General features: G+C 73.4%; 35 protein-coding genes and 1 pseudogene (2 of these 36 only partly in view). 23 read left to right on the top strand and 13 right to left on the bottom strand.

Translation table 11 applies throughout. The features are described from left to right. Window positions 1-1113, top strand: the 3' portion of a protein-coding gene (locus tag ACZ61C_RS37190) for a DUF7507 domain-containing protein (RefSeq protein WP_465312592.1). Its footprint begins 1893 nt before the window's first position; only the last 1113 of its 3006 coding nucleotides appear in the window; its start codon lies beyond the left edge, outside the window; the stop codon is at window positions 1111-1113. A gap of 18 nt (window positions 1114-1131) precedes the next feature. Here the strand turns inward: ACZ61C_RS37190 and ACZ61C_RS37185 are convergent, their stop codons facing one another. The 6 genes from ACZ61C_RS37185 to ACZ61C_RS37160 form a co-directional block, all read right to left on the bottom strand. Continuing rightward, the gene (locus ACZ61C_RS37185; protein ID WP_465312591.1) at window positions 1132-1992 is read right to left on the bottom strand and encodes an alpha/beta fold hydrolase; all 861 of its coding nucleotides are present in this window, start codon (window positions 1990-1992) and stop codon (window positions 1132-1134) included. An 18-nt stretch (window positions 1993-2010) separates the two neighbouring features. Beyond that, entirely contained in the window at window positions 2011-2334 is a 324-nt protein-coding gene (locus ACZ61C_RS37180; RefSeq protein WP_465312590.1) for a hypothetical protein, read from the bottom strand. Between the two features lie 82 nt (window positions 2335-2416). After that, window positions 2417-5308 carry a helix-turn-helix transcriptional regulator gene (locus ACZ61C_RS37175; protein WP_465312589.1) on the bottom strand — a complete coding sequence of 964 codons (2892 nt, stop codon included), beginning with the start codon at window positions 5306-5308 and terminating at the stop codon, window positions 2417-2419. Between the two features lie 64 nt (window positions 5309-5372). Beyond that, window positions 5373-5549: a hypothetical protein gene (locus ACZ61C_RS37170; protein WP_465312588.1), complete on the bottom strand. Its 177-nt coding sequence runs from the start codon at window positions 5547-5549 to the stop codon at window positions 5373-5375. Window positions 5550-5641: 92 nt separating this feature from the next. Beyond that, complete coding sequence (locus ACZ61C_RS37165) at window positions 5642-5821, bottom strand: hypothetical protein (RefSeq protein WP_465312587.1); 180 nt, start codon at window positions 5819-5821, stop codon at window positions 5642-5644. Window positions 5822-5857: 36 nt separating this feature from the next. Next, a complete protein-coding gene (locus tag ACZ61C_RS37160; RefSeq protein WP_465312586.1) occupies window positions 5858-8704 on the bottom strand; it encodes a type 2 lanthipeptide synthetase LanM family protein in 2847 nt (948 codons plus the stop codon). A 411-nt stretch (window positions 8705-9115) separates the two neighbouring features. Between ACZ61C_RS37160 and ACZ61C_RS37155 the strand changes: the two genes are divergently transcribed. The 14 genes and pseudogenes from ACZ61C_RS37155 (at window position 9116) to ACZ61C_RS37090 (ending at window position 44694) form a co-directional block, all read left to right on the top strand. After that, complete coding sequence (locus tag ACZ61C_RS37155; RefSeq protein WP_465312585.1) at window positions 9116-9601, top strand: cobalamin B12-binding domain-containing protein; 486 nt, start codon at window positions 9116-9118, stop codon at window positions 9599-9601. Then, on the top strand, window positions 9598-10857 hold the full coding sequence (locus tag ACZ61C_RS37150; protein WP_465312584.1) for a methylaspartate mutase: 1260 nt from the start codon (window positions 9598-9600) through the stop codon (window positions 10855-10857). The genes ACZ61C_RS37155 and ACZ61C_RS37150 overlap by 4 nt, the downstream gene beginning before the upstream one ends. A 29-nt stretch (window positions 10858-10886) precedes the next feature. Next, window positions 10887-11870 carry an asparagine synthetase A gene (locus ACZ61C_RS37145; protein ID WP_465312583.1) on the top strand — a complete coding sequence of 328 codons (984 nt, stop codon included), beginning with the start codon at window positions 10887-10889 and terminating at the stop codon, window positions 11868-11870. After that, entirely contained in the window at window positions 11867-13120 is a 1254-nt protein-coding gene (locus ACZ61C_RS37140; protein WP_465312582.1) for a glutamate synthase-related protein, read from the top strand. The genes ACZ61C_RS37145 and ACZ61C_RS37140 overlap by 4 nt, the downstream gene beginning before the upstream one ends. After that, window positions 13117-14421: an MFS transporter gene (locus ACZ61C_RS37135; RefSeq protein ID WP_465312581.1), complete on the top strand. Its 1305-nt coding sequence runs from the start codon at window positions 13117-13119 to the stop codon at window positions 14419-14421. The genes ACZ61C_RS37140 and ACZ61C_RS37135 overlap by 4 nt, the downstream gene beginning before the upstream one ends. Beyond that, window positions 14418-14624 (top strand): MbtH family protein, encoded by a 207-nt coding sequence (locus tag ACZ61C_RS37130; RefSeq protein WP_465312580.1) that lies wholly within the window; start codon window positions 14418-14420, stop codon window positions 14622-14624. The genes ACZ61C_RS37135 and ACZ61C_RS37130 overlap by 4 nt, the downstream gene beginning before the upstream one ends. 31 nt (window positions 14625-14655) lie before the next feature. Further along, window positions 14656-34662, top strand: a pseudogene (locus tag ACZ61C_RS37125) (non-ribosomal peptide synthetase); the annotation flags it as partial. Continuing rightward, the gene (locus ACZ61C_RS37120; protein ID WP_465312579.1) at window positions 34659-38630 is read left to right on the top strand and encodes a non-ribosomal peptide synthetase; all 3972 of its coding nucleotides are present in this window, start codon (window positions 34659-34661) and stop codon (window positions 38628-38630) included. The pseudogene ACZ61C_RS37125 and the gene ACZ61C_RS37120, both read left to right, overlap by 4 nt. A gap of 11 nt (window positions 38631-38641) precedes the next feature. Beyond that, window positions 38642-39565 (top strand): GHMP family kinase ATP-binding protein, encoded by a 924-nt coding sequence (locus tag ACZ61C_RS37115; RefSeq protein ID WP_465312578.1) that lies wholly within the window; start codon window positions 38642-38644, stop codon window positions 39563-39565. 5 nt (window positions 39566-39570) lie between these two features. Next, window positions 39571-40593 (top strand): pyridoxal-phosphate dependent enzyme, encoded by a 1023-nt coding sequence (locus ACZ61C_RS37110; RefSeq protein ID WP_465312577.1) that lies wholly within the window; start codon window positions 39571-39573, stop codon window positions 40591-40593. Next, a complete protein-coding gene (locus ACZ61C_RS37105) occupies window positions 40590-41783 on the top strand; it encodes an ATP-grasp domain-containing protein (protein ID WP_465312576.1) in 1194 nt (397 codons plus the stop codon). The genes ACZ61C_RS37110 and ACZ61C_RS37105 overlap by 4 nt, the downstream gene beginning before the upstream one ends. A gap of 106 nt (window positions 41784-41889) precedes the next feature. Continuing rightward, a complete protein-coding gene (locus ACZ61C_RS37100; RefSeq protein ID WP_465312575.1) occupies window positions 41890-43380 on the top strand; it encodes an argininosuccinate lyase in 1491 nt (496 codons plus the stop codon). Next, entirely contained in the window at window positions 43377-43562 is a 186-nt protein-coding gene (locus tag ACZ61C_RS37095) for an MbtH family protein (RefSeq protein ID WP_364522041.1), read from the top strand. Before ACZ61C_RS37100 ends, ACZ61C_RS37095 begins: the two co-directional genes overlap by 4 nt. Before the next feature lie 16 nt (window positions 43563-43578). Then, window positions 43579-44694: a GntG family PLP-dependent aldolase gene (locus ACZ61C_RS37090; protein WP_465312574.1), complete on the top strand. Its 1116-nt coding sequence runs from the start codon at window positions 43579-43581 to the stop codon at window positions 44692-44694. A 39-nt stretch (window positions 44695-44733) separates the two neighbouring features. Here the strand turns inward: ACZ61C_RS37090 and ACZ61C_RS37085 are convergent, their stop codons facing one another. Then, the gene (locus ACZ61C_RS37085; protein WP_465312573.1) at window positions 44734-45264 is read right to left on the bottom strand and encodes a winged helix-turn-helix transcriptional regulator; all 531 of its coding nucleotides are present in this window, start codon (window positions 45262-45264) and stop codon (window positions 44734-44736) included. Window positions 45265-45354: 90 nt separating this feature from the next. Between ACZ61C_RS37085 and ACZ61C_RS37080 the strand changes: the two genes are divergently transcribed. From ACZ61C_RS37080 to ACZ61C_RS37070, 3 genes are read left to right on the top strand one after another with little or no spacing between them, the layout of a single operon-like run. Further along, window positions 45355-45666: a putative quinol monooxygenase gene (locus ACZ61C_RS37080; RefSeq protein WP_465312572.1), complete on the top strand. Its 312-nt coding sequence runs from the start codon at window positions 45355-45357 to the stop codon at window positions 45664-45666. Then, on the top strand, window positions 45663-46562 hold the full coding sequence (locus ACZ61C_RS37075; RefSeq protein ID WP_465312571.1) for an NAD(P)H-binding protein: 900 nt from the start codon (window positions 45663-45665) through the stop codon (window positions 46560-46562). The genes ACZ61C_RS37080 and ACZ61C_RS37075 overlap by 4 nt, the downstream gene beginning before the upstream one ends. Then, a complete protein-coding gene (locus ACZ61C_RS37070) occupies window positions 46559-47452 on the top strand; it encodes an NmrA family NAD(P)-binding protein (protein WP_465312570.1) in 894 nt (297 codons plus the stop codon). The genes ACZ61C_RS37075 and ACZ61C_RS37070 overlap by 4 nt, the downstream gene beginning before the upstream one ends. Here the strand turns inward: ACZ61C_RS37070 and ACZ61C_RS37065 are convergent. Together ACZ61C_RS37065 and ACZ61C_RS37060 are read right to left on the bottom strand one after the other, a co-directional pair. After that, complete coding sequence (locus tag ACZ61C_RS37065; protein WP_465312569.1) at window positions 47428-48891, bottom strand: amidase; 1464 nt, start codon at window positions 48889-48891, stop codon at window positions 47428-47430. The genes ACZ61C_RS37070 and ACZ61C_RS37065 overlap by 25 nt on opposite strands. 69 nt (window positions 48892-48960) lie before the next feature. Further along, a complete protein-coding gene (locus ACZ61C_RS37060; RefSeq protein ID WP_465312568.1) occupies window positions 48961-49842 on the bottom strand; it encodes an SDR family oxidoreductase in 882 nt (293 codons plus the stop codon). A gap of 85 nt (window positions 49843-49927) precedes the next feature. Here ACZ61C_RS37060 and ACZ61C_RS37055 point away from each other — a divergent pair, with 85 nt between their 5' ends. Next, a complete protein-coding gene (locus tag ACZ61C_RS37055) occupies window positions 49928-50506 on the top strand; it encodes a TetR/AcrR family transcriptional regulator (RefSeq protein ID WP_465312567.1) in 579 nt (192 codons plus the stop codon). A gap of 160 nt (window positions 50507-50666) precedes the next feature. Continuing rightward, entirely contained in the window at window positions 50667-51443 is a 777-nt protein-coding gene (locus ACZ61C_RS37050) for a glycoside hydrolase family 75 protein (protein ID WP_465312566.1), read from the top strand. Between the two features lie 46 nt (window positions 51444-51489). On the opposite strand, the gene ACZ61C_RS37045 is transcribed toward ACZ61C_RS37050, so the two are convergent. Then, a complete protein-coding gene (locus ACZ61C_RS37045; RefSeq protein WP_465312565.1) occupies window positions 51490-51930 on the bottom strand; it encodes a hypothetical protein in 441 nt (146 codons plus the stop codon). Window positions 51931-52008: 78 nt separating this feature from the next. After that, window positions 52009-52788 (bottom strand): SDR family NAD(P)-dependent oxidoreductase, encoded by a 780-nt coding sequence (locus ACZ61C_RS37040; RefSeq protein ID WP_465312564.1) that lies wholly within the window; start codon window positions 52786-52788, stop codon window positions 52009-52011. An 85-nt stretch (window positions 52789-52873) separates the two neighbouring features. Here ACZ61C_RS37040 and ACZ61C_RS37035 point away from each other — a divergent pair, with 85 nt between their 5' ends. Further along, window positions 52874-53713 carry a helix-turn-helix transcriptional regulator gene (locus ACZ61C_RS37035; RefSeq protein WP_465312563.1) on the top strand — a complete coding sequence of 280 codons (840 nt, stop codon included), beginning with the start codon at window positions 52874-52876 and terminating at the stop codon, window positions 53711-53713. Between the two features lie 2 nt (window positions 53714-53715). Here the strand turns inward: ACZ61C_RS37035 and ACZ61C_RS37030 are convergent, their stop codons facing one another. Next, window positions 53716-54882, bottom strand: a complete 1167-nt coding sequence (locus tag ACZ61C_RS37030) for a hypothetical protein (protein WP_465312562.1) — start codon at window positions 54880-54882, stop codon at window positions 53716-53718. 148 nt (window positions 54883-55030) lie between these two features. On the opposite strand from ACZ61C_RS37030, the gene ACZ61C_RS37025 reads away from it, so the two are divergent. Next, window positions 55031-55834 (top strand): SDR family oxidoreductase, encoded by an 804-nt coding sequence (locus tag ACZ61C_RS37025; RefSeq protein ID WP_465312561.1) that lies wholly within the window; start codon window positions 55031-55033, stop codon window positions 55832-55834. Here ACZ61C_RS37025 and ACZ61C_RS37020 read toward each other — a convergent pair. After that, window positions 55831-56682, bottom strand: a complete 852-nt coding sequence (locus tag ACZ61C_RS37020) for a helix-turn-helix transcriptional regulator (RefSeq protein ID WP_465312560.1) — start codon at window positions 56680-56682, stop codon at window positions 55831-55833. The two genes, ACZ61C_RS37025 and ACZ61C_RS37020, sit on opposite strands and share 4 nt — an antisense overlap. Before the next feature lie 207 nt (window positions 56683-56889). On the opposite strand from ACZ61C_RS37020, the gene ACZ61C_RS37015 reads away from it, so the two are divergent. Continuing rightward, a protein-coding gene (locus ACZ61C_RS37015) for a PucR family transcriptional regulator (protein WP_465312559.1) crosses the window boundary here: on the top strand, window positions 56890-57671 show its 5' portion. 427 nt of this gene lie beyond the right edge of the window; the window shows 782 of its 1209 coding nt (coding positions 1-782); the start codon lies at window positions 56890-56892; its stop codon lies off the right edge, out of view.

The raw sequence follows: 57671 nt of genomic DNA, 5'->3' as shown, positions 1-57671 counted from the left end.
TTCGTGGTCACCAACACCGGGAACCGGACGCTGACCGCGGTCACGGTGCGCGAGACGGCGTTCTCGGGCACCGGCCGGCTGTCCGAGCCGTCCTGTCCGGGCGGTGGCGCGACGGTGGCCGCGCTGGCGCCGGGGGAGCAGGTGGTCTGCACCGCCGCCTACGTGCTCACGCAGTCCGATGTGGACGCCGGGAAGGTGGTCAACACGGCCGTCGCCACCGGTAACCCGCCCCAGGGCGAGCCGCCGGTTTCGGATCCGTCGACGGTCGTCGTGCCGGCCCCGCCGGACGCCGCGCTCACCCTGGCGAAGACGGTCTCGCCGGGAACGGTTTCCGCCGCCGGGCAGGAGGTCACCTACTCGTTCGTGGTCACCAACACCGGCAACGTCACGCTCACCGCGGTGTCGGTGCGCGAAACGCGCTTCACCGGCAGCGGGGAGCCACCGGCTCCGGTGTGCCCGGCCGGTTCGCTCGCGCCGGGCCGGCACGTGACGTGCACAGCGGCCTACCGCGTCACCCAGTCCGATGTGGACTCCGGGCGGATCGACAACACCGCCGTCGCGTCGGGAACTCCGCCGGCGGGCGGGCCACCGGTGGACTCGGCGCCCGCGAGCGCGACCGTGCGGGTCACCGCGGCCGCGGCACTCGCGATCACCAAGGCGGCGCACCCGGTCGACGTGGACGGCGACGGCGTGACCGGCGCCGGCGACCGGATCGAGTGGACCGTCACGGTCACCAACACCGGTGCGGTCACCGTCGGAGAGATCCGGGTCGACGACCCCGCCGCGGGCACCGTGACCTGCCCGGCGTCCGCGCTGGCGCCGGGGCAGGCGATGACGTGCACGGTGCCGGCGCACCCGGTCACCGCCACGGACGTGGCCGCCGGCCGGGTGCGCAACGTCGCCACGGCGACCGGCGTCGGACCCGACGGGTCGCCCGTCTCCGCCGGGCCTGCGGACGCCGAGGTTCCGGTCGTCGCCGCGCGGCCGGCGCCCGGCCGTCCGCACGAGCTGGCCGAGACCGGTGTGGACGTCGGCAGGCTGCTCGCCGAGTCGAGCGTGCTGCTCCTGGTCGGAGTGGCGCTGTGCGCGGCCGCCCGGCGCCGGGCCGCGTGAGCCGGGCGGGCCACCGCGTCACGCTGAGACGGCCCGGCGGATCTCGGCGGCCACCAGCGCCATCGTGGTGCGCGCCCGGACCGGGTCCTCGGTGAGGAAGTAGTGGTCCACACCGGGCGTCCGGTCGTGCACGACGTCGACGCCCGCCGCGCGCAGCCGGGCCGCGTACCGTTCGCCGTCCTCGCGCAGGACGTCGCGCTCGGCGGTGAGGACCACGGCCCTCGGCAGTCCGGTCAGGTCGGGCGCCAGCAACGGTGACGCGTACGGGTGCGACCGGGTCGCCGGGTCGGGGAAGTAGACCCGGCGAACCAGCTCGCGCAGGCCGGGCGAGATCATCCCGGCCGCCGCCGGGGCGGGGTCGGCCGCCAGGTCCAGCGCGGGCACCCCGAGCACCTGCAGCGCCGGCCGCCACGCTCCCGAGTCCCGGGCCTGCAGGCAGACCGCGGCGGCGAGCCCGCCCCCGGAGGAGAAGCCGCCCACCACCACGCGCTCGGCGGCCGCGTCGCCGGTGGCCACCCAGGTGGCGACGTCGGAACACTGGTGCTGCGCCACCGGGAACGCGACGTAGGGGCCGCACCGGAAGTCGACGTTGTACACCGTCACCCGCGCCTCGGCCGCGATGTAGCGGCACCACCAGTCGTCCATCGCCGGGTGCCGCATCAGCCAGGCGCCGCCGTGGAAGTGCACGTACGCGCCGCCGCGGACCGCGCCCGGCGGCCGGTAGACGTGGACCCGGACCGGCCCGTGCCGGGTGGGGACGCGGACGACCGCGGGGCCGGGCAGCTCACTGCCGGCGAAGCGCAGCCCCTCGCCGTAGCGCACGGTCCACCGCGCCGAGCCGTGCATAACCATCGCCGTGATCCGGTCCCGGAGCTTCATGACGCGGGTTCCGCCTCCTCAGGTGAGCGGTACCTCGGCCCAGACCGTGGTGCCGCGGGAGCGTGCCCGGCGACCCCAGCGCGAGCAGGCGAAGGACAGCACGGGCAGGACGTGGTCGTTCGGGGAGGTCCGGGGATCGGTCACTTCGAGCCGGACGCTTCCCGGCTGCAGGGTCAGCGCGACGTTCTCCGCCGCGCCGCCGCCGGCGAGGGCCTGGGAGAGGAGCTCGTCCAGCACCATGACGACGTCCACGACCCGGTGCCGCGGTGCGTGGGGCGCGTGCTCGGCGAGGAACCGCGTCAACCAGGCCCGGGTGCGGGAAAGGTCTTCCAGGTCGTCCATCGGGCAGCCCTCGGTGTCGGCGGTCGTCCCGGTGGTTCGGAGCGGGACGGCGGCCGGATGGGTGCCCCTTTCCCGCCCGGGGTCAGTGGGGTGTGTTGCGGGCGTACTCCGTCAGCTCGCCCCGGTTCTGCAGGTTCGCCTTCGCCAGCAGGCTCGCCACGTGCTTTTCCACCGTGCGCGGGGAGATGTGGAGCCGGCGGGCGATGTCCTTGTTGCCCATGTTGTCCGCCAGCAGCTGCAGCACCTCGTACTCGCGGACCGTCACGCCCACGGTCCGCAGGATGGCCGGGAGGCGCTCGGAGCCCGTGCGGCGCTGGCCCACCGGGGCGCCGATCTTGCGCAGCAGGCCGCGGCACGCGCTCGCCACCGCGCTCACCTCGGCCTGGTGGAAGTACTCTTCGGCCTCCTTGAGCCAGGTCACCGGGTCGCCCCAGCCGTCGGCCGACGCGGACTCGGCCACCATGCGCAGGCCCAGGTGGCGGCTCATCGGGAACGGCGCGGCCGCCTCGATCGCCTCGGCCACGGCGGAGTCGGCCAGCTCCGGCGCGCCCGCGCGGCCGTGGCGGACCGCGTCGCCGAGCAGGACGAACTGGCGGTTCCAGCGCATGCCGCTCACCGCCGCCGGGGGCCGGGCCGGGTCCGGCTCCGTCCCGTCGAGCGCTTCGACCAGCAGCCGCAGGCCGTGCTGGCCGGCCAGGTGGAACCGGCTCGGCTGCCGTTCCTCCAGGGCCAGGACCTGGTCCAGCTCGCGGCGGGCCCGTTCGGCGTCCTCTTCGAGCAGGGAGCAGAACACCTGCGCCAGCCCGACGCTCAGCACGAGCTCCTGCGCGCTCGCGCCGCCCGCCTCGCGGAAGTCCTCGAGCGCGCGCTCCATCCGCGGGCGGTCCGCCTGGTGCGCGGCCACCATCGCGCGGGTCATGTGCGTGTACTGCAGCAGCGCGACCAGGCCGAGCCGGCCGAGCACCGCGAGGTTCTCCTCCAGGATCTTGTCGGCCTGCGCGAACTCGCCGCGCATCGCCGCGTGCACCGCGCGGCTCGCGTCGACGGCGCAGGTGAGCGTGATCGCGCCGGTGCGCTGGGCTTCCGCGCGGGCCAGGTCGAACGTGCGGACGTCGCCCTCGGCCAGCATCCGGTGCCCGCCCAGGCGGACCAGCACCTGGGTGCGCAGGTGGGTCAGCTGGTGCTGCTCGGCCAGCCGCCGCGCCAGCTGCAGGAAGCGCTCGGCCTCGGCGAGGTCGGTCTCCAGCGCCACCATGCCGAGGACCTGCAGCGCCTGGCACGACACGAACGGCACCCCCGCGCGCTCGGCGACGTCCCACGCCTGCTCGGCGAGCTTGCGCGCCCGCTCGGTGTGGGACGGGCCGGGGATGTCCAGCCAGAGCGTCGCCTCGACGGCGTCCAGGCCCGCCTTCTGCTCTTCGGTGATCTCGCCGCCGAGCGGCGCGCGGGCCTGCTCGATCTGGTTGAGGCACTCGTCGTGGCGCCCGCCGATGTAGGCCGCCCACGCCAGCTGGATGTGCAGGTCGACCGCCCGTTCCAGCCGGCCGATCTCGGCGAAGCGGGCGGAGAACCCGACGGCCCGGTCGAACTGCCCGGTCTGCCCGAGCGCGTGCAGCAGGGTCTCGAGGGCGTCGGCCCGGTCGTCGGGGCTCGCCGTGGCCAGGAGCTCGACGGCGCGGGTCAGCATGGTCACCGCCGTGTCGGCCGCGCCGCCGTCCAGGGCGCGGCGGCCGGCCTCGGCGAACAGCCGGCCGGCGCCGGGATGGTCCATCGCCGTCAGCCGCAGCGCGGCGGCCAGCGCGCACAGCTCGCCCGGCAGGCCGGGGTGCAGCAGCTCGACGGCGTCGGCGGCCCGGCGCGCCAGGTTCGCCTTCGTCGAGGGCACGAGCCGGGCCAGCAGGGCTTCGGCGGTGAGCGGGTGCCGGAAGGCGTACCAGCCGGGTGTGGTCTCGTCGGTGGTGACCAGGTGCGCGGCGACGCTCGCGCTGATGTGGTTGTGCAGCATGCGGTCGTCCATGTCGGTGACCGCCTGCACCACCGAAAGCGGGAACCGCCGGCCCAGCACGGCAGCCACCGAAAGCAGCGTCTCGCCGTCGGGACCGAGTGCGTCGACGCGGGCGGCGATGCTGCTGATCAGCGCCTCGGGCACGCGGGCCTGCAGCTCGCCGACGACCTGCCAGCCGTTCGCCCCGCCGACGAGCAGGCCGTCGCCGAGCATGCCGTGCAACAGCTCCTCGACGACGAACGGCACGCCCTCGCTGTTCTGCCACAACAGGTTCGCGACGGCGGCCGGGACCGCGGCCGGTTCGGTCTCCAGGCAGGCGGCCGCGAACTCGCGGGTGCGCTCGGCGTCGAGCCGGGCCAGTTCGAAGGTGTGGCTGGACGAGCGCTGCGCCGCCGCGGTCGCCAGCCGCAGCGCCTCGCCCGGCTCGCCGCGCAGGGTGCCGATCAGCATGACCTGGCTGGAGGCCAGGTTGTCGACGAGGTACTCGACGATGAACAGCGTCTCGGCGTCGGCGTTGTGCAGGTCCTCCAGCACGATCAGGCAGCCGCCGTCGCGGCCGGCCACCGACAGCAGCCGGAACACGGCTTCGGCCAGCACGAGCAGGTTGCCGTTGTCGTGCGGCCGGTCGCCGCGGTACCAGTCGGGCACGAGCCGGGCGAGCACCGGCACGAGCGGGTCGAGCTCGGGCGCGGCGGGCGGCAGGCCGCCGCGGAAGTGCGAAAGCAGCGCTTCGGCCAAGGGCCGGAACGGCACCATCGGGCCGATCGAGCTGGCTCGTCCGCGTAGCACCGGGAGCCCGGTCGCCAGTGCCCGCGAGGCGATGTCGGCGGCGAGCCGGGACTTCCCGATCCCGCCTTCGCCGACAAGGAAGAAGGCCCCACCGTGGTCGGTGCGGGCCTTCTCCAGAGCCTCCGACAGTGCGCCGAGCTCCCTGTCGCGTCCGATGAGACGCGTCGACCGGATGCCCATCGCGGTCACTATAACCGGATGCGAGCCCTCCGGACGTAGGTCGAATTGCCGACGTCCGGGTGTCTCACTGTTCGGCGAAACCGCCCGTGACGACCGTGATGTCCATCGTGGTCAAGGAGTTCTGGCTCACCCGCGCCGCCTTGCCGGACAGCGCGTGGTTGCGGGCGCCGGTGCGGGAGGTGCGGGGGAGGGTCAAGTCGCCGATCGGGTTGTCCGTGGCGGCGAAGTCGTGCTCGGTCATGCGGGTGGCTCCACTCTCGGTAGTTCTCGGTGGTTCTCGGTCGTGCTGGGCGGAAACGGGGCTGATCGGCGAAGCCGACACTCAAGGTGACGTCAGAGGGCGAAGGTGCCGTTGGTGACGACGGTCGGGTCGCCGAGCGTCTCCAGGGTGATCCCGGACAACCGGGGCCGGGCGCCGGCCAGCGCCTGGTTGCGGGCCCCGCAGCGGTTCGCGCGGGGGAGCGCCAGGGCACCGATGGTGGCTTCGACGGTCTCGGCGGTGGGTTCGGGCATCGTGCGTTCTCTCCTCGTGAGTGGGGACGGTTGTGCTCAGCGGGTCGGGGGTTGCAGGAGCAGGGCGGACGGGACACGGCGGCCGAAGCCGAGGCGCAGCAGGCCGTAGCCGATGCCGGCCAGGCCGGTCAGCAGGCCGGGGGACGGGACGGCGTCCGGGGTGCCGCAGCGCGCGCCGTCCTGCTCGACGGCGGTGAGCAGCTGCCCGGTGCGGGTGGCGACCGCGGCGGCCGCGCCCTCGTGGCCGGCTTCGGCGAGGACGCCGAGCACGTCGGTGATGCCGGTTTCGCCGTGGCAGAGGCTCAGGTCGCGCAGCGGGTCCTGGGCGGCGAGCGCCGCGACCTGCTCGTCGAGGCCGAGCACCGCGGGCTGCCCGGCGTAGGCCAGCACCTGCCCGGCCAGGCCGGAGCACCAGCCGTGCCCGGTGGCGGCCTCGGCGGGTGGCAGGGTCGGGGTCTCCCGCGGGTACCCGGCCAGCGCCCAGTCGACGCCGGCCGCGCCGTGCGCGAAGCCGGGGTCGGCGAGGTCGGGGTCGAGCGAGCGGACGGCGAGCTCGGCCGCGTAGGCGTCGGCCAGCAGCGTGGCTTCGGCGAACCCGGTCTGGGTGGCCACCGAGCGCAGCGCCACCAGGCCGCCGGCCAGGCCGGTGGTGTACCGCGGCGAGGTCTCGGGGGTCGGGGCCGGCATGACGGCGACCGTGCGGGCGGTCAGGTCGAGCAGCTCGGGCCGGTCGAGCAGCCGGGACAGCCGGGCCGCCGCGTAGGCGACGCCGCCGAGCCCGAGCAGCCCGCCGGGACCGGCCGCGGCGGCGAGCTCCGGGTCGTCCTCCAGCGCCGACACCAGCCACGGCAGCCCGGAGACGGCCTTCGCGGCCAGGTCGCGGTAGCGGTCGATGCCGGTCAGCTCGGCCAGCTGCGCCAGGAACAGCGCCACGCCGGTGTACCCCTCGCCGAGCCCGGCGCCCATCGGCAGCACGGTCCAGTACTTTTCGTCGACGAGCTCCAGGCCGACCCAGTTCACGCGGCCACCGGCCGACGACGCGCGCGCGATGATCGCGTCGGCGACCCCGCACGCGGCCGAGAGCAGGTGCGCGGGTTCGGGGCTCTTGCTCGGCAGCACGGTGTCGGTGACGCCGGTGCCGGCGTGGGTCTCGGCGGCCGGCCGGGTGGCCAGCGCGGCGGAGATCAGCCACTCCTGGTCGCGCCGGTCGATCGTGGTCATCCCGGCGACCTTCGTGCGGACCGTCGTCAGCGGCGCTTCGCCGAGCAGCCCGGGCAGGCGGTTGCCGTCGGCGTCCCAGAGGTCCGTGGACCCGGGCCGGCCGGTGAACATCGGGACGTCGCCCGCCCACAGGTCGGTGAGCTCGGCGGCGACGAGCCCGCGGCGGACGTCGTCGGTGCTGTCGTCGTCCAGCAGCCCGAACGCCGCGTCGCGTTCGTCGGCTTCGGCCAGCAGCGACGGGTGGGTGGTCTCGTCGAGCAGCCGCGTGTAGAAGCTGGTCGGGCGGACCAGGACGCGGATCCCCGCGCCGGCGCAGCGGTCCAGCAGCGCGGTGAACTCCGCCGCGCCGGCGACGATCGTGTCGTAGCCCGCGCGGAACCCGGCGAGCAGCGCGGCGCCGTGCTCCGCCGGTTCGACGTCGACCCCGCCGAGGGTGGGCCGGTTGACGCCGGTGCCGACGCCGCCGGGCACCCGGGTCAGCCGCATCCGGTCGGTGCCGGCGTCGAGCCAGTCGACGCGGGTCAGCGCCGGGGCCGCCGCGCGGCCGCCGCCGAGGCCCGAGATGTCGACCGCGCCGTGCTCGCCGACGATCATCTGCGGCAGCAGCATGGTCCGGTGCACCGACCGGGCGAGCAGCTCGGAAGCCGGGTCGACGTCCGACTCTTCGGCGGGCAGCACCGGCTGGAACAGCGTCTCGATGTCGATGAGGACGGGCTGGTCGCCGGCGGCGATGATGTTCTCGAAGTGCACGTCGGTGCCGTCGAGGGCGTGCAGCAGGGCGAGCAGCACCCCTTGGCGGCGGTAGAACCGGTCGACCTCGGTGAGGTCGGCGCACGGCCGGTGCTCGACGAAGCGCAGCCAGCCGTAACCGGGGCGCACGAGGACGTCGACCGTGCGCAGCTCGAGACCGGGCACCCGCGGGTTGAGCCAGTCCACCAGGCCGGTGAACGCCGCGTGCAGGTCGAGCGGACGGGGCTTGTAGATGACGCGCGCGCCGTCGGCGAACCGCAGCTCGCGGACCGAACGGCCGCGCTGGTGGGCGTCGCCGGTGCCGCCGCTGATCTCGGTGAGGAGACCGGGGTCGGCGCCCAAGAACGCGGTCAGGGCGGCGCGGTCGGCGGTGAAGCGGCCGAGCAGCTCGGTGACCGCCGCGATCGTGTGCAGCGCCGTCTGCGCGGCCAGCCGGGCGAGCACCGGGTAGCGGTGCAGCAGGTCGGTGAGCCCCGCCTGCGTGCCGGTCCGCCGCACGAAGCCGGCGAAGCGCTCTTCCGGCGTTTCCCCCGGCAGGTCCTCCGCGCGGCGCGCCCGGCCCAGCTCCAGCACCAGGGTGCGGGCGGCGAGCCCGGCGAGCTGGTGACCCAGCCGCGCGGCGCACCCGTCGGCGACCGCGTCGGCGTCGACGGCGGGCGAAGCCGCTGCGGCACCGGCGATCGCGGCGCGGGCCGCGTCGGTGAAGGGGCGGAACACCGCGGCGAACGCGGTGCGCCAGTGCCCGGAGCTTTCACGTGAAAGCTCCGCCTGCAGGCGCGAAAGCGACGCTTCGGCGAAGGCGGCCCACTCGGGGAGCGGGGCGCCGGGACGGCGTTCCCGCGCGGTCAGCGCCGCCGCCCACCAGGTGGGCGGGAGCGTCGTGGTCGCCGGGTTCGGCTGCGGGGGAATCACGGGATCGAGCATGCCAGCGGGTGACGTGGGTTACATGGGGGTGCTACGCCCGCATTCCGGCGCGGCATGGGGGCGTCCTGGGGGCGCATGGGGGCGTCGGCGGCGAAACGCCTGGTCACCATCTACGTGGCTACGCTGGATGGACGCGGCGGTTGCTCCGTTCGGCGGGCGGGTGACGCCGGGCCCGGCGAAGGCCTGCGCGGCCCTGATCCCCCATGCGGGGCAGCTCCGGCACACCGGACTCCGCGATCGCGCGCGCGGCCGCGTCGCCCGCGCGCGAGGCGGACCCCGGCGCCGGAATGCGGGGCCGCCGCACCCATGTGCGCGAGCCCCGCGGCGATGACGATTCGTCGTGAGAAGTTCGCGGCTCGCCCCGCGGACGTTCCCCGAACGCACAGGGAGCGACGCACGATGACCACGTTCCAGATCGAGCAGACCCCCGACGGGCCCGGTGTGGCCGCCGGGCCCCTGCTCAAGTTCGTCCTGTCCAGCGTCCAGTCCGACTCGCACATGTGGAACCTCGTCGCCCTCCAGCTGATCATGGAGGAGATGGGGCACGAGGTGGTCAACCTCGGCGCCTGCGTCCCGGTCGAGCGGCTGCTGGCCGCGTGCCGCGCCGAGCGGCCGGACTGCCTGGTGATCAGCACCATCAACGGCCACGGCCACGTCGACGGCGCCCGGGTGATCTCCGCGCTGCGCGCCGACCCCGGCCTGGCCGGCCTGCCCGCCGTCATCGGCGGCAAGCTCGGCGTGCAGGGCGACGCCAACGCCGAGCTGGAGACCGAGCTGCTGGCGCTGGGCTACGACGCGGTGTTCCACGTCGGCGCCGGCGACTCCGGCCAGGCGATCGAGTCGTTCCGCGAGTTCGTCGCGGCGAACGTCCGGACCTTGCGGTGACCCCTGCCCGGTCGGTGTTCAGCAGCTTCGTGGCCGAGCACCGGCGTCGCCGGACGCTGCTCGTCCAGCCGCGCATGGGGTTCTCCGACCCCGCCGCGATGCGCCGCGGGCTGCGCGCGGTCGCCGGGGCCCGGGTGCCCGCCATCGGCACCGTGACCCTGGACAGCTACACCCGCACCGGGCAGCACGACCTCGCCGCCATGTCGATCGCCTCCGGCGTCCGGCTCAACGGCTACCCGCTGGTGGCGCTGGGCGCGGCCGTCACCGCCGAGCTGGTGGACGGCCTGTACGGCCCGCGGTTCCCGGTCCAGGTGCGGCACGGTTCGGCGCAGCCGGAAGACATCTTCGCCGTGATGCTCGAAGCCGGGCTCGACGCCTCCGAAGGCGGGCCGGTGTCCTACTGCCTGCCCTACAGCAGCGTGCCGCTGCGCACGGCGGCGAAGTCGTGGTCGCGCTCGGCGTCGCTGCTGGCCGGGCAGGCCGACCGGGGCGTGGACTGCCACCTGGAGAGCTTCGGCGGCTGCATGCTCGGCCAGCTGTGCCCGCCGGGCCTGCTCGTCGCGCTGTCGGTGCTGGAGTGCCTGTTCTTCGCCGAGCACGGCGTGCGCAGTGTGTCGGCCAGCTACGCGCAGCAGACCAGCCCGGAGCAGGACGCCGAAGCGCTGTGGGCGATGCGGCGGCTCTGCGCCGAGGAACTGGCAGGCGTGGACCACCACGTGGTGCTCTACACCTACATGGGCCTGTTCCCGGAGTCCGCGGCCGGGGCGCGGGAGCTGGTCGCCGAGAGCGTGCGGCTGGCCGTGCGCACCGGCACCGAGCGGCTGATCGTCAAGACCACCGCCGAAGCGCACCGGATCCCGACCGTCGAAGAGAACGTCGAGGCCCTGCGGCTGGCCCACGCCACCGCACTGGACGCTCCTTCACCCGGGCCGCCGCCCGCCGGGGACACCGAGGTCTACGCGCAGGCGCGGCGGCTCGTCGACGAGGTGCGCTCGCTCGCCCCGACGCTGACCGAGGCGCTGCCGGCGGCGTTCGAACGCGGGCTGCTCGACGTCCCGTACTGCCTGCACCCCGACAACGGCGGCGAAACCCGGTGCGTGCTCGACGACGAAGGCCGCCTGCAGTGGTGGCACACCGGCCGGATGCCGCTGCCGCCCGAGCTGGGCGGCCGCCGCGGTCACGACCGGGTCAGCGCGACCCGGCTGCTCGCCGACCTGTCCTACCACCGCCGAAGGCTCGACCCGGTCCTGTCCTGAACCGCCCGACCAGCTGGGAGTGAAACGCCATGGAGCACACCGATCCGCCGGACCCGCGCACGCACCTGACCTCGGAGACCACACGGCACGTGCTGGGCCTCCAGCACAAGCTGCTGACCGAGGCGCGCGCGTTCCTGGGCGCGCGCGGCTTCACCGAGCTGCTGCCGCCGGTGATCGGCCCGGTCACCGACCCGGGCGGCCGCGGCGCGAAGCAGGTGGACGTCGACTTCTACGGCCACCGCTACAAGCTGATGACCAGCGCGATCCTGTACAAGCAGGCGTCGCTGCTGGGCTTCTCGAAGATCTTCTACGTCGCGCCGAACGTGCGGCTGGAGCCCCTGGAGACGGCGAACACGAGCCGGCACCTGGCCGAGTTCCACCAGCTCGACGTCGAGGTCGCCGGGGCGTCCCGCGACGACGTGCTCGACCTGCTGCAGGACCTGGTGGCGCACGTGGTGCGCCGGGTCGTCGAGGACGCGGGCGACGTGCTGGAGGCGCTCGGCCGCGACTCGGGCGCGTTCACCGACCTGCTCGGCGGCGCGTTCGGCCGGCTGTCGCACGCCACCGCCGTCGAGACGCTGCGCGAGCTCGGGCACCCGCAGAGCGCGGACGCCGAGATCGACTGGGCGGGCGAGGCGATCCTGTCGGAGAAGCACGCGAGGCCGTTCTTCCTGGTCGACTACCCGAAGGGGTCGCGCGGGTTCTACGACCGCGAAAGCACTTCGGTCGCCGGTGTCCTGCGCAACTTCGACCTCATCGCGCCGGAGGGCTACGGCGAGCTGTGCAGCGGCAGCGAGCGCGAGCACGACTACGGCCGGATCGTCACGCGGATGCGCGAGACGGGGGAGAACCCGGCGAAGTACGCGTGGTACCTGGATCTCGTTCGTTCGGGCATTCCCGCGAGCGCCGGGTTCGGCCTGGGCGTGCAGCGGTTCACCCGGTACGTGGCCGGGCTGGACGCGGTGTGGCAGGCGACGGCGTTCCCGAAGCTGCCGGGGGTGGTCTCGCCGTGAGCGCTTTGGCGGCATTCGGTTTCCCTGCCGATGAGGTCCGGACGCGGGCGCTGCACGGTGCCGCGGCGGTGTTCCCTTCCGCTTCTTCCTATGGGACTTCCTTGTTCGGCGCATCTTCTTCGGCTTCGGGCGACGTCTTGGAGTCGGCACGGCTGGTCCCGCCGGTGTTCGTGCCGCGCCGGCTGGAGAAGCTGATCGAGCTGGGTCGCGAACCGTTGTACGGCGACGTCTCGCTGTCGGCGTCGATCGGCGGGTTCGAGTCTTCGCTGCCGCTGTACCTGTCGGCCTTCGGGTCGACGCAGGTGGCCGGGGCCGGGCTGGGCGCGGCGGCGTCGGCGCAGGCCGCGCGGCTCGGGATCCCGATGGTGATCGGCGAGAACGTCGTCCCGGTGCACGGTCACGGCCGGTCCGGCGGCGCGTCGGACGGGACATTGCTGGAGCGCATGCGGGCGTACGCGGACGCGGTGCCCGACGGGCTCGGCGGGGTGGTCGTCCAGCAGAGCACCGAGGACGCGGACGCGGAGGTCTGGAACCTCGTGTACTCGGACCCGTCGGCGGCCTCGCTGCTGGAGTCCGGGCGGCTGGCGTTCGAGCTGAAGGTCGGGCAGGGCGCGAAGCCCGGGCTCGGCGGGATGACGCTGGTTTCGCCTTCCGTTGCCGCTTCCCTGTCGGATCTGTACACAGTGGACGTTCCGCTGGGCTCTTCGGTGCTGCGGAGCAGTTCGCCGGGGACGTTCACCGACGAGATCCTCCGGCAGCAGATCCGCTTGATGCGCAACAACTTCCCGCGGGCCGGGGTGTGGGTGAAGCTCCCACCGGGCCGTGATGTCGCGGCCGCGGCTTCGGTGGCATGGGCGGCGGGAGCGTCGGCGGTGACGGTCGACGGCGCCGAGGGCGGATCGGGCTGGGCGCCCACCGCGTTCGCCTCGGTCGGGCTGCCGCTGGCGGAGTGCTTGTCCCGCATCGGATCACCGGCGGGGTGCCTGCTGGCGTCCGGCCGCATGTGGGAGGGCACGCGGGTGGCGAAGGTCCTGGCACTGGGCGCGTCGGCGGCGGGGTTGGGCCGGGCGGCGCTGCTGGCGGTGGACACGGACCCGGTCGACGGGCTGGTCCGGTTCGCCGAAGCGCTGGCGTTGGAGCTGCGGATGCTGCTGAGCGCGCTGGGCCAGTACCGGGCGGATGCGTTGACACCCGAGGACGTGTGGTTCCCGGGGACGCCGGAGCAGGTCCGCGAGCAGGTGCTGTCATGACGGCGGTCGAGGAGCCGGGCACGGTCGAGCCGGGTGGTCTGCCGCAGCCGCTCGTGAGTGGTAAGTCGGGTTCTAACCCTACTTTTCACTCACGACCGGTGCGGAAGGGCCTTCCCGCGCCTTTCCTCGGCCTGGTCCTCGCCATGGGCCTGTCCTCCCTCGGCGACGCGGTCTGGCTCATCGCCCTCTCCGTCACCCTCGTCGGCACGGCCGGACCGGCCCTCGCCGGCCTCGTCCTCGCCCTCGGCTCCCTCCCCAAGGTCCTCACCCTGCTCGTCGGCGGCGCCGTCGCCGATCGGAGCGGTCCGCGGCGCGTCCTCGTCACCACCGACCTCGTCCGGGCCGGGGCCATGCTCGCCGGGGCGGCGGCCGTCCTGCTCGTCGGGCCGGTGCTGCCTCTCCTCGGCGGGCTCATCGTCGTCATGGCCGTCGCCAGTGCCTTCTTCATCCCGGCCTCCGACGCTCTCCGGCCGAACCTCCTCCCGCCCGAACACCTCGTGCGGGGCAACGCCGTCTACCTCGCGGCCGTGCGGGGCGGGCAGGCCGCCGGTGGGGCACTCGGGTCCTGGCTGGCCGGGCTCGGCGGGCTGGTCACCGTCGCCGTCGTCAACGGGGTCAGCTTCGGGATCTCCGCGCTCGCCGCCGGGAACACCAAGACCCTGGCCGGCAAAGAGCCCCGGGAACGGGTCAAGCTCAAGCAGCTCGGCAGGGAAATCGGCGAGGGCTGCCGGTACGTCGCCCGACGGCCCGCCCTGCGGACGGCCATGATCGTCACCGGTCTCCTCGAGCTCAGCGGCGCCGGCCCGATCAACCTCGGCCTGGTCCTGCTCGGGGGCACCCAGGGCGCCGGCTGGCTGCTCACCGCCATGACGCTCGGGGCGTCCCTCGCCTTCGTCGTCTCGGTCAAGTGGCCGCCGCGTGAGAAGGCCGGGCGGCTGGCGACCGGCGGGCTCGCCGCGCAGGTCGGCTGCCTCGCCCTGCTGGCCACCGGAAACCTCGTTGTCGGCATCGCCGCCTTCTTCACCCTCGGGCTGGTCGCCGGGCTCACCGCGCTCGTGCTCGTCAGCCTCGCCCAGCGGTGGGCGACGCCGGAGATGCGCGGCCGGGTCATGTCGATCCTGGCGCTGTTCACCCTCGCCGCCACCCCCGTCGGGAACCTGCTGATCGGCGTCCTGACCGAGGCCATCGGCGTCCCGCTCACCATGTTCGCCCACGCCGCGGTCGCGCTCGTCGCGCTCGCCCTGCTCGTCGCCACCCCGGCACTCGGCCGGGCCGCACTCACAGAGGAGAAGCAGTCATGACCAACCCCTTCGAAGACGAGAACGGCACCTTCCTGGTCCTGGTGAACGCCGAGAACCAGCACTCGCTGTGGCCGTCCACTGTGGACGTCCCGGCCGGCTGGACGAAGGTCCACGGCGAGGACACCCGCGCCGCGTGCCTGGAGTACGTCGAGACGCACTGGACCGACCTGCGTCCGGCGAGCCTCGTCGCCTCGATGCGCTGACCACCCACCCGCCGGCAGAACCGAACTGGAGCTGATCTACGTGAACGACGACACCCGGCAGCTGCTGGCGGCCTGGAACGACACCACCACCGACGTCCCGGAGGCGGGCCGCACGCTCGCCCGGCTGCTCGCCGAGCAGGCGGCCCGCACCCCGGACACGACGGCGCTGGTGTTCGAAGGCGCGACCCTGACCTATCGCGCCCTGCACGAGCGAGCCGGCCGGCTCGCGCACCTCCTGGTCGAGCGGGGCGCGGGCCCCGGCGTCTTCACCGGCGTCTGTGCCGACCGCTCCCTTGAGCTCGTCATCGCCCTGCTGGGGGTGCTCAAGGCGGGCGGCGCCTACGTCCCGCTCGACCCGGACTACCCGGCCGACCGGCTGGCCTACATGGTCGCCGACAGCGCCGCGCCGGTCGTTCTCACCCAGACCCGCCACAGAGCCCTTTTCGACGCCGAGACGCTCTGCCTCGACGAGCTCGACCTGACGACCGGCCCGGCCAGCACCGTCGATACGTCCACAAAGGACCTCGCCTACGCCATCTACACCTCCGGCTCCACCGGCCGCCCCAAGGGTGTGCTGGTGCCGCACGAAGGCATCGTCAACCGGCTCGCCTGGACCCAGGCCGAGTACCGTCTCGACGAGACCGACCGCGTGCTGCAGAAGACGCCGTCCAGCTTCGACGTCTCGGTCTGGGAGTTCTTCTGGCCACTGCTGACCGGCGCCACGCTGGTCATCGCACGCCCCGGCGGCCACCGTGACCCCGCCTACCTGGCCGGGCTGATCCGCGCCGAGCGGATCACGACCGTCCACTTCGTCCCGTCGATGCTGCAGGCGTTCCTGCTCGACCCGGCCGCCGCGACCTGCACCGGCCTGCGCCGCGTGCTGTGCAGTGGTGAGGCGCTGCCCGCCGAGCTGCAGGCCCGGTTCTTCGAGACGCTCCCGGGTGTCGAGCTGCACAACCTCTACGGCCCGACCGAAGCCTCCGTCGACGTCACATACTGGGCTTGCGATCGAGCGCAACGGACTGTCCCCATCGGACGGCCGGTGTGGAACACCCGCACCTACGTCCTGGACGCCCGGTTGAACCCGGTCGCGCCCGGTGTCGCGGGAGAGCTGTACCTCGCCGGGATCCAGCTGGCCCGCGGTTACCACGGCCGACCCGGCCTGACGTCCGAACGGTTCGTGGCCAGCCCGTTCGAGCCGGGGGAGCGAATGTACCGCACCGGCGACCTCGCGCGCTGGACGGAAGACGGCGCCCTGGAGTACCTCGGCCGCACCGACCACCAGGTGAAGATCCGCGGCCTGCGCGTCGAGCTGGGCGAGATCGAGGCCGTCCTGGACCGGCAGCCCGGCGTCGGCGGCTCGTGCGTGCTGGCCCGTGAGGACCGCGCGGGTGACCAGCGCCTGGTCGGCTACGTCGTCTCGGACGGCACCCCGGACGTCGAAGCCCTGCGTGCGGCGCTGGCGGAGAACCTGCCGGAGTACATGGTGCCCGCGGCGTTCGTCGTCCTGGCCGAGCTGCCGCTGACCCCGAGCGGCAAGCTCGACCGCAAGGCCCTTCCCGCGCCGGACTGGTCCGCCGCCCGCACCGGCCGCGCCCCGCGTAACCCGCGTGAAGCGGCGCTCTGCGAGCTGTTCTCCGAGATCCTCGGTGTCGACGGCGTCGGCATCGACGACGGCTTCCTCACCCTCGGCGGCCACTCCCTCCTCGCCGCCAAGCTCGTCTCCCGCATCCGCACGACCCTCGGCGTCGAGGCCGGCATCGGTGACGTCTTCCGCGCGCCGACCCCGGCCGGCCTGGCCGAACTGCTCGAAGACGCCCCGGAAGCGCGCCCGGCCCTGACCCCGCGCCCGCGCCCCGAGCCGATGCCGCTGTCGTTCGCGCAGCGCCGGCTGTGGTTTCTCGACCAGGCCGACACGCGCAACGCGAGCTACCACATCCCGCAGGCCGTCCGCCTGACCGGCCCGATCGACGCCGACGCGCTGCGGAGCGCTGTCGAAGACGTCGTCGCCCGGCACGAAACCCTGCGCACGATCTTCACGAGCGACGGCGACGAGCCCGCGCAGCACATCCTGCCGGAAGGCGAAGTCCCGTGGGCTCTCGAAACGTCCACCGAGGACACTCTCGCCGCCGACCTGACCGCCGCCACCGAGGCCGCCTTCGACCTCGCCCGCGAACTCCCGATCCGCGCCACGCTCTTCAGCCTGAACGCCGAAGAAGTGGTGCTGCTGCTGGTCGTGCACCACATCGCGAGTGACGGCTGGTCCTTCGCCCCGCTCCTGCGCGACGTGTCGACCGCGTACGCGGCCCGTGTCGCAGGCCAGAGTCCGAAGTGGACTCCGATGCCGGTGCAGTACGCGGACTACACGCTGTGGCAACAGGAACTCCCCGTCGAGCGCGACCTCGCCTACTGGCGCGACGCTCTCGCCGGACTCCCCGAAGAGCTGCCGCTGCCCGCCGACCGCCCGCGCCCGGCCGTCGCGAGCCACCGCGGCGGCGTCGTCCCGGTGGACGTGCCCGCGGACGTCCACCGCAGCCTCGCGGACCTGGCCGCGGCCGAAGGCGCGACGCTGTTCATGGTCCTGCAGGCCGCGTTCGCCGCGCTGCTCACCCGCCTCGGCGCCGGCGACGACGTCCCGGTCGGCTCCCCGGTGGCCGGTCGCACCGACGCCGCGCTCGACGACCTCGTCGGGTTCTTCGTCAACACCGTCGTCTTGCGCACCGCCACCGGCGGCGACCCGACGTTCCGCGAGCTCCTCGACCGCGCCCGCGAGACGTGCCTGGCCGCGTTCGAGCACTCCGAGGTGCCGTTCGAGCGCGTCGTCGAAGAGCTGAACCCGGCCCGCTCGCTGGGCCGCCACCCGCTGTTCCAGGTGCTGCTCGTCCTGCAGAACAACGTCGCCGCCGAGCTCGGCATCAACGGCGTCCGGTCCACCGGAGAGCGCGTCGACATCGGGTACGCGAAGTTCGACCTGGCCGCGATCTTCGAAGAGCGCGACGGCGAGTTGACCGGCCTGCTGGAGTACGCGAGCGACCTGTTCGACCGCGCCACCGCCGCGACGCTGGCCGGCCGGCTGGTGCGCGTCCTCACCGCCGTCGCCGCGAACCCGGACACGCGCCTCGGCGACCTCGACCTCCTCGACGCCGCCGAGCGCGCCCAGGCCGTCACCGGCGGCAGGCCCGCCCCCGCCGCGCCGGCCGCCACCCTGCACGAGCTGGTCGAGAGCCACGCTCGCCGCACCCCGGACCGCACCGCGCTGCTGTTCGAGAACGAGGCCGTCACCTACGCCGAGCTGGACGCCCGCGCGAACGGCGTGGCCGCCCACCTGGCCGGCGTCCGGGCCGGGCGGATCGTCGCGATCTGCCTCGACCGCGGTCCCGAGCTGGTCGCCGCGATCCTCGGTGTGCTCAAGGCCGGCTGCGGCTACACGCTCTTGGACCCCTCGTTCCCGGCCGAGCGGCGGCAGCTGCTGGCCGACCAGGTGGGCACTCCGCTGGTCCTCGACGACTTGTCCACTGTGGACGCCGTCGCGCCTGCGCCGGTGCGGCACACCGACCCGGCCGGGCCCGCCTGCGTCATGTTCACCTCCGGCTCGACCGGCACGCCGAAGGGTGTTGTCGCCTCTCACGAAGCCGTCGTGACGACCATCCTCGGCCAGGGCTACACCGGCGACGTCTGGCTGCAGACCGCGCCGGTCTCCTGGGACGCGTTCGCGTTCGAGCTGTTCGGCGCGCTGCTCACCGGCGCGACCTGTGTCCTGCAGCCCGGCCCGAAGCCCGAGCCCGCGCTCATCGCCGACCTGGCCGAGCGGCACGGCGTCACGACGATGTTCGCCTCGGCCAGCCTGCTGAACTTCCTCCTCGACGAGTACCCGGCAGTGTTCTCGCAGGTCAGCGACGTCTACACCGGCGGTGAGGTCGCCTCGGTCGCGCACCTGGCGAAGGCTCTCGAAAACCACCCGGCGGTGGCGTTCCACAACGCTTACGGGCCGGTGGAGAACATGATCTTCGTCAGCTGCCACCGTGTCACGGCGGCCGACCTCACCGGCGCGCCCATCCCGATCGGCACGCCGCTCAACGGCAAGCGCGCGTACGTCCTGGACGAGCGGCTGCGGCCGGTCGCGCCCGGCGTGGTCGGCGAGCTGTATGCGGCGGGCGGCGGCATCGCGGACGGTTACGTCGGTCGTTCCGACCTGACCGCCGTCCGGTTCGTGGCCAGCCCGTTCGAGCCGGGGGAGCGGATGTACCGCACCGGCGACCTGGTGCGCCGCCGCGCCGACGGGGTCCTCGAGTACGCCGGCCGCGCCGACGACCAGGTCAAGATCCGCGGGTTCCGCGTCGAGCCGGGTGAGATCCGGACGGCGCTGGGCACGCACCCGGCCGTCACCGAGTCCGCCGTCGTCGTCCGCGAGGACCGGCCCGGCCAGAAGCTCCTGGTCGCCTACGTCGTGGGCGAGCCGGCCGACTTCCGTGCCCACCTCGCCGAGCGGCTGCCGGAGCACCTCGTGCCGAGCGCGTTCGTCCTGCTCGACGCGCTGCCGCTGACCCCCAACGGCAAGCTGGACCGCCGCGCGCTGCCCGCGCCCGACCGCACGACCACCAGCCGCGCGCCGCGCACCCCGCGTGAGGAGGTCCTTTGTGGACTTTTCGCCGACGTGCTCGGCGTCGCAAACGTCGGCGTCGACGACGGCTTCTTCACCCTCGGCGGGCACTCGCTGCTCGCCGCCCGGCTCGTCGCCCGCGTCGGCGCGATGCTCGGGGTCCGGATCGGCGTCGCGGACGTCTTCCGCGCCCCGACCGTCGCCGGGCTGGCCGCGGTGCTCGACACCGCCCGCGCGGCCCGCCCCGCCGTCGTGGCCCGGCCGCGCCCGGACGTCCTGCCGCTCTCGTCGGCGCAGCGCAGCCTGTGGTTCGTCGAGCAGCTCGACCAGGCCGGCGCCACCTACAACGTCCCGCGTGCGGTGCGGCTGACCGGCGCCCTCGACGTCGCCGCGCTGCGCCAGGCGTTCGCCGACGTCGTCGAGCGGCACGAGGCGCTGCGGACGGTCTTCCCGGACACCGACGGTGTGCCCCGCCAGGAGATCCGCCCGCTCACCGAGCTGCCGTGGACGGAGTCGGCCACCGACGTGTCCGAGTTCGCCGCGCGCGCGTTCGACCTGGCCGCCGACCTGCCGATCCGCGCCGCGCTGATCCCCGACGGTGACGAGCACGTCCTGGTGCTCGTCACCCACCACATCGCCGGCGACGGCTGGTCGTTCGGCCCGCTGCTGCGCGACCTGTCGACCGCGTACACATCCCGCGTCGTCGGCGAAGGTCCGAAATGGACGCCGTTGCCGGTGCAATACGCGGACTACGCGCTGTGGCAACAGGACCTCACCGACGACTCCCTCGACTACTGGGCCGACGCGCTCGCCGGTCTGCCCGACGAGATCTCGCTGCCCTTCGACCACCCGCGCCCGCCGGTCGCGAGCCACCGCGGCGCGACCGTCCCGGTGACCCTCGGCGCGGACCTGCACGCCCGGCTCCTGCAGCTCGCCCGCGGCGAGCACGCGACGCTGTTCATGGTGCTGCAGGCCGGGTTCGCGGCGCTGCTGTCCCGCCTCGGCGCAGGGGACGACGTCGCCGTCGGCACCCCGTCGGCGGGCCGGCCGGACGCCGCGCTCGACGACCTCGTCGGCTTCTTCGTCGAGACCCTGGTGCTGCGGACCGACCTCAGTGGCGACCCGAGCTTCACCGAGCTGGTGCGCCGGGTCCGGGAGAGCTCGCTCAAGGCGTTCGACCACGCCGACGTCCCGTTCGAGCGGGTCGTCGAGCGGCTCAACCCGGCCCGCTCGACCGCGCGGCACCCGTTGTTCCAGGTGATGCTGGCGCTGCAGAACAACGTCGCGGCGAACCTGGCCCTGCCCGGCGTGGCCGTGGCCGACGTGCCGGTGGCCACCGCGACGGCGAAGTTCGACCTGACGCTGAACCTGGAGGAGACCACCGCCGGGATCGGGGGGTACCTCGAGTACGCGACCGACCTCTTGGACCCGGGTACCGCGGCCGACCTGGCCGAGCGGTTCGTCCGCCTGCTCACCGCCGCGGTCGCCGCCCCGGACGTCGCGCTGTCCACTGTGGACCTGCTGTCGGACGGCGAGCGCAAGGCCATCGAGACGGCGAACAGCGAGACGGCCCGGCCACGGCCGGACACTTCGGTGATCGAGCTGTTCGAGACGCAGGCCGCGGCCACCCCGGACGCGCCCGCCCTGCAGTTCGGCGGCACAACCCTGACCTACGCCGAACTGAACGCCCGGGCCAACCAGCTCGCCCACCGCCTGGCCGCGCGCGGCGCCGGGCCGGAGAGGTACGTCGCCCTCGCCCTGCCCCGCGACGAACAGCTGATCATCGCGATGCTGGCCGTGCTCAAGACCGGCGCGGGCTACCTCGCGCTCGACCTGGAGTACCCGGAGGACCGGCTGGCGATGATGCTGGAGGACGCCGCCCCGGCCCTGGTCCTGAGCTGCGACGACCTCGTCTTCGACGGCCCGGCGGAGAACCTGCCGCACACCGCGTCGCCGGACAGCCCGGCCTACGTGATCTTCACCTCCGGCTCGACCGGCCGCCCCAAGGGCGTCGTCGTCCCGCGCCGGCCGCTGCTGAACTTCCTGCTGGACATGGTCGACCGCTTCGCGATGAGCCCGGGCGACCGGCTGCTGGCCGTCACGACCGTCGGCTTCGACATCGCCGGCCTGGAGATCTTCGCGCCGCTGCTGGCCGGGGCCACGGTCGTCCTCGCGAGCCGCGACGACGTCCGCGACACCCGCGCCCTGGCCGCCCTGGCCGAGGACGGCGTCACGCTCCTGCAGGCGACGCCGAGCCTCTTCCACGCGCTGCTGGCCGAGCCCGTCGACCTCACGAGCGTGCACGTCCTGGTCGGCGGCGAAGCCCTGCCGGACGACCTGGCCGTCGAGCTGCGGGCCCGGGCCGCGTCGGTGACCAACATGTACGGCCCGACCGAGACGACGATCTGGTCCACCACCGCCCGCGTCGGCGAAGGCGCGCCGACCATCGGCACGCCGATCGCGAACACCCAGGTCCACGTGCTGGACCGCGCGCTGCGGCCGGTCCCGGCGGGTGTGCCGGGTGAGCTGTACCTCGCCGGTGACGGCGTCGTGCGCGGTTACCTCGGCCGCCCGGACCTCACCGCGGACCGGTTCGTCGCGTCGCCGTTCGCGCCGGGGGAGCGGATGTACCGCACCGGCGACCTGGTCGCCCGCCGCCGCGACGGCGAGATCCGGTTCCTCGGCCGGGTCGACCACCAGGTCAAGATCCGCGGCTTCCGCATCGAGCTGGGCGAGATCGAGGCCGTGCTGGCCACGCACCCGGCCGTCGCACTGCGCGCGGTCGTCGTCCGCGAAGACCGGCCCGGCGACAAGCGCCTGGTCGCCTACGTCGTGCCCAGCGAGCCGGTCGAGGTCGAGGATCTGCGCCGGCACCTGGCCGCCGCGCTGCCCGGGTACATGGTGCCGTCGGCGTTCGTGCTGCTCGACGAGCTACCGCGGACGCCGAACGGCAAGCTCGACCGCAAGGCTCTCCCCGCGCCGGCGTTCGAAACCGCTGCGGGCCGGGTTCCGTGCACCGCTCGTGAGCACGCGCTGTGCGAACTGTTCGCCGAGGTCCTCGGCGCGCCCGAGGTCGGCATCGACGACGGCTTCTTCGACCTGGGCGGCCACTCGCTGCTGGCCACCCGGCTGGCCGGGCGGATCCGCGCGGTGCTGGGCCTCGACGTCACCGTGCGGGCGCTGTTCGCGAACCCGACGGTCGCCGGGCTGAGCGAAAGCCTCGGGGACGCCGTCGCGGCGCGCCCGGCGATCACCCGCCGCGAGCGGCCCGACCGGCTTCCGCTGGCTCCCGGTCAGGAACGGTTGTGGTTCCTGTCCCGGATGGACAGTGCGGACACCGCGTACCACATGCCGATCGCGCTGCGGCTGCGCGGCGACGTCGACGCTGCCGCGCTGGCGGCCGCACTGTCCGATGTGGCCGGTCGGCACGAAGCCCTGCGCACGTACTACGCCGAGGACGAATCCGGGCCGTACCAGGTAGTCCTCGACTCCTACGAGGTCCCGTTCGAGGTCGGCGCCGGCTCGGTCGCCGACGCCGCTCGGACGCCGTTCGACCTGGCCGCCGCGCCGCCGGTGCGGTCGTGGTTGTTCAGTGAGGGTGACGAGCACGTCCTGCTCGTGCTCACCCACCACATCGCCGGGGACGGCTGGTCGATCCCGGTCCTGCTGCGCGACCTGGCCGACGCCTACGCGGCCCGGCTCGACGGCCGCGCGCCGGAGTGGATGCCGCTGCCGGTCCAGTACGCGGACTACACGCTGTGGCAACGAGAACTCGACAGCGACGTCGCATATTGGACGGCCGCGCTCGCCGGGGTGCCCGAAGAACTCGCCCTGCCCTACGACCGCGTCCGGCCCGCCACCGCGGACCACACCGGCGGCTCGGCGGCGATCGAGATCCCGGCCGAGCTGCACGCGCGGCTCCTGGAGCTGGCCGCCGGGCAGCGCGCGACGCTGTTCATGGTCCTGCAGGCCGCGCTCGCCACCCTGCTCGCGCGGTTCGGCGCCGGTGACGACATCCCGATCGGCACCCCCGTCGCGGGTCGTCCGGACCCGGTTCTCGACGACCTGGTCGGCTTCTTCGTCAACACCCTTGTCCTGCGGACGGACCTCAGCGGCGCGCCGGCGTTCACCGAGCTGCTGGACCGCGTCCGGGAAGCCGACCTGAGCGCGTTCGAGCACGACGACGTCCCGTTCGAGCGCCTGGTCGAGGAGCTGAACCCGGCCCGCTCGGCGTCGCGGCACCCGCTGTTCCAGGTGATGCTGGTGCTGCAGCAGGAGAACCCGCCCGTCGCACTGTCCGGTGTGGACACCGAGCCGTACGAGGTGACCCGCTCGGTCGCCAAGTTCGACCTCACCGTCGCGCTGGAGGACCACGGCGACGGAATCACCGGTGCGTTCGAGTACGCGACCGCGCTGTTCGACGCCGCCACCGCCGAGCGCCTGGCCACCGCGTTCGTCCGGCTGCTGGGGCAGATCGCCGACGCGCCCGCGACGTCGGTCGCGGCGTTCGACGTGCTCACCGCGGCCGACCGCGACCTTGTGCTGACCTCGGGCCACGCGGTCCAGGTGAGCGCCGCGCCGGAGGAGTGCCTGCACACGATCGTCGAGCGCCAGGACCCCGAGGCCGTCGCGATCCTGTTCGAGGGCGAGACGCTGACCTACGGCGAGCTGAACGCCCGTGCCAACCGGGTCGCCCACCACCTGCTGGACGACGGCGTCCGCCGCGGCGAGGTCGTCGGTGTCCTGTTCGACCGCGGCTTCGACTTCGCTGCCGCAGTGCTGGGCGTGCTCAAGTCCGGCGCCGCGTACACCCTGCTGGACCCGAGCTACCCGGCCGAGCGCCTGGCCGCCGTCACCGAGCAGGCCGGCGTGCGGCGGGTCCTGACGGCGATCCCGGACCACCCGGACGCGGCCGACCCCCACGTCGAGCTGACCCCGGCCGACCTGGCCTGCGTCATGTTCACCTCGGGCTCCACCGGTGTGCCCAAGGGCGTTGCCACGTCGCACCGCGGGGTCGTCGCGACCATGGGCCAGGGCTACGCCACCTTCGACGCGGACCAGGTGTGGCTGCAGTGTGCGCCGGTGTCGTGGGACGGCTTCGCGCTGCAGCTGTTCGGCGCGCTGCTCTACGGCGGCCGGACGGTCCTGCAGCCCGGCCAGAACCCCGAGCCGGACCGCATCGCCGCGCTGGTCGTCGAGCACGGCGTCACCGTCCTGCACGCTTCGGCGAGCCTGTTCAACTACCTCCTGGACCAGGAACCGCAGGTCTTCTCGGTGCTGCGCCGCGCCATGACCGGCGGCGAGCCGGCGTCCGTCGAGCACGTCACGAAGGCGCTGCGCGAGTACCCGGACGTCGCGCTGATCAACGGCTACGGCCCGGCCGAAAGCATGGGCTACACGACGTTCCACCCGATCACCGTGGCCGACCTCGGCGGGACCGCGATCCCGATCGGCCGGCCGGTGGCGAGCAAGCGCGCCTACGTCCTCGACGCGCACCTCGCCCTCGCCGCGCCCGGTGTCACGGGTGAGCTGTACCTCGCGGGCCACGGCCTCGCCGACGGCTACCGCGGCCTGCCCGGCGCCACCGCCGAGCGGTTCGTCGCGTCGCCGTTCGTGGCGGGGGAGAGGATGTACCGCACCGGCGACCTCGTGCGCTGGCGTGCCGACGGCGTCCTCGAGTACGTCGGCCGCGCCGACGACCAGGTCAAGGTCCGTGGCTTCCGCGTCGAACCCGGTGAGGTCCGGGCCGTGCTGGCCCGCCACGACGGGGTCGAGCAGGCCGCGGTCGTCGTCCGCGACGGTCGGCTGATCGGCTACGTCGTCGGTGCGGCCGAACCGGCCGAGCTGCGGGCCTACCTGGCCGACCGGCTGCCGGACTACCTGGTGCCGTCGGCGATCGTGCCGCTGGCCGAGCTGCCCCGGACCGCGAACGGCAAGCTGGACCGCCGCGCGCTACCCGCCCCGGACTTCGCGGCCGGCTTGCGCCGCCGGCCGCGGACCGTGACCGAGAACGTCCTCTGTGGACTCTTCGCCGAGGTGCTCGGGCTGCCCGAGGTCGGTCTCGACGACGGCTTCTTCGACCTGGGCGGGCATTCGCTGCTGGCGGCCCGGCTGATCGGCCGCGTCCGCGCCGTGCTCGGGGTCGAGCTCGGCATCCGCGACCTGTTCCGCACCCCGGCTGTCGCCGGGCTCGCCGAAGTCCTCGGTGACGCCGCTCCGGCGCGGCCGCCGGTGACCCGCCGCGACCGGCCCGACCGGCTGCCGCTGTCGTTCGCGCAGCAGCGGCTGTGGTTCGTCGACCAGGCCGAGGAGGCCAACGCCGGGTACGACGTCCCGCGTGCGCTGCGCTTGCGCGGCTCCCTGGACGTGGCCGCCCTGCAAGCCGCGGTGGCCGATGTCGTGCAGCGGCACGAGTCGCTGCGGACGGTGTTCCCGTCCCATGAAGGCGAGCCGTGGCAGAAGATCCTGACCGCGCCCGCGGTGCCGTGGACGCTCACCCGGTCCACCGAGGACTCGTTGCCGGAGGTGCTCGCGGAAGCCGCCGCGCACGTGTTCGACCTGCGGACCGAGCTGCCGATCCGGGCGCACCTGGTCTCGGTGGCCGCCGAGGACCACGTGCTGCTGCTGGTGCTGCACCACATCGCCTCCGACGGCTGGTCGGCCGCACCGCTGTGGCGCGACCTGGCCACCGCCTACGCGGCCCGCCTCGACGGGGACGCTCCGAAGTGGACACCGTTGCCGGTGCAGTACGCGGACTACACGCTCTGGCAACGAGAAGTCCTCGACGAGCCGGAGATCGCCGGCCAGCTCGCGTTCTGGCGCGACGCTCTCGCCGGGGCGCCCGAGGAGCTGGCGTTGCCCGCCGACCGGGTCCGCCCGGCTGTGGCGAGCCACCGCGGCGGTTCGGTGGAGTTCGCGCTCAGCGCGGATGTCCACGCAGCGCTCGTCGACCTGGCCCGCTCCGGGGGTGCGACGCTGTTCATGGCGCTGCAGGCCGGGTTCGCGGCCCTGCTGTCGCGGCTCGGCGCGGGCGACGACGTCCCGCTCGGGACCGCCGTCGCCGGCCGCGGCGACACGGCGCTCGACGACCTCGCCGGGTTCTTCGTCAACACCCTCGTCCTGCGCACCGACGTCTCCGGGCAGCCGACGTTCCGGCAGCTCCTGGCCCGCGTCCGCGACGCCGGGCTGGCCGCGCTGGCGCACGCCGACGTCCCGTTCGAGCGGGTCGTCGAAGAGGTCAACCCGGCGCGGTCGGCCTCCCGGCACCCGTTGTTCCAGGTGATGCTGGTGCTGCAGAACAACGCCACCGCGCAGCTCAGCCTGCCCGGTCTGGTCACCGAGGGCGTGACGGTCCGCCGTGACGTCGCCAAGTTCGACCTGACCGCGGGCATCGAGGAGAACCACGGTTCGGACGGCACCCCGGCCGGGCTGACCGGGCAGCTGGAGTACGCCGCCGACCTGTTCGACGCGGCGACCGCGGAGTCGATCGCCGCGCGGTTCGCGCGGTTCCTCACCGCGGCTGTGTCTGCTCCGGACGTTCCGCTGGCCGAGCTGGACCTGCTCGCCACCGCGGAACGGGCCGAGCTGCTGGCCTTCGGGACCACGGAGGCCACGGCCCCGGCGATGCGGCTGCACGAGCTGGTCGAGCGGCAGGCGCAGTGGGCGCCGGACGCGACCGCGCTGGTCTTCGAGGGCTCGTCGCTCACCTACGGACAGCTCGACACCGAGGCCAACCGGCTCGCCCGGCACCTCGTCGCCGAGGGCGTCCGGCGCGGGGACCTGGTCGGAGTCCACATCGGACGGTCGCCGCGCCTGGCCGTCGCGCTGCTCGCCGTGCTCAAGGCCGGGGCCGCCTACACCGTGCTGGACACGGACTTCCCGGCCGAGCGTCTGGTCGGCGCGCTGCGGCGGACGTCGGCGGCGGTCGTCTTGACCGACGGACGCGAGCTGCCGTGGCGCCGGATCGACGTCGTCGCCGACGCGGCCGCGATCGCCGTCCGCGACGGTGGTGTCCTCGGTCTGCCCGGCAGCCCGGACGACCTCGCCGTCGTCATGTTCACCTCCGGGTCGACAGGCGTGCCGAAGGCGGTCGCGGCCCCGCACCGCGCGGTGGCCGGCACGCTGACCGGCCAGGACTACGCCGGGTTCGGCCCGGGCGACGTCTGGCTGCAGTGCGCGCCGGTGTCGTGGGACGCGTTCGGCACGCAGCTGCTCGGGCCGCTGCTGGCCGGGGGCACGGTCGTGCTCCAGCCCGGCCAGCGTCCGGAGCCCGCGCTGATCGAGGACCTGGTCGTGGCGCACGGCGTCACGGTCCTGGACGTCTCGGCCAGCCTGTTCGACTTCCTGGTCGACGAGCACCCGGCGGTGTTCGCGACGGTCCGCCGCGCGATGACCGGCGGCGAGGCGGCGTCCCCGGCGCACCTGGCGAAGGTGCTGCGGTCGTACCCGCACGTCGCGGTGGTCAACGGGTACGGGCCCGCCGAGACGATGGGCTTCAGCACGGTCCACACGGTGACGGCGGTCGACGGGCCGGTCCCGATCGGGCGGCCGGTGCTCGGGAAGCACGCGTACGTCCTCGACGCGCGGCTGCGGCCGGTGCCCGCCGGGGTGGTGGGCGAGCTGTACCTCTCGGGTGTCGGCACCGCCCACGGCTACCTCGGGCAGCCGGGGCTTTCCGCGGAGCGGTTCGTGGCGTCGCCGTTCGGGGCGGGGGAGCGGATGTACCGCACGGGCGACCTCGCCCGGTGGAACGCTCTCGGCGTCCTCGAGTACGCGGGCCGAGCCGACGACCAGGTCAAGATCCGCGGCTTCCGCGTCGAGCCCGGCGAGGTGCAGGCCGTCCTGGCCGGCTTCGAGGGGGTCACGCAAGCCGCTGTTGTGGTCCGGGACGGGCTGCTGGTCGCCTACGTCGTGGGCACGGCGGACCCGGCGGTGCTCACCGATCTCGCCGCCGCGCGGCTGCCGGAGCACCTGGTGCCGTCGGTGATCATGCCGCTGGCGGAACTGCCGCGGACCGCGAACGGCAAGCTCGACCGGGCCGCGTTGCCCGCGCCGCAGCGGGTCGTCACCGGGCACGTCGCGCCGCGGAACCCGGTGGAGGTCGCACTGGCCGCGATCTGGGCCGACGTCCTCGGCATTCCGGAGCCCGGGGTGGAGGACAACTTCTTCGCGCTGGGCGGCCACTCGCTGCTGGCGGCGAAGGTGACCGGCCGGATGCGCACGGAGCTCGGCGTGCGGCTCGGCGTCCGGGCGCTGTTCGAGGCTCCGACGATCGCCGCCCTGGCCCGGCTCGTGCCGGCGGCGTCCACTGTGGACGTCGAGCCGATCCCGGCTCGCGAGCACGGGGTCCGGACCCCGCTTTCGCCGGTGCAGCGTGGACTCTGGTTCGCCGAACGGCTGGCCCCGGGCTCGGCGGAGTACCTGGTGCCCCTCGCCCTGCGCATCAACGGCGACCTGGACGAGGGGGCCTTGGCCGGCGCGCTGTCGGCGGTGGTGGCCCGGCACGAAATCCTGCGCAGCCGGTTTGTCGAGGTGGACGGCGAGCCGGCCCAGGTGGTCGACCCGTTACGGCCGCTGCCGCTCCCGGTCACCGAGGTGAGTGACGTCGAGGCCTTCCTCCGGTCCCGGGTCGACACCCCGCTCGACCTCGAACACGGCCCCGTCTTCCGGGCCGCCCTGGGCCGGATCTCCGGCACCGAGCACGTTCTCGTCCTGCTCCTGCACCACATCGTCGCCGATGGGTGGTCCATGGGCATCCTGGCCGCCGAACTCCGCGACCACTACGCCGGGATCCGCCCCGCTGCGCTGCCCGTGCAGTTCGGCGACGTCGCCGCGTGGCAGAACGCCACCTCCGACGAAGCCGGGCTCGCCTTCTGGCAGGAGGCCCTCGACGGCATGCCGCACGTCGCGGAACTGCCCACCGACCGGCCTCGGCCGCTCACCCGGGACATCGCCGGGGCCAAGACCCCGGTGCACGTGCCCGCGGCAACAGCCGGCAAGCTGGCCGCGCTGGGCGCCGAGCACGACGCGAGCCTCTTCATGACCGTCCTCGCCGCCTTCGAGGTCCTGATCAGCCGCTACACCGCGATGCGGGACTTCGCGATCGGCACCCCCGTGTCCGGCCGCAGCCATCCGCAGACCGAGCCGCTCGTCGGCCACTTCGTCAACACCGTCCCCCTGCGCGCCGACCTCACCGGCGACCCGGCGTTCACCGAGCTGCTGCGCCGGGTCCGCGCGGGCACCCTCGCCGCGTTCGACCACGACGACGTCCCGTTCGACCGGATCGTGGAGCTCCTGCGCCCGCAGCGCGACCTCACCCGCACGCCGCTGGTGCAGATCGTGTTCGCCCTGCAGAACAACGAGAAGGCGGGCTGGGCGCTGCCGGGCCTCGACGTCGAACAGCTCGCCGTCGACACCCGGGTGAGCAAGTTCGACCTCGAGCTCGCCCTCGCCCAGGACGCCGACGGCGCCCTGACCGGCATCTTCGAGTACCCGACCGCGCTGTTCGACACCACCACGATCGAGCGGCTGGCCGGCCACTTCACCACCCTGCTCAGGAGGATCGCCGACGCCCCCGAAACCCCGGTCGGCGAGCTGGACCTGCTCGGCGACGCCGAGCGCACGCACCTGGTGCAGGGCGTCAACAGCACCGACGTCGCCTACGACGAGAGCGTCTGCCTGCACCACCTCATCACCCGGCAGGCGGCGAAGACCCCGCACGCCGTCGCCGTCGAGTACCTGGACGACCACCTCGACTACGCCGGGCTGGAACGCCGGGCCGGCGTCCTCGCCGCCCGGCTGGCCGAGCACGGCGTCGGCCCGGACGTCCCGGTCGGCCTGCGGATGGACCGCTCGATCGACCTGATCGTCGGCCTCGTCGCGATCCTCAAGGCCGGCGGCGCGTTCGTCCCGATCGAGACCGACGCCCCCGAACCCCGGGTCCTCGGCATCCTCGGCGACGCGAACTCACCCGTCTGCTTGGTCGACGAAGGCGCGAAGACCCCGGCCGACAGCCGGATCACTTTCCTCGAAGTGTCCGATTTGGACGGGGAAGCGCCGGAGCCGGACGACACCACCCACCCGGACAACCTGGTGTCGATCTACTACACCTCCGGCTCCACCGGGAAGCCGAAGGGCGTCGCGAGCACCCACCGCGGCTGGGTCAACCGGCTGCGCTGGCACCAGGACACCTACCGCCTCCAGCCGGGCGAAGGCGTCCTGCAGAAGACGACGCTGGTCTTCGACGACTCGGCCGTCGAGTGCCTGTGGCCGCTCATCGTCGGCGGCCGCGTCGCGCTGATCCCGCCGGGCCTGCACCGCGACCCGGCCGCGATCCTGGCCGGAGCGATCAAGCACCAGGTGTCGAACCTGCAGTTCGTGCCCAGCATGCTGACGCTGTTCCTGGAGCAGCTGACCCCGGCCGACCGCGCGGCCCTCAAACCGCTGCGCAATGTCATCACCAGCGGCGAGGCGCTGCAGCCGGAGCTGCTGAAGCTGTTCTTCGACCGGCTGGGCGAGCACGCGACCCTGCACAACCAGTGGGGCGCCACCGAGGTGTCGATCGACTCGACCATGCGCGAGTGTGTCCGCGAAGACCTCGACGGCGCGGGCTCGGTCAGCGTCGGCTCGCCGATCGCGAACAACCAGATCCACGTCCTCGACGAGCACTTCCGGCCGGTCCCGGTCGGCGTCCCCGGTGACCTCTACATCGGCGGTGTCGGCCTGGCCCGGGGTTACCTCGGCGACCCGGGCAAGACGGCGGCGGCGTTCCTGCCCAGCCCGTTCCACCCCGGCGAGCGGCTCTACCGCACCGGTGACCGCGGTCTGCGCACCCCCGACGGCGCGCTGACCTTCCTCGGCCGCCAGGACTCGCAGGTCAAGATCCGCGGCATCCGCGTCGAACCCGGCGAGGTCGAACAGGTGCTGCTGGAGCTGCCGGGCGTGCGCGAAGCGGCCGTCACGGTGTGGCAGCCGTCGCCGGGTGACAAGCGCCTCGCCGGGTATGTCACCGCGCAGGCCGGCGTCACGCTCACCGAGACCACGATCCGCGAGCAGCTGCGCGAGCGCCTGCCCGTCTACCTCGTGCCGACCGCGCTGAGCGTGCTGCCCGAGTTCCCGACCACGACAAGCGGCAAGATCGACCGCAAGGCGCTGCCCGCGCCCGCCGCGGCCGGAGCCGAGTACCGCGCGCCGGAAGGCCCGGTCGCGGAACTCGTCGCCGAGGTGCTGCAGAACGTCCTCGGCGTCGAGCGGGTCGGGGCCGACGACAACTTCTTCGACCTGGGCGGGCACTCCCTGCTGGGTGTCCGGGTGGTGGCCGAGCTGCGCAAACGGCTCTCGGCGGACATCCCGATCCGGCTCATCTTCGACTCGCCCACGGTCGCGGAGCTGGCCGATGCCGTCGGCCGCGCGAGCGAGCGCGACTTCGAGGCGATCCCGAAGCGGCCCGACGGTCCCGCACCCCTCGCGGGGGTCCAGGTCGGCATGTGGCTGGCCGACCGGATGGCGCCGTCCAGCGCGGAGTACCTGGTGCCCAACGCGGTCCGCCTCCGCGGCTCGCTGGACGTCGACGCGCTGGCGGCCGCCCTGACGAAGCTGGTCGAGCGGCACGAGATCCTGCGGACCCGGTTCGTCGAGATCGACGGCGAGCCCAAGCAGGTCGTCGATCCCGCCGGCCCGGTTCCGTTGCCGGTGACCGACATCGACGAGGTGGCGCAGGTCCTGGAGGCGCGGCCCGTCGACCTCGCCACCGGACCGGTGTTCTCGGCGGCGCTCGGCCGGCTGGCCGAGAACGACCACGTCCTTGTGCTGTCGGCCCACCACATCGTGCTCGACGGCTGGTCCGAAGGCCTCCTCGCCGAGGAGCTGCGCGACCTCTACGCGGGCGTCACCCTGCCCCCGTTGCCGGTGCAGTACGCCGACGTCGCGGTCTGGTCCCAGCCGACCGAAGCGGACGTCGAGTTCTGGCGGACGCAGCTCGCCGGGGTGGCGCAGGTGGTGCGGCTGCCCACGGACCGGCCCCGGCCGCCGGTCCGCGACCCGCGAGGTGCGCGGTACGAGTTCAGCGTCCCCGCGGAGCTGGCGAACCGGCTCGGCGAGCTGGGTGCGGGAGCCCGGGCCAGCCTGTTCATGACGCTGCTCGCCGGGTTCCAGGTCCTCGTCTCCCGGCACACCGGACTCCGCGAGTTCGCCATCGGCAGCCCGGTCGCCGGTCGCGACCACCCGGACACCGAGCGGCTGATCGGCCAGTTCGTCAACACCCTCGCCCTGCGCGCGGACCTGACCGGCTCGCCCGGCTTCACCGAACTGCTGGGACGCGTGCGGGAAACCGCGCTGAACTCCTTCAGCCACCAGGAGGTCCCGTTCGACCGGGTCGTCGCCGAGCTGCGCCCCGACCGCGACCCGAGCCGGAACCCGTTGGTGCAGCTGATGTTCGCGCTGCAGACGGTGTCCGAGGGTGGCTGGGAGCTCGGCGACCTGGACTGCGAGCCCCTCGGTGTCGAGACCGGCGCGGCCAAGTTCGACCTCGCCATGGTGCTGCGCGAGCAGCCCACCGGCGCGGTCGACGGCGTCCTCGAATACCCGGTGGCGCTGTTCGACGAGGACACGGTCGCCGGGTTCGCGCAGCGGTACGTCCGGCTCCTGACCGGCTTCGCCGCCGAGCCGGACCGCCCGGTGGACCGTGTCACGATGCTCGACGCGGCCGAGGTCACTCCGCTCGACGGCAACGCGCCGGGTGGGACGTTCGCCGGGCTCGTCGAGGCGCAGGTGCGGCGGAATCCCGATGCCCCGGCCGTGGTGGCCGGACCGGACTCCCTCACCTACGGCGAACTGGACAAGGCCGCCAACCGCGTGGCCCGCGTCCTGCGGAGCCGCGGCGCCGCACCGGAGACGGTGGTCGCGCTGCTGCTGCCGCGCTCGGCCGACCTGGTCGTCGCCCAGCTGGCGGTCGTCAAGACCGGCGCGGCCTTCCTCCCGGTCGACCCCGGCTACCCGGAAGAGCGCATCCGCTACATGCTCGACGACGCCGACCCGGTGCTCACTCTCCGGGAGCTGCCGGAGTCCACAATGGACGACAGTCCGCTGGACGTCGAAGTCGAGCCGGCGAACGCGGCGTACGTCATCTACACGTCGGGTTCGACGGGACGGCCGAAGGGCGTCGTCGTCAGCCACGCCGGCCTCGCCACGCTGGTCGCCAACACCGTCGACGCCTACCGGGTCGGCCCCGGCGACCGGGTGCTGCAGTACGTGTCCCCGAGCTTCGACGCGTCGATCCTCGAGCTGTGCGCGTCGCTGATGACCGGCGCCGCGCTGGTCGTCACCCCGCCGGGCCCGCTGCTGGGCGACCAGCTGCGGGACGTCCTCGCCGAGGGCCGCGTGACGCACGCGCTGATCCCGCCCGCGGCCCTGGCCACGGTCGAGGACCCGGACCTGCCGGACTTCCGCACGGTCGTGGTCGGCGGCGACGTCTGCCCGCCGGAGCTGGTCGCGAAGTGGGCGCCGGGTCGCCGGATGCTCAACATGTACGGCCCGACCGAAGCCACGGTCGTCTCGACGGTCAGCGAGCCCCTGGTGGTGGGCGAGCAGGTCACCATCGGCCGCGCCCTGGACCACACCGGAGCCTACGTCCTCGACGACCGGCTCCAGCCGGTGCCGCCGGGTGTGGCGGGCGAGCTGTACGTCGCGAGCCCGGGCCTGGCCCGCGGTTACCTCGGGCGGCCGGGACTGACGGCCCAGCGGTTCGTCGCGAACCCGGCCGGCGGCCGGATGTACCGCACCGGCGACCTCGTCCGCCGCACTCGCGCCGGGAACCTGGAGTTCCTCGGCCGGACCGACGACCAGGTCAAGATCCGCGGTTTCCGCATCGAGCTCGGCGAGGTCGAGTCCGCGCTGCGGGCCCACCCGGCGCTCACCGCGGCGGTCGTGCTCGCCAAGCCGGACCCGGCCGGGCAGAAGCGGCTGGTCGCCTACACCGTCGGCGACGTCACCGCCGCCGACCTGCGGACCTTCCTGGCCCGGCGCCTGCCGGACCACCTGGTGCCGTCGGCCTTCGTCGTGCTGGACGCCATGCCGGTCAACGCCAGCGGCAAGCTCGACCGGGCCGCGCTGCCCGAACCGGCCGAGGAGTCGGCGGACTACGTCGCTCCCGGCAGTCCCGAGGAGCAGCTGATCGCCGACATCTGGGCCGAGGTCCTGGGTGTGCGCCGCGTCGGGCTCGGTGACGACTTCTTCGCACTGGGCGGGCATTCCGTGCTCGCCGCCAAGGTCCGCATGCGGCTGCAGGCCGCCTTCGGCGTGGACCTGCCCCTGCCCGTGCTGTTCCAGACCACCACGGTCGCCGCGCTCGCCGCCGTGGTCCACACCGAGATCGAGGCCGAGCTCGCCGGCATGTCCGAGCAGGAGCTCCTCGACTCCCTCACCGAGGAGGCCAGCGCATGACCACGTTCGACACCCGCCCCGCCGACGCCGATCGGGCGGCCCGGCTGCGGGCCGCGGTGCTCGCGAAGCGCCTGCGCGGACGCGCCACCGCGCCGGTCCGCACCTTCGGCCGCGCCGACCGCGACGTCCCGCTCCCGCTGTCGGCCGGGCAGCAGCGCCTGTGGTTCCTCGACCGCCTCGACCCGGACAGCGCCGAGTACGCGGTCCCGCTCCTGCTCCGGCTGGACGGCGCCCTCGACGTCGGCGCGCTCCAGCACGCGCTCGACGCCCTCGTGGCCCGGCACGAGATCCTGCGCACCACCTACCTCGCGGAGGACACCAAGCCGCGGCAGGTGATCGGGGCGCCGGAGCCGGTCGAGCTGCCGGTGGTCGAGGGTGACCTGGAAGCGGTGCTGGCGGAGTACGTCGGCCGGCCGTTCGACCTCGCCGCCGGGCCGGTGTTCCGCGCCCTGCTGGTCCGCGAGGCGCCCGAGCGGCACGTGCTGGCGCTGAACGTCCACCACATCGCTTGCGACGGCTGGTCGCTGCCGATCCTGCTCGAGGACCTGCGCAAGCTCTACACCGGCGCCGAGCTTCCGCCGATCGAACTGTCCTATGCGGACTTCGCCGTCTGGGAGCAGTCCCGGGTGGACGCTCACGACGCGGATCTCGCCTACTGGAAGGAGCGGCTCGCCGGCCTGGAGACCTTGGAGCTGCCCGCCGACCGCCCGCGGCCGGCCCAGCGTGACCCCCACGGCGCGTCGGCCCGCTTCACCATTCCGGCGGCCGCCGCCGAAGCGGTGCTGAACCAGGGAAAGAGCACGGGTGCGACGCCGTTCGTGACCCTGCTCGCCGCCGCGTACGTCGTGCTCGGGAGGCACACCGGGCGAGAGGACATCGCCGTCGGCACCCCGGTCGCGGGCCGTGGCTGGGCCGAGCTGGAGCACATGGTCGGGTTCTTCGTGAACACCGTCGTCGCCCGCGGCGACCTCTCCGGCGACCCGGACTTCGGCACCCTCGCCGACCGCGTCCGCGTGGCCCGGCTGGCCGACCAGGCCCACGAGGACCTGCCGTTCGAGCGTCTCGTCCAGGAGCTGGCCCCGGAGCGCGACCTCGCGCACACCCCGGTCGTCCAGGTGATGTTCGCGGTCTACGACTCGTCGTCGGGGGAGGCCTCCCTGGGCGACCTCGCCGTCTCGCCGGTGGACCTGGCTTCGAGCACCGCCAAGTTCGACCTGATGATTTCCTTCGTCCGCCAGGCCGACGGATCCGTCGAAGGTGTCCTCGAGTACGCGACGGCGTTGTTCGACCAGGCCCGGATGGACCGCATGGGCGAGCACTTCGTCCGGCTCTTCACCGAGCTCGCCGAGAAGCCCGGCGCCCGGCTGTCCGAAGTGGACGTCCTCGGCGCGGACGAGCGGACACTGCTCCTCGACACCTGGAACGCCACCGCCGAGCCCTACCTGCGCGGCACGCTGCACGGGCGGATCGCCGAGCAGACCGCGTCGAACCCGGACGCGATCGCCGTCCGCTGCGGCGCGGCCGAGCTGACCTACGCCGACCTCGAAACCCGGGCGACCCGGCTCGCCCAGCGGCTGCGCGCCCACGGCGTCGGCGTCGAAACCCCGGTCGGCGTGCTCTGCGAACGCGGCCCGCTGCTGCTGCCGGTCCTGCTGGCGATCCTCAAGACCGGTGGCCACTACATCCCCCTCGACCCGGCCTACCCGCGGGACCGCAAGGAGTACATGCTGCGCCAGGCCGGCGCCCGCGTCCTCGTCACCACCCGCCGGTACGCCGGCGAGGACCTCGGAGACGTCGTCGTCTACGCCGACGAGCCGGTCGCCGACGACCCGGTGCCGTGGCAGGACCCGGTGGTCGACCCGGAGAACCTCGCCTACGTCATCTACACCTCCGGCTCGACCGGGCGGCCCAAGGGCGTGATGATCAGCCACCGCGGGGTGCTGCACTACCTCGACTGGTGCCGCCAGGCCTACCGCGCCGACGAGGGAGACGGCGCGCCCGTGCATTCGTCGCTCGCCTTCGACCTCACCGTCACCGGGCTGTTCCTGCCGCTGCTGTGCGGCACGACCGTGACGCTGGTGCCGGAGGACGAGCACCCGGTGGCCGGCCTCGCGGACGTGCTGTCGAGCGGCCGGAAGTTCAGCTTCGTCAAGCTCACCCCGGCCCACCTCGAACCGCTGCGCCGCTGTCTGGAGCCCGAAGCGGCGGCCGCGGCCGCGCACCTGGTCGTCGGCGGTGAGCAGCTCACCGCCGAGGCCCTGGAGTTCTGGCGCGAGAACGCCCCCGACGTCGTGGTGGCCAACGAGTACGGCCACACCGAGACGTCCGTGGCGAACGTGATCAACCTGCTGCCCGCCGCCGAGTGCGTCACCACGCCGATCTCGGTCGGCCGGCCGATCTGGAACACCGAGGTCTACCTCCTCGACGAGCACCTGCGGCCCGTCCCGGCCGGCGTCACCGGTGAGCTGTACGCGGGCGGCGCGGGAGTCGCGCGCGGCTTCGCGGGCAGCCCCGGCCTGACCGCGGCCAAGTACGTGCCCAACCCGTTCGGCCCCGGCCGCCTCTACCGCAGCGGTGACCTCGCCCGGTACCTGCCGGACGGCCGGCTGGAGTTCGTCGGCCGCACCGACCACCAGGTCAAGGTGCGCGGCTACCGCATCGAGCTGGGCGAGATCGAGGCCGCGCTGGTCGGCGGCCCCGGCGTCACCGAGGCGGTCGCCGTGGTCCGTGACGGCGCGCTCGCCGGCTACGTCGCGCCGTCCACTGTGGACGCTGAAGCGCTGCGTTCGCACCTGTCCGAGCGGCTGCCGGAGTACATGGTCCCGTCGACCTTGACCACTTTGGACTCCCTGCCGCTGACGTCCAACGGCAAGATCGACCGCGTCGCGCTGCCCGTCCCCGACGCCGCGCCGGTGCCGACGTCCGGCGTCCTCCCGCGCGACGAGCTGGAAATGGCGCTGGCGAAGCTGTGGGAAGACCTGCTGGGCCGGAAGGTCGGCGTCACCGACGGCTTCTTCGACGTCGGCGGCCATTCGCTGCTGGCCGTGGTGCTGGTCGACCGGATCAAGGCCGAGCTGGGCGCGACCGTCGGGCTGGCCGAGGTCTTCCGCGCCCCGACCATCCGGGCGCTGGCCGACCTCATCCGCGCCGGCGGCAGCGGCGGAGGGCTGGTCGTCCCGCTCTCGCCGGGCCGCGCGGGTGTCGCGCCGCTGTTCCTGCTGCCGCCGACGGCCGGAAGCCCGTTCCCGTACCTGCAGCTCGTGGCCGAGCTGGACCCGGCGCTGCCGGTGTTCGGCCTGCAGGCGCCCGGGTTCGCCCCCGGCGAGGACCCGGTGCACACCATCGAGGAGCTGGCCGCGGCCTTCGTCGCCGACCTGCTGCCGGTCGCCGGCGACCTTCCCATCCGGCTCGCGGGCTGGTCCCAGGGCGGGTCGGTGGCGTTCGAAATGGCCGCCCAGCTGGAAAAAGCGGGCCGTGCGGTCGAGCACCTGTGTGTCATCGACGCGACCGTCCTCGGGGTCGACGACTACGGCAACCCGCTCCCGGAGGTCGACACCAGCGACCCCCTCGCGTGGTTCGGCGAGGCCGTGCTGAAGCTGGCCCCGGGGGCCGTCGACACGCTCGACGAGATGCTTGCCGAGGCCCGCGACCGCGGCATGGTCTCGGAGGTGGCGGGCAACGCCGTCGTCGAGCAGATGGCGCGGGTGTACCTGGCCGGCAAGGACGCCGTCGAGTCCTACCGCTGCCGCGCGGTCGTCGAGACCGGCATCCACCTCATCACCTCCACCGGCACCCACCCGGTGAAGGGCCGCCCGGAGGTGCGGCCGGAGAGCTGGCGCGCCCGCACGCGCGGCGAGCTCACGGTGACGCCGGTGCCGGGCCACCACTGGGACATGGTCGAACCGCCGCACGTGGCGGAGCTGGCCCGGGCCGTGCTGGCCGGGCTGGCCGTGACCGCCGACGAGTGAAGGAGAACGCCATGACCGAAGACGTCGCGGTCGCCGCACCGGCGCCGGCCACCGTCACCGATCCTCGCGCGGGCAGCTTCCGCGTCGACGCCCACCACGGCGAAATCCTGCAAGGGGTGTTCGTCGCCGACGGCCGCCTGCGGCGCGGGCTCGTCACCCTGCCGTGCCCGCTCTACAGCACTCGCGCCACGTTCCTGCCCACCGACGACGACGGCACGACCGTGCGTCCCGCCTGGCGCACCAAGGCCCGCCGCGCCGCGGACCTCACCCTGGCCCGGCTCGGCCACCCGGTCCCCGGCGGCCTGCTCGACATCACCAGCGACATCCCGCTGTGCCGCGGCTTCGGCTCTTCGACCGCGGACGTGACGTCGGCGATCGGCGCGGTCCTCGCCGCGACCGGACGGCGGCTCTCACCCGCCGAGGTCGGGGCGCTGGCCGTCGAAGCCGAAACCGCGTCCGACTCGCTCATGTACGGCTGCCGGGCCGTTGTTTTCGCCCACCGCGAAGGCGAGCCCATCGAGGACCTGGGGGAGCTGATGCCGTTGGCAGTACTGGGTTTCGGCACCAGCCCGGGCGGCCGCGGCGTCGACACGCTCGAACTCACGCCCGCGCGCTACACGTCGTGGGAGATCGAGGCGTTCCGCCCGCTGCGCGGCCTGCTCCGGCGAGCCGTGCGTGACGGCGACGCGGGCCTGCTCGGCCGCGTCGCCACCGCCAGCACCGTGCTCAACCAGCGGCACCTGCCCATCCCTGGGCTGGAGGACATCCTCGCCGTCGCCCGTGCCGCCGGGGCCGCCGGTGTGCAGGTCGCCCACAGCGGCGACGTCGCGGGCTTGATCTTCGACGCGACCGACGCCGAGACCCCGGCGCGGCTGGAGTTCGCCGCGACGCGGCTCGACGTGACCGAGACCTGGCAGTTCGAAACCGAGAGGTGAGTCCGATGACCCTTGCCGCACCCGTGAGCCGGTCCGTCGTGGAGGCGACCGAGCTGCCCCGGATCATCCGCATCCGGCCCAACTTCCACGTCGCCGCCTTCGGCCTGATGAAGCTGCTGCCCGCCCGGTTCATGCTCGACCGCGCCGAAGAACGCGGTGAAGTCGGCCCGGGCACGACCGTGCTCGAGACGTCGTCAGGCACCTTCGGTCTCGGCCTCGCCATGGTCTGCCGGCTGCGCGGCTACCCGCTCACGATCGTCGGCGACCCGGCCATCGACGCCCCGCTCAAGCGCCGCCTCGAGCACCTCGGCGCCCGTGTCGAGATCTGCCCGGAGCCCAGCCCGGTCGGCGGGTTCCAGCGCGCGCGGCTCGACCGGCTCGAGGAGCTGCGCGCGGAGTACCCGAACCACTGGGTCCCCGGCCAGTACAGCAACCCCGACAACCCGCGCTCGTACGCGCTGGTGGCCGAGCAGCTCGCCGAGACGATCGGTGTCCCGGACTGCCTGGTCGGCGCGGTCGGCTCCGGCGGCTCGACGTCCGGGACGAGCTCGTTCCTGCGGATGCTGGTGCCGGAGACGACGCTCGTCGGCGTCGACACCCAGCGCAGCGCCATCTTCGGCCAGGAGGACGGGCCGCGGGTGCTGCGCGGGCTCGGCAACAGCCTGGTGCCGCCCAACGTCTCCCACGAAAGCTACGACCAGGTGCACTGGATCGGCGCGGCCGAAGCGTTCGCCGCGACGCGCGACCTGTACGCCCGGCACTGCCTGTTCATGGGCCCGACCAGCGGCGCGTCGTTCAAGGTCGCCGACTGGTTCTCGCGCCGGAACCCGGACGCCACGGTCGTCGCGCTCCTGCCGGACGAGGGCTACCGCTACCAGGACACGGTCTACTCCGACGAGTGGCTGCGCGCGCAGGGGCTGGCGCACGCCGGTGCGGCCGAGCCGTACGAGGTCGTCGCGCCCGCCGAGCCGGGCGGCTCGTGGACGTGGCTGAACTGGGGCCGGCGCTCGCTGGCCGACGCGTCGTGACGCGCACGCTGCTGCTCGTGGAGAGCAACACGACCGGCACCGGGCGGCTGTTCGCGCGGCAGGCCCGTTCGCTCGGGTTCGAGCCGGTGCTGGCCGCGGCCGACCCGGCGCGCTACCCGTACGCGGCCGAGGACGGCGTCCGCGTCGTCCGGTGCGACACCGCGGACGCGTGCGCGGTGCTGGGTTCGGACATCGGCGAGCCGGCCGGCGTGACGAGCAGCTCGGAGTACTTCATCCCGGTCGCGGCGCGGATCGCGGCGAAGCTCGGCCTGCCGGGGCCGGACCCGGTGGCCGTGACGGAGTCACGGAATAAGGCGCACCAGCGCGCGGTCCTCGGGGCTCCGTGCACGGTGGCGACGTCGGTCGAGGCGGCCGTCGCGGCGGCGGTCGAGTTCCCGGTGGTGCTCAAGCCCGCCGAGGGCTCGGGCAGCGTCGGGGTGCTGCGGTGCGAGACGCCCGACGCCGTCGCGTCCCAGGCGGCGGCGCTGCTTTCGGTGACCCACAACGAACGCGGGCTGCCGGTGCCACCGCAGGTGCTGGTCGAGCCGTACGCCAGCGGGCCGGAGTACTCCGTGGAGCTGTTCGGCGAGGTCGTGGTGGCGGTGGTGCGCAAGCACCTCGGGCCGGCGCCGTTCTTCGTCGAGGTCGGCCACGACGTCCCGGCCGCGCTGCCGCCGTCGGACGAGACGGAGCTGGCAGACACGGCCCGGGCGGCGGTGACCGCGCTGGGCCTCGGCTTCGGTGCGGCGCACGTCGAGATCCGGCTGACCCCCGGCGGGCCGCGGCTGATGGAGGTCAACCCGCGCCCGGCGGGCGGCATGATCCCGGAGCTGGTCCGCGCGGCCACGGGTGTCGACCTGGTCGCGGCCCAGCTCGCCGCGGTGCTCGGGCTGCCGCCGAACCTGCGCCCGACGCGGCGCGTGTGTGCGTCCCTGCGGTTTCTCACGGCCAGTTCGTCTTCGGTGGTCGCGGCCGGGGACGCGGTGGCGAAGGCCTCGACGGTGCCGGGGGTGGCCGAAGCCCGGCTCTACCGCCCGGACGGCACGGTGGTCCGCCCCGCACGGGACTACCGCGACCGGGCCGGGCACGTCCTCGCCGTTTCGGACCGCCCCCGCGGCGCCCGTGCGGCCGCGGCGGCGGGGCTCGACCGCTTGCGCGCTGCCCTCGTCCCCGAAGGAGCACCCCGATGACCCTGCGGTTCCTCATCGCCACCGTCGCGCAGACCGACCGTGCACGCGACGAACGGGACGAAGAACGTCCCGAACCCCACCCGGACACCCCGGAAGGAGCACCTCGATGACCATCGCCCCAGGCGGAACCGGCCGGCTCACCAGCCCCGTCTCCGCCGCGGCCCGGGAGATCCTCTTCGACCGCGACACCGCCCCCGGGCCCGACCCGGTCGCGGCCGAGCTCGGGCTCATCAGCCAGGTCGACCGCGCCCACGTCGTCATGCTCGCCGAACGCGGCATCGTCGACCGGGCGCGGGCCGGCGAACTGCTGCGCGGCATCGAAAGCCTTCGGCGGCAAGGCTTCGCGCCGCTGCACGACGTCCCCGCGCCCCGCGGCCGCTACCTCGCCTACGAGTCCCACCTCATCGACACCCTCGGCGCCGAGGTCGGCGGGATACTCCACAGTGGACGCTCCCGCAACGACCTCAACGCCACCGTTGTCCGGCTGCGGCTCCGCGAACCGCACGAACGCCTGCTCGCCGAGTCCGACGCCCTCGGCCGCGCCCTGCTGGAGCGGGCCCGGCGCTGGGCCGGGGTCACCATGCCCGCCTACACCCACCACCAGCCCGCCGTCCCGATCACCTACGGCCACTACCTCGCGGGCGTCGCGGGCGCGCTCGTCCGCGACGTCGAAGGTGTCTGGCAGGCCGGCGCCGAGATCGACCAGAACCCGCTCGGCGCGGGCGCGGTCGGCGGCACGTCGCTGCCGGTCGACCCGCGGCGCACCACCGCGCTGCTCGGCTTCGCCACGGCGATCCCGAACTCGCTGCACGCCGTCGCGTCGCGGGACCTGGTGCTGCGCCAGCTTTCCGCGGCCACGGTCCTCGGGGTGCTGCTCTGCCGCGTGTCGCACGACCTGCAGGCGTGGACCAGCGCCGAGGCCGGGCTGCTGCGGCTCGCCGACGACGTCGTCGGGTCCAGCTCGATGATGCCGCAGAAGCGCAACCCGTTCCTGCTCGAACACGTCCAGGGCCGGGCGCTGGCCCCGCTCGGCGCGTTCACCGCGTCGGCGAGTGCGATGGCGACCGCCCGCTTCACCAACGCCATCGCCGTCGGCACCGAAGCCGTCGCCCCGGCGTGGTCGGCGCTCGAGGCGGCGACCGACGCCGTTGTCCTGCTGCGGCTGGTGGTCGAGGGTGCCGAGCCGGTGCCGGAGCGGATGTACGAGCGCGCGGTCGACGGCCAGACCGCGGCCACCCACCTGGCCGAACGGCTCGTCGACGCCGGCGTCCCGTTCCGGCAGGCTCACCACGAGGTCGGGGCCATCGCGAAGGAAGCGCTGGCCGAGGGCGTCCCGCTGCACGACGTCGCCCGCGTCCGGCTGGCCGGGCAGCCCGCGCACGTCCTCGCCGCGCTCGACCCCGCCGACGTCGCCCAGCAGGCGGCCCACGGCGGCGGCCCGGCGCGCGCGTCCGTGCTCGCCGCCGTCACCGAAGCCGAGACCGGGTTCGCCCGGATCCGCGCGGCGGCCGAGGAACGCCGCTGGCGCTGGAGCCAGGCCGAAGTCGGCCTCGACGACGCCGTCCGATCCCTCATCGACCCCCGGAGCCTTCCGTGACCTTCACCGTCGTCCGCAACGACGAAGACCAGTACTCGATCTGGCCCGCCGGCCGGGACCTGCCGCCGGGCTGGCTGAGCGCCGGTGTGACCGGTAGCCGCGAGGAGTGCCTCGCGCACATCGACACCGTCTGGACCGACATGCGCCCGCGGAGCCTCCGCGAACGCATGGCCACCCGCTGACCTCGAGGAGCCTCTTGTGACCACGTTCGCCGACGACCTCGCGACCCTCCGCCCGGAGAGCGCGTCCACCCAGGACACCTACGTCGAACTCCGCAGTGACACCTTCACCCTGCCCACGCCGACGATGCTGGAAGCCGCCGCGCGCGCCCCGCTCGGCGACGACGTCTACGGCGAGGACCCCACCGTGGACCGCCTGGAGCAGCTCGCCGCCGAGCTGCTCGGCAAGCAGGCCGGCTGCCTGATGCCCAGCGGCACCATGGCGAACCTGACCGCGCTGCTCGCGCACTGCCCGCGGGGCGGCAAGGCGATCGTCGGGCACGAGTCCGACGTGTACGTCTACGAAGCCGGCGGCGCGTCCCTGTGCGGTGGCATCGTCTACGACCCGCTGCCGAACCTGCCCGACGGCACGATCGACCCGGCCGCGATCGCGGAGGCGTGCGCGGTCGACCGCAGCGACCCGCAGATCGCGCCGCCGGCCGTGCTCAGCCTGGAGACGCCGCAGAACCGGTGCGGCGGCCTGCCCCTGCAGCTGGACTACCTCAGCGAGGTGTCCCGGCTGATCCGCTCGCACGGCGTCGCCCTGCACCTCGACGGCGCCCGGCTGTTCAACGCCGCCGTGGCGCTCGGCGTCAGCGCGGCGGAGGTGGCCAAGCACGCGGACACCGTGCAGATCTGCCTGTCCAAGGGCCTGTGCGCGCCGATCGGGTCGGTGCTGGTCGGCGACCGCGTGACGATCGCGGCGGCGCGGCGGATGCGCAAGATGCTCGGCGGCGGCATGCGCCAGGCCGGGATGATCGCGGCCTGCGGCATCGTCGCGCTGACGGACATGACCGAGCGCCTGGCCGACGACCACGCCCGCGCGGCGCGCCTGGCCCGCGGCCTGTCGCGCATCCCCGGCGTCCGGCTCGACCCGGGCCCGCCGCTGACGAACATGGTGTTCTTCAAGGTCCGCGACGACCGCTACACGACCCGGACGCTGATCGAGGCGGCCCGCCGGCGGGGGATCCGGGTGGAGGAGCTGGGCACGGACAAGATCCGCGCGGTCACCCACGCAGGCGTCGACGACGACGCGGTCGACCGCGCGGTCTCGGTGTTCGGCGACCTCCTGGGGCACGACGCCCTGGTGCGGTGAGCGCTCCGGGCCGGGGCGGCCACCCCGCCCCGGCCCCGGTCACCGCCCGGCCACGGTGATCGGTTCGAGCAGCCGTCGCGGCCGGTTCATCGCGGTGGACACGGGGTCCGGGACCCCGGCCGCCGGGTCGTACCCCGGGCCCGGCTCGATCTCCGTCTCCGTCACCGGGACGTCCGCGCCGCAGGCGCCGCACCGGCTCTGCCCGTCGATCAGCCCGCCGTCGGCTTCGTGGCGCAGGATGCGCTTCGCGCCGGACGGCGAATACGCCTCGTCGCCCCAGTGCATCAGCGCGCGCACCACCGGCCAGAGCGCGACGCCGCGGTCGCTCAGCCGGTACTCGACCACGCCGGCGCCGTCGTCTTCGCGCACGAACACGCCCTCCCGCACCAGGGACTTCAGGCGGCTGGTCAGCACGGCGCGAGGGATGCCGAGCTGGGTCGCGAAGTCGCCGAACCGGCGGATGCCGAAGAAGGCGTCGCGGATGATCAGCAGCGTCCACCGCTCGCCGATCACCTCCAGGGAGCGCGCGATCGAGCAGTTGCGCTCGGCGTAGGTGCTGGGGAGGGCCATGCGGCCAGTCTACCTCGGCAGTTCGTTCAGTGAACCGGCTGTGCTACGGTCAGTTCAGTGAATGAACTACCCCCTGCGGAGGTCACTGCGATGTACCAGTTCCTGGTGTCTTTCACCGTCCCGCCGGAGCACCACGACGACTTCGTCCGGGCGGCCCGGACCGTCGCGCGGGACTCGCTCGCGCACGAGCCGGGCTCACTCCGGTTCGAGGTCGTCGCGGACGCGGAGAACCCCGACGTCCACTACCTCAACGAGGTCTACGCCGACGCCGAGGCGTTCGGCGCCCACGCCGAAGGTCCCTACTTCGCCACGTTTTTCGCCGAAGCCGGCGCCTACGCCGAAGGACCGACGTGGCTGATGAAGGGCACTCTCGTCGGCGACCCGGCGGAAGTGGCGAAATGACCCGGCTCTTCCTGGTCACCGCGGCGGCGGGCAAGACCGGCCGCGGCACCGTCGAGCAGCTGCTGGCCCAGGGGCACCGCGTGCGCGCGCTGGTCCACCGCAAGGACGAACGCTCCCGCGCCCTGGCCGCAGCCGGGGCCGAGGTGGTGGTGGGCGACCTCCTCGACCTCGACGCCGTCACCGCCGCGCTGACCGAGGTGAGCGGCGCGTACTTCTGCTACCCGATCCGGCCCGGCCTGCTCGACGCGACCGTGACCTTCGCGCAGGCGGCGACCGAGACCGGCGTCCGCTCGGTGGTGACGATGTCGCAGATCTCCGCACGCCGCGAGGCCGGCAGCAACGCCGCCCGGCAGCACTGGCTCGCCGAACGGGTGCTGGACCGCACCGGTCTGCTCACCACGCACCTGCGGCCGACGTTCTTCGCCGAGTGGCTCACGACGTGGTGGGAACGCCGCGACGGCGAGGGTTACCTGCGCCTCCCGTTCGGCGACGGCCGGCACGCCCCCATCGCGGCGAGCGACCAGGCGCACGTCATCGCGGCCGTCCTGCGCGAGCCGGAACCGCACGACCGCGCGGCCTACACCCTGCACGGCCCGGTCGAGCTCGACCACCACGCCATCGCGGCCGCGATGGCCGCGACGCTCGGCATCCCGGTGCACTACGAGCCGATCGGCGTCGAGGAGTTCGCGTCGGCCATGACCGCGCGCGGGCTGCCCGCACACCTGGTGCAGCACCTGAGCAACGTCGCCGTCGACTACCGGAACGGGATCTTCGCCGGCACCAACACCGTCGTCGAGAAGATCGGCGGCCGGGTGCCGCTGTCGGTCGAAGAGTTCGTCCGGGACCGCCGCGCGGACTTCGAGACCAGCGGGCCGAACTTCGTGGCGGCGAAGTGACCGGCCCGATCCTGGTGACCGGCGCCGGCGGCCGGCACGGCGGCACCGGCGCGCACCTCGTCCGCGGCCTGCTCGCGCACGAGGTCCCGGTCCGCATCCTCGTCCGACGCGAATCCGAGACGACGCGGCAGTTCGCGGCCTCGGGGGTCGAGGTGGTCGTCGGCGACCTGCTCGACTTCCGGACCCTCGTGCCCGCGCTCGACGGCGTCACCCAGGCCTACTTCACCTACCCGCTCGAAGCGAGCGTGATCACGGCCGCGGCGAGCTGGGCCCAAGCGGTCCGGAGCCGCTCCGGTCCACTTCGGACGGTGATGATGTCGATGGCGCCCGCGCAGCCGGGCAGCCCGAGCCCGGTCGGCCGCAGCCAGTGGCTCGCCGAACAGGTCCTGCAGTGGGCCGGGATCGACCTGCTGGTGCTGAAGGTGATGGCGCTGTTCCACGAGAACCTGGGCCTGCTGCACGGCGGCACGGTCGCCGCCGACGGCGTCATCCGCAGCTCGTTCGGCCCGGGCCCGGTGACGTGGATCAGCGGCGCCGACGCGGCCGAACTGGCCCTGACCGCGCTGCTGCGGCCCGGTGTGTTCGACGGCCCGGTGGTGCCGGTCGGCGGCACGGAAACGGTGAGCCACCCGGAGATCGCCTCCGCCCCGACCTCGGTTCTGGGGCGGCCGGTGCGCTTCGAGCCGGTCGACGCGCCGACGTGGCGACGTGAGCTGGAGGGCTCCGACCACCCGCTGATCACCCGCGAGATGGCGGCCCACATCCCGGCGGTCGGCGCGCTGGTCGCCGCGGCGGGCCCGACGATGGCCGTCGAGCCCGGCCGCTTCGAACACCTCACGGGCCGGAAGCCCCGGCTGCTGGCCGACTATCTCACGGATTTCACGTCCTGACGGTCGCGAGCCCGCGGCGCCCGGAAGCCGCCGAGCTCCCGCTCGAGCAGCTCGGCCAGCCGCAACGGCGTCCGGTCCTCGGACATCGGGCCGACGAGCTGGACCCCGACGGGCAGGCCTTCGGGGGAGCGGCCCGTGGGCACGGCGGTGGCGGGCAGGCCGGGCATGGTCGCCAAGCCGGCCCAGACGAGCTGGTCGAAGTAGGGGTACTCGACGCCGTCGATGGCGATCCGCCGTTCCATCGGGTTGGGGTGGTGGTCGTGCGGGAACGCGGGGGTCGGCGTGATCGGGCACACCACGGCGTCGAACTCGGCGAACAGCTGCCGCCAGCCGTGGCGGTAGACCTCGCGGCGGTGGTTCGCCTCGAGCCAGTCGGCGTGGCTGAACTCCATGGCGCGCAGCCGCACGGCGTCGAGCCCGGTCGCGCGGGCCCGCAACCGTTCGAGTGATTCGATGGGAAACCTCGCGGTGGCGCCCGAAATCAGCAGCTGCATGTAAAGCGTCGCGGCTTCGGTCAGATCGGGCAGCAGCGGACTGTGCCGTTCGACGCGGGCGCCGCCGTCGGCGAGCGCCTCGGCCACCCGGTCGACGCCCGCCCGCACGGCGGACCCGGTCGGGATGAGCGGATGGTCGTCGACGACGAGGACCCGGAAGTCGGACAGCCGCTCGTGGCGGGCCGGCGGCAGCGCCAGCCGGTGCGCCACGCCGAGCGTCAGCGGGTCCGGTCCGGCCATGACGTCGAGCAGGAGCGTCAGGTCGCGGGCGGAACGCGCCATCGGACCGACAACGGCGAGGTCGAGGTCGACCGGCAACGGCGGCGCCGATGGCGCGACCATGCCGCGGGGCGCCGCCAGCCCGAGGGTCGGCTTGTGCGCGTAGACGCCGCAGAAGTGCGCGGGGGTGCGCAGCGACCCGGCGAGGTCGGAGCCGATCGACAGCGCGCCGAACCCGGACGCCAGTGCCGCCGCCGACCCGCCGGAGGAGCCGCCCGCCGTGCGGTCGTGGTCCCACGGGTTGGCGGTGGTGCCGTAGATCTCGTTGAAGCTCTGGATGTCCTGCAGCCCCAACGGAACGTTGGTCTTGCCCAGCACCACCGCGCCCGCGGCCTTGATGCGCGACACCTGCACCGCGTCCTCGGCCGGCAGGTGGTCCCGATGCTGGGGCATGCCCCAGGTCGTGGGCAGCCCGGCCATGTCGTAGGACTCCTTGACCGTCACCGGAACGCCGAGCAGCGGCCGGTCGTCACCGCGGGCGCGGGCCTGGTCCGCCTGCTGTGCGGCGGCCCGCGCGCGGTCGAAGTCCGGCACGCAGATCGCGTTGGTCACCTCGTCGTCCCGCTCGATGCGGGTGATCGCCTCGTCGGTCAGCTCCGCCGAGGACACTTCACCGGCACGCATCGCGGCAACGAGTTCTTCGGCCGTCCGAAAGCTCCATTCCATGGTGCGAAGCTAACGGCCCTCCACAGAGGACACGAAATTTCTTTTCGCGCAACGGGTGACGGGCCACTTTCAGGGCCGGATGTTTTCCAAGTCCTCCAGCAGGTTCGGGTGCTTCGGCTCCCAGCCGAGCGCCTGCCGCGTGTGGGCGCTCGACGCGGGCTGGTCGGCCGCGAAGATCACGCCGAGGGCGCCGAAGCTCTCCGCGGGCACTGACTCGACGCGCACCCCCAGCCGCCGGCCGATGACCGCGGCGATGTCGCGCACCTGGTCGCCCTCGTCGTCCACGGCGTGCCAGGACGTGCCGGCTTCCGCCCCCTCCAGCGCGAGCCGGAACAGGACCGCGGCGTCGAGCGCGTGCACGGCCGGCCAGCGCTGGGTTCCGTCGCCTGGGTAGCCGGACACCCCGCTCTGCCGCGCGATCCCGGTCAGCACGCCGGCGAACCCGCCGGCGCCGTTGTTGTGGACGGTCCGGGGGAGGCGCACAGCGGAGCTCCGGACCCCGCGCGAAGCCAGGTCCAGCACCCCCTGCACCGCACGACCGCGGCCCCCGACCGGGCCGTCGGTGGGAACCGGGTCCGCTTCGGTGGCGGCGCGGCCCGGGGCGGCGGGCGTCCCCGAGCAGGTGACGAAGGGGCGGCCGCTGCCGGCGAGGGCCTCGCCGAGGGTGGCGAGGGCGGCGCTTTCCTCGGCGACGGCGTTCGCCAGCGCCTCGGGGCTGCTGAAGTCGTTGGCGAAGGCCAGGTGGACCACCCCGTCGGCCCGGCCGGCGCCGGCGCGCAGGACGTCGAGGTCGGCGAGGCCGCCCCGGATCGGCTCGGCACCGGCCGCCTCGGCGGCTCGTGCCGAAGCGTCGGAGCGCGCGAGGGCGAGGACGGTGTGGCCGTTGCCGAGGAGTTCGGCGACGACGGCGGAGCCGATCAGGCCGGTGCCGCCGGTGATGAACACGTGCATGGAACGCTCCCGCGAGTGATGGGACTCTTGTCTCGTCACGGTACCAGAGTGATGGGACAAGAGTCTTATCGCTTAGGATGGGCACATGGGCCGATGGGAACCGGGAGCGCGCGAACGCCTCGTCGTGGCGGCCGTCGACCTGTTCGCCGAGCAGGGCTACGACGCCACGACGGTCGCGCAGATCGCCGAGCGCGCCGGGCTCACCAAGAGCACGTTCTTCCGGCACTTCCCCGACAAGCGTGAGCTGCTGGTCGCAGGCCAGGAGACGCTGAGCCGGCTGCTGAGCGAGGGCATCGCCGAAGCGCCCGGCGACGCGAGCCCGCTGGACGCGGTCGCCGCCGGCCTGGTCCGGGCGTCGACCGCGATGGGCCCGATGAACCGCGAGATCGCCCCGCGGCTGAAGGCGGCCGTCGCCGCCAGCGCCGAGCTCCAGGAGCGTGACGCCCTGAAGAGCGTCAGCCTGGCGGCCGCCATGACCGCCGCCCTCGTCGCCAGGGGAGTGCCCGGCGCAACCGCCGCGCTGGCCGGCGAGCTCGGCGTCCTTGCCTTCAAGCGGGGGTACGTCGAGTGGGCCGACGGCGACCGGGCATCCGAGGACGGGTTCGCCGTCCACCTTCTCCGGGCGCTCGACGAGCTGCGTGCGGCGAGCGCGTCGCTGGGCTGAGCATCCCCCTTTTCCGGCCGGGCAAGGGGTTTATGCCTGGGCATGCCCCGGCGAGCGGAACATTTCTCCAAAATGTTGGTAAAATTTTCACGTGACCGGCGTCACAAGTGGTTCCCTCTGTTAGGTAACTTTCCTAACTAACGACGGAGGGCCCCCGCCCATGTCATCCCGCAAGCGCTTCGCCGTGGTAGCCGCCGCGGCTCTGACGCTCATCGCGCCGCCGCTCGGTGTGAAGGCCGCTGACGCGGCCACGACGACCACGGCTTCCCCGGCCACGGCAGACAAGACGTACACGGCGGCCGAGGTGCTGGCCGGCGTCAAGAAGAACAGCACCACCGCGAACAAGGTCAACTCCAAGCCCCACATCAACACCATGACGCGGTCCCAGAACGTCAACGTGTTCCAGGTGTCGTCGGGCGTCTACGCGTACAGCTCGGGCCTGGCCGTGGACGACGACGGCAGTGACCCCGACTCCGACCCCGACCACCAGGACGAGACGACTTTCCAGGACAGCAACGGCAAGCAGCTGGCCGCGCACCACGTCCCGTTCTACGTGCTGGGCGACGACTGCTACGACCGCAAGAGCCCGTGCCCGCACTTCTTCTACAAGGAGCACGGGATCAAGGGCCGTCAGTTCGCGCTGATGTTCTACAAGAGCAAGGTGATCGGCGCGATCTTCGGTGACACGCAGACCGGCAACGACCAGACCACTTCGGACAACGACTCTCGCGAACTGGGGGAGGCGTCGGTGAAGGCGGCCTCGTCGCTCGGCATTCCCAGCAGCGGCACCACCGGCGGCGTCGACAACGGCGTGACCGTGGTGATCTTCTCGGGCTCGTCCTGGGTCGTGAACGGCGCGAACTCCGCCCTGAACGCCAATGCCCAGGCCTTGGTGCAGAAGGCGTTGGACAGCCTCGGCACCAGCATGGGTATCTGAGCACTACCGCCGGCCACCGGGTGCGCGTCCGGCACCCGGTGGCCGGTCAAGGCCCGCCCATCAAGGAGTACGACACATAACAACCGGCGGACGCTTCGACCAGGATCGCCATGGGCGCCAGGCCGGTGACGTTGTTCCTGATGACGTAAACCCCGTGCGAGGGCCCGAACAACGTGCCGACCTCGTCGACTTCGGCCAGCGACTCGTCCGGGCCCACCCGCAGTTCGGCGCGCGACGAACAGAACGGCCTCGCCCGGTCGGCGGCGGTCTTCTCCGCCTCGCACCAGTCCGCACCCGCACAGGTGAGGTGGCTGCGGTAGTCACGTCCGTCGTGGTGCACGCGGTAAGGCAGCCCGTCTTCGCGCGGCAGGGCGTAGCCGAAGTGGTTCGCCATCGCGGGGAGGAACGCGATGCCGACCAGAGCGCCTATCCCCACGAGCGCCACGAGCAGAACGACCACACCACGACGGCGGCGCCGCTGTGGCACGGGCACATCTCCGTCTCCCACGACGGGAAGACGTCCACGGGGGTGCCGACGTTGCTCGGCGGGCAAGGCCGTGCGGGTTCAGGCTCCGGCGCCCCCGTCAACCGGCAGAATCGCACCCGTCACGAAAGACGCGCGGTCCGACAGCAGCCACGCCGCCGCCTCGGCGATCTCGTGCGGTTCGGCCATCCGGCCGAGCGGGGTCGACGAGCTGATCCGCGCCACGACGCCGGGCGTCGCGGCCTCCCAGGCGTCGATCATCTCCGTGGCCGTGCCGCCCGGGGTGATGCCGTTGACGCGGATCCCCTGCGGCGCCCAGGTCACCGCCGCGGTCTCGGTGAGGCTGTTGAGCGCCCGCTTCATCGCGCCGTAGGCGGGCAGTGCGGGGTTCGCGCGGCGGCTGCCGATGCTGGAGGTGTTGACGATCGCGCCGCCGCCGGTGCGGCGCATGAGCTCGGCCTCGGCGTTCATCGCGGTCCAGTGCGCGCGGAAGTTCACCGCGAACTGCTCGTCCACGTCGTCGTCGCCGGTGGTGTCGAGCGGACCGGGCCGGCGCTGGATGGCCGCGCCGTTGTTGAACGCGCCGTCGAGCCGGCCGTGGAGCTCCTCGACGCGGGCGACCGCCGCGCGCACGCTCGCCCGGTCGGCGAGGTCCATGGTGACGGCGTCTGCGGTGCCGCCGTCGCCGCGGATCTCGGTGACGATCCCGTCGAGGGCGTCGGCGCCGCGGGAGGCGAGCACGACGGCGGCGCCCTCGCAGGCGAAGAGCCGGGCCGCGGCCGCGCCGATCCCGCGGGAAGCGCCGGTGATGAAGACGACCTTGCCCGTGAGCAGGCCGAGAGCAGTGGTGTTCGTGGTCATGGCTCCAGTTTCGGAGCGGTCGCCGGCCCGAGACAGGCACAGGGTGTACCAGGCTGCGCCCCCGCGCGGCGCGCATACTCGGAGTATGGACAAGCGTGAGCTCGGCACGTTCCTCCGCAGCCGCCGGGAACGGCTCCGGCCGGAGGACGCCGGGCTGCCGTCTGGTCCGCGCCGCCGGACGCCCGGGCTGCGCCGCGAGGAGGTCGCCGTCCTCGCGCACATCTCCACCGAGTACTACGTCCGCCTCGAACAGGGCCGCGCGCCACGGCCGTCGGGCGAGGTCCTCGCCGGGATCGCGGCCGCCTTGCTGCTCACCGACGCCGAATCGGACCACCTGCACGTCCTCGCGGGCACCTCACCCAACCGCACCGGGCTGCACCGCCGCGACGTCCGGCCGAGCATCCTCACGCTGCTCGAACGGCTCCCGCAGACCGCCGGGTTCGTGACGTCGGCGACGTTCGAGGTGCTGGCGTGGAACGACCTCGCGGCCGCGCTCATGGAGGACTTCGGCAAGCTGCCCCCGGCCGAGCGCAACCTCGCCCGCCGCGCGTTCCTGCGCCCGGCGACCACGCTCTACGGCGTTTCCGACGCCGCCGAATTCCGCCACCACGTCGTGATGGCGCTGCGGGCCACGCTCGCCCGCTACCCGGCGGACCCGGCGGTGACCGGCCTCGTCGAGGAGCTGCGCGACGGCAGCCCCGAGTTCGCCCGGCTGTGGGAGCGCCACGACGTGCAGGCCGCGCCGATGCTCACGAAGACCTTCCACCACCCGGTCGTCGGGGACGTCACCGTCGACTGCGACTCGCTCGCGCTCACCGACCGCGACCAGCACCTGGTGCTCTACACCGCGGCGGCGGGCTCTCGCGACGCCGAAGCGCTGGCGCTGCTGAACGTGCTGGGCACGGAGAGCATCACCGCCGGTTAGCGTCAGGAGCTCGCGGTGTTCGTCTGGAGGGTGAGGTAGACGGCCCGGACGGCCAGGGTGCGCTCGATCTCGTCGATGATCGGGGCGAAGAACTGCTTGCGGTGCTCGCTGTCGCTCATCGACGTGACCGCGAAGTACATGCTGCCGAACCCGGCGAGCAGGGTGGCGTTGCGGAGCAGGGCGACCGGGACACCGGGCAGCAGCGGCGAGATCGCCGGTGTCGTCCCGATCCACTGTTCGGCCGCGGCGGGGGTCACGATGATCACGCCGAGCAGGACGAAGAAGGCGAACAGGGCGAGACCGATGACCGCGGCCTGGACGAGCTGGCGGGTGGCGAGCATCAGCAGCAGGTTGCGCTTCTGACGTCCGTTGAGGCTGACCGCGCGGATGGGTCCGTCGATGGTGACGGCGGCGAGCGGGGTGCCGGCGCAGGCGGCGGTCAGCATGGCCGGGCTGAAATCCTGTTCGACCCGGCCGATCTCCTCGCGGAGGCGAGCCGCCGCGGCGAGGACGGTGACCGCGCCGAAGAGGGCGACGACCAGGGCGAGGCGCCACCACGCGAGCTGGTTCATCAGCTGCCACAGCTCACCGGTGAAGAAGAGGAACAGGGTGACGAAGAGCAGGACCGGCAGGGCCCGGCCGAGGACCTGCACGCTGTTGCGGAGGTCCGTGACCGCCTGCTTGATGCCCTGGCGCACGAGGGTGCCGAAGCCGTAGACGGTGGCGACCCAGGTGGCCGCGAAGACGGCGGCGAAGAACAAGAGGAAGGCCAGAACGCCCAGCGCGCGGGCGCCGGGGAGGGTGATGGCGCCGTCGAAGGCGAGCTGCAGCAGCGGAACGGCGACCGGCATCGCGGCGTAGGTGACCAGGATGACGACGGTCGTGGCGCGGGAGAAGCGGGGGAGGCGCCGGACGAACAGGGAGATCGTCACCCACGCCGCGAGGGTCACCGCCACGACGACGCCGAGCAGCACCCACCGGCCCGAGCCGGCCGTCTTGAGCGGGACGAGCCAGGCGAGGCTGGCCAGGGTGACGAAGACGAGCACGGGCAGCATCCGGGGGAGGACGTGCTCGGTGAAGCCGTACCCGGCGATCATCGTCGGGGTCCCGCGCCGGAGGAACCAGCGTTCGGTTCGCTGGACTCGCGCCCGGGGTGCTGAGGTCGGCATGGGTAGATGATTCCCGGCGGTCCCGGCCCGGGTCCGGTCGGCCCGGTCAAGGTGGCTCTCCCAGTACCTGTATCGCCAGGATCTCCCGGACGTCCAGTACGCCTGTCAGGCTGTAATTCAGCGACACAGGGAGAGAGGACAGATACCCATGGCGGACAACAAGCCCACCACTCACGAAGAGCTTTTCGATCTGAGCGGGAAATACGCACTTGTCACTGGCGGCACCAAGGGCATCGGGATGATGATTGCGCGCGGGCTTCTGCAGGCGGGCGCGCGCGTCGTGATCAGCTCACGCAACGCGGAAACGTGCGCGGAGGCGCAGCGGCTGCTGTCCGAGTTCGGCGACGTCCGGGCAGTTCCCGCCGACCTGTCCAGCCACGACGAGTGCCGGCGCCTCGCTGATCTCGTCCAGGCCGACTCGGGACGCCTGGACATCCTCGTCAACAACGCGGGAGCGATGTGGCGCGAGCCGCTGGAGACGTTCCCGGCCGAGGCCTGGGACACGGTGCTCGACCTCAACCTCAAGTCGCCGTTCTGGCTGGTGCAGGCGCTGCTGCCCGCACTTCGCAAGGCGGGCACGGCCGATGATCCCGCGCGGGTCGTCAACATCGGGAGCATCGCCGGCATCCACGTCGCCGAGTCGCCGAACTATTCGTACGCCAGCAGCAAAGCGGGACTCCACCAGCTCACCAGGGTGCTGGCCAGGGAACTGGGCCCGCAGCACGTCACGGTGAACGCGGTGGCCCCAGGACCGTTCCCGTCGCACATGATGGCGTCCACGCTCGACGCGATCGGCGACACGATCGCGGCGAAGGCCCCGCTGCGCCGGCTCGGCCGCGACGACGACATGGCGGGCATCGCCGTGTTCCTGGCCAGCCGGGCGGGGTCCTACCTCACGGGCGCCATCATCCCGAGCGACGGCGGCATCGCCACCACCGCAACAGGGACCTAGCCTGCCACCCACGACGCCAGCAGGGCCAGGCCGTCCGCGGTCGCCGTGCCCGCGGGCGCGGTGTAGACGTTCAGGTGCAAGCCGGGGTCGGTGGGCAGCTCCATGGTCTCGACGTCCAGGTCGAGCCGCCCGACCACCGGATGGTGCACGCGCTTGCGTCCGGACCGGTGGAGCTGAACGTCCTGAGTCGCCCACCGCCGCCGAAACAGTTCACTGCGCGTCGACAACTCACCGACCAGGGCGATCAGTTCCTCATCGTGCGGATCGCGCCCGGCTTCCATGCGGAGCTTCGCGGCCACAATGCAGGTGATTTCGTCATAGTCGACGAAGAATTGTTTAGCCGCTTCGGGATCCAGATACACGAACCGCGCGGTGTTCGCGGGCCGTCGTGTGTCGGCGAGCATAGGTGAATAAAGCGCGCGAGAAAGGTGGTTCATAGCCAGCACGTCATAACGCCCATTGCAAATCCACGCGGGCGCATCGGTGACGGCGTCGAGCACCCGCTGAAGCGCCGGACGCACCGTCACGGCGGCCCGGCGGCGTGGACCACTGGGCGGCCTGGACTGCCGGGCGAGGTGGAACAGGTGATCACGCTCGGCCTCGTCGAGTTGCAGGGCCGAGGCCAGGGCGTCGAGCACCCCGTCGGAGGCGCCGGCGAGGCTGCCGCGCTCCATCCGAACGTAGTAGTCGACCGACACCCCGGCCAGGAGGGCCACCTCTTCACGACGCAGCCCTTCAACCCGGCGGTTGCCGCCGTAGGCGGGCAGCCCGGCCCGCTCAGGCGCGATCCGCGCGCGACGCGAGCGCAGGAACTCCTTGATCTCGGTACGCAGGTCGATCTTGGCCATCTCGTCACGGTAGGCCCTGTCGGCGGCCGAAGGGAGGTACTGCTGGTACCCCGACGGCCAGGCCTTGCGCGAACTCCCGGCCGACAGCTGTCGAGCGCGGCTACGAGAGTCAGGATCGTCGCGTGATCATCCGACTCACGTGATCCAGGACCGATCCGCGCGGCCGCGGGCTCCGAACCCCTGCGCGGGCGGCGACGGTGGGTGAGAATGACCGAGGTGCGGGTGGACAGCGGCGACACGGCGCGGTCGCTCGCGGCCGGCGTGCTGCGCGGGCTCGACGAGCTGACCGACCTCCTGGTCTCCGTGATCGGCGACCAGAACCCCGGCTACCGCCTGGTCGACGTCGTGCCGCGGGACGACCTGTGGCACTCGTGCCACGACAACCTCCGGCGGGTGCTGCAGCTCATCGGGCACCCCGGCGACGCCGGCGACTTCTACGACGCGGCTCGCGCGACCGGACGCCGCCGCGCCGAGCAGCAGCTGCCGCTCGATGACGTGCTGCGGTCCTTCCGGATCGGCGGGCGGCTGGTCTGGCAGGCCCTGACCGACCACGCCCGAGCCGCCGGAGAGGTGAACAACGAGGCGATGCTCGACCTCGCGACCCGGGTGTGGGAGGTCGTCGACGCGATCTCGGCCCAGGTCGCGCAGGCCTACCACGCGGCCGAGCGCAGTCTGGTGCGCGCGGACGAGCAACGACGCGCGTCGTTGTGGGAAGGACTGCTGCAGGGGCGAGCCGCCGACGCCGGGTTCGCCTACGAGGCCGGCCGCACCCTCCGCCTGCCGATCTCCGGGCCCTACGTCGTGGTCGCGGCCGCGGGTCCCGGGAGCGACGACTGCGTCGAGCCGCTGGGTGTCGCACTCGAGAAGCTGGGCTCGGCGTCGGCCTGGCAGTTGCGCGCCGACGTGCTCGTCGGCCTGGTTTCGCTGCCCGGCCGCGAGGTCGCGAAGGCCACGATGACCGTCGGGTCCGTGCTGGCCACCGCGGCCGG

Source organism: Amycolatopsis sp. NPDC104587, from assembly GCF_055583645.1.
This window is presented reverse-complemented; position numbering and strand designations above follow the sequence as displayed.

Coding starts and splice junctions, on each gene's coding strand:
- ACZ61C_RS37185 (WP_465312591.1), bottom strand. CDS start 1,992: ATGAAGCTCCGGGACCGGATCACGGCGATGGTTATGCACGGCTCGGCG.
- ACZ61C_RS37180 (WP_465312590.1), bottom strand. CDS start 2,334: ATGGACGACCTGGAAGACCTTTCCCGCACCCGGGCCTGGTTGACGCGG.
- ACZ61C_RS37175 (WP_465312589.1), bottom strand. CDS start 5,308: ATGGGCATCCGGTCGACGCGTCTCATCGGACGCGACAGGGAGCTCGGC.
- ACZ61C_RS37170 (WP_465312588.1), bottom strand. CDS start 5,549: ATGACCGAGCACGACTTCGCCGCCACGGACAACCCGATCGGCGACTTG.
- ACZ61C_RS37165 (WP_465312587.1), bottom strand. CDS start 5,821: ATGCCCGAACCCACCGCCGAGACCGTCGAAGCCACCATCGGTGCCCTG.
- ACZ61C_RS37155 (WP_465312585.1), top strand. CDS start 9,116: ATGACCACGTTCCAGATCGAGCAGACCCCCGACGGGCCCGGTGTGGCC.
- ACZ61C_RS37145 (WP_465312583.1), top strand. CDS start 10,887: ATGGAGCACACCGATCCGCCGGACCCGCGCACGCACCTGACCTCGGAG.
- ACZ61C_RS37135 (WP_465312581.1), top strand. CDS start 13,117: ATGACGGCGGTCGAGGAGCCGGGCACGGTCGAGCCGGGTGGTCTGCCG.
- ACZ61C_RS37130 (WP_465312580.1), top strand. CDS start 14,418: ATGACCAACCCCTTCGAAGACGAGAACGGCACCTTCCTGGTCCTGGTG.
- ACZ61C_RS37120 (WP_465312579.1), top strand. CDS start 34,659: ATGACCACGTTCGACACCCGCCCCGCCGACGCCGATCGGGCGGCCCGG.
- ACZ61C_RS37115 (WP_465312578.1), top strand. CDS start 38,642: ATGACCGAAGACGTCGCGGTCGCCGCACCGGCGCCGGCCACCGTCACC.
- ACZ61C_RS37110 (WP_465312577.1), top strand. CDS start 39,571: ATGACCCTTGCCGCACCCGTGAGCCGGTCCGTCGTGGAGGCGACCGAG.
- ACZ61C_RS37100 (WP_465312575.1), top strand. CDS start 41,890: ATGACCATCGCCCCAGGCGGAACCGGCCGGCTCACCAGCCCCGTCTCC.
- ACZ61C_RS37085 (WP_465312573.1), bottom strand. CDS start 45,264: ATGGCCCTCCCCAGCACCTACGCCGAGCGCAACTGCTCGATCGCGCGC.
- ACZ61C_RS37080 (WP_465312572.1), top strand. CDS start 45,355: ATGTACCAGTTCCTGGTGTCTTTCACCGTCCCGCCGGAGCACCACGAC.
- ACZ61C_RS37075 (WP_465312571.1), top strand. CDS start 45,663: ATGACCCGGCTCTTCCTGGTCACCGCGGCGGCGGGCAAGACCGGCCGC.
- ACZ61C_RS37065 (WP_465312569.1), bottom strand. CDS start 48,891: ATGGAATGGAGCTTTCGGACGGCCGAAGAACTCGTTGCCGCGATGCGT.
- ACZ61C_RS37060 (WP_465312568.1), bottom strand. CDS start 49,842: ATGCACGTGTTCATCACCGGCGGCACCGGCCTGATCGGCTCCGCCGTC.
- ACZ61C_RS37055 (WP_465312567.1), top strand. CDS start 49,928: ATGGGCCGATGGGAACCGGGAGCGCGCGAACGCCTCGTCGTGGCGGCC.
- ACZ61C_RS37050 (WP_465312566.1), top strand. CDS start 50,667: ATGTCATCCCGCAAGCGCTTCGCCGTGGTAGCCGCCGCGGCTCTGACG.
- ACZ61C_RS37040 (WP_465312564.1), bottom strand. CDS start 52,788: ATGACCACGAACACCACTGCTCTCGGCCTGCTCACGGGCAAGGTCGTC.
- ACZ61C_RS37035 (WP_465312563.1), top strand. CDS start 52,874: ATGGACAAGCGTGAGCTCGGCACGTTCCTCCGCAGCCGCCGGGAACGG.
- ACZ61C_RS37030 (WP_465312562.1), bottom strand. CDS start 54,882: ATGCCGACCTCAGCACCCCGGGCGCGAGTCCAGCGAACCGAACGCTGG.
- ACZ61C_RS37025 (WP_465312561.1), top strand. CDS start 55,031: ATGGCGGACAACAAGCCCACCACTCACGAAGAGCTTTTCGATCTGAGC.
- ACZ61C_RS37020 (WP_465312560.1), bottom strand. CDS start 56,682: ATGGCCAAGATCGACCTGCGTACCGAGATCAAGGAGTTCCTGCGCTCG.